Source organism: Guyparkeria sp. WRN-7, from assembly GCF_001641825.1.
In the GTDB taxonomy this organism is placed as follows: Bacteria; Pseudomonadota; Gammaproteobacteria; order Halothiobacillales; family Halothiobacillaceae; genus Guyparkeria.
The window spans coordinates 115344-170871 of record NZ_LRFH01000003.1; the positions used below are offsets into that span (position 1 = coordinate 115344).

Consider the following 55528-nt stretch of genomic DNA (forward strand, 5'->3'; position numbering starts at 1 on the left):
AGCGAGGTTGCCGACTTCGCGCTGCGCCTTGTCCAGCAGCAGCGGCGCATACTGGCGGGCAGCGATGACCGTGATGAAAATCTGTGCCGCGGCGATCACCACCAGGGCGATCACCATCGCGGTCAGCCAGGTCTGCGAACCGCGAACGCGGCCGTAGCCGAAATCCAGCTGGCCGGTGCGGGCGACATGAAGGCGGTCGACCAGCACGTACAGCAGCGCGCCGGTGACCAGAACGAAGATCTCGCCGAACACGAGCCCGGCGGTGGAGATTTCCCAATGGGCCCCACCCAGCCTCCCGAGCAGCCACTGCGTGGCCCAGATCCACAGGGAGGCAAGCAACAGGTATGCGACCGTGATCGGCAATGCCGGTCGCATGGCCCCGATCCTCATGTCAGGCGCTGACCCGGTCCCGGAAGGCGTTGAGACGCTGGATGCTGCGCATGCGTCCCATCAGCTCGAGGATCACGCCGAAACTGGGCGACGAGGTATGTCCCAGCAGGGCCAGGCGCAGGACCGGCCCCACCTTGCCCAGCTTGAGATCCAGTGTCTTGGCCACGCCCTTGACCGCGGCCTCGAGCGTGTCGGTGCTCTCCCAGGCGGCATCGTCGTCCAGTGCGACGATCAGGGCGTCGACCACCATGGCCGCCGAGGCATCGAGCTTTGCCATCGCCTTGGGGTCGGGCTCGACGGCATCCTGGTAGAACGGCTTGGCCTCCTCGGCCATCTCGACCAGCGTGTGCACGCGGTCGACGTAGGCCGGCACGATCGCCGCCGGCTGCGGGCCGAACTCGTCGGGGTCGATGCCCAGGTGGCCGAGATGCCAGCGCAGCTCGGAGGCGACATCGGCGACCGGAAGCTCGCGCATGTAGTGCTGGTTGAGCCAGCGCAGCTTCTCCGGATTGATGCTCGACGCCGAGTGGTTGACGTCCTTGATGTCGAACAGCTGAACCAGCTCGGCACGCGAGAAGATCTCCTCGTCGCCGTGCGACCAGCCCAGGCGCACCAGGTAGTTGAGCAGCGCCTCGGGCAGGAAACCGTCGTGACGGTACTGCACCACGCTGACCGCGCCGTGACGCTTGGAAAGCTTGGCACCGTCCGGGCCGTGGATCATGGGCAGGTGCGCAAACGATGGCGGCTCGACACCCAGCGCGCGGTAGAGGTTGATCTGCCGCGGGGTGTTGTTGAGGTGGTCGTCACCGCGCACGACATGCGTGATCTGCATGTCCATGTCGTCGACCACCACGGTGAGGTTGTAGGTGGGACTGCCGTCGCCGCGGGCGATGATCAGGTCGTCGAGCTCGTCGTTGCGGAAGGTCACGCGACCGCGGATGGCGTCCTCGACCACCACCAGACCGTCGAGCGGGTTCTTGAAGCGCACCACCGGCTTGACGCCCTCCGGCGGCGTACCGGTGAAGTCACGGTAGCGGCGGTCGTAACGTGGCTTCTCGCCGCGCTTCATTTGCTGCTCGCGCAGCTCGTCGAGCTCCTCGCGGGTGGCATAGCAGTAGTAGGCCTTGTCCTCGGCGAGCAGCCGGTCGATCACCTCGCGATACCGCTCCATGCGTTCGGTCTGGTAGAACGGCCCCTCGTCGTAGTCGAGCCCCAGCCAGGTCATGCCCTCGAGGATGGCGTTGACCGACTCGGCGGTGGAACGTTCGCGGTCGGTGTCCTCCACCCGCAGCACGAACTCGCCGCCATGGCGACGGGCGAACAGGTAGCTGAACAGGGCCGTACGGGCGCCGCCGATGTGCAGATAGCCGGTGGGCGACGGAGCGAAACGGGTGCGAACGGTCATCGGTACCTCAAGGACAGCTGGAAGGTGGTCGCGGTCGCCGGGACGCTACTCGTCGCCGGCAGGGCAAAGGGCGCATTATAGATGGTCGGGAATCTCATAACGAATCGGGCCCGTACCGATCGCCCTGCCCGCCCCGAGCGAAGGCCGCACAAGGCAGGGCGACAGCGGCCATCCGGCGGGACGGCGACAGCCAACCCCAATCGGGAATGCGATAAAAGCCGGTGTTCCCGGCATCGCACCCGCCCGCTTTCGACGCCCGTCCATCTGGATCCCTCGCACCGGGCAGGCCGGATCGCTGCCCATCACGCCCCGAGATTTCAGGGATGGCACGGGTCGTGCTCTGAAACGATACGCTGACAAATCACGATAGTAGCCGACATGATCCCAACGCCGAGACCGCCCATGCCCGGACATCCCGTTACGCGCCGACTGACATGGTTGGCATTCGCCACCCTGCTGCCGATCGCGGCATCCGCCGAGCCGCAGACCGGTCCCGGGGCGTGTCAGGCCAATCACCGCCTGGTGATCACCGAGGCGCGCATCGGGCACGAGCCCGGTGACGTCACCGGGCTGCCGACGGCGATCGCCGACCGTCTGGCACGCCGGCTGGAGACGACAGGCCTGCAGGTGGTCGACATCGTCCCGCCGACCCGAAGCGAGGGGTTGTCCCCGGCGATGGACGCCTTCTCCCGCCATGCCGCGCCCTACTTCCTGCGCCTCGCCGCCAGCGACGTGGGCACCCAGGGGCGGCCCTCCGCATTCGTGCTGCTGCCCGATCAATACCAGCCCCGCGCGGGTCAGCTGTCGGCCACCCTGGACGACGGCGCGCAGGGCGCCCGACTGGGCGACTGGCAATTCGACCTCGAGCCTGCCGACGGCAAACCGTACTCCCCCGAAGCCGACGCGCAGGCCGGCGCCTTCTGGCAGAGCGACTGGGGCGAGGCACTCGACGCAGGTGTCGAGCGCCTCGCCGTGGAGGTTCTCGCCACGCTGCACTGCCGCCCCCTGGTCGGGCGGGTGCTCTCCACACAGGCGCGCGGCAGCATGATCGACCTGCATGTCGATCTGGGTCGGGAAGATGGTCTGCGCGCCGGGGATCGGCTCACGGTGATCGATCCGGGCATGCCGGCCGACTGGCTGGGCGTCAATCTCTTGACTCGACCGACGCTGGAAACCACCGCCGGGCCCGTTCGTGAACCCCGTTCACAGGGGGACGCCCGGGTCACCTATCTGGGCCAACGCGACAGCACGCTGCGCTACACTGGCCGGCATGCGGTGGAAAGCGGCGACCTGGTGCAGGTCAAGCCGCGGCGCGACCGACTCAAGCGCCTGCCAAACTGACGCGCCCCGGCGACCGGATCAGTCGATCTGCTCGCCCAGGCCGCGCGTCAGGTCGGCGATGATGTCCTGAGGGTCCTCGAGGCCGACCGACAGGCGCACCAGTCCCTCGTCGATACCCGCCTCGGCGCGTGCCTCCGGCGACAGTCGACCGTGGGTGGTGCTGGCCGGGTGGGTGATGGTGGTCTTGGTGTCGCCGAGGTTGGCGGTGATCGAGAGCATCCGCGTACCGTTGATCACCTTCCACGCCGCCTCGCGGCCGCCCTCGACCACGAAGGAAACGATCGCGCCGGGTCCGGTCTGCTGCGCGGCGATGATCTCCGCCTGCGGGTGATCGGGCAGCCCCGGGAAATGCACCCGGGCGACGCTGGGATGCGCCACCAGCCAGTCGGCCACCTCGCGGGCGTGGCGGCTGTGGGCCTCCATCCGCAGGTTGAGCGTCTCCAGCCCCTTGGCGAAGATCCAGGCGTTGAACGGCGCCATGGTCGGCCCGCAGGTACGCAGGAAACCACGCACCTCCTTGCCGACGCGTTCGGCATCGCCGACCACCGCCCCGCCGATCGCGCGCCCCTGACCGTCGAGGAACTTGGTCGCCGAGTGGATCACGATGTCCGCCCCCAGGGTCAGCGGTCGCTGCAGCGCCGGGGTGCAGAAGCAGTTGTCGACCACCAGGGCCGCGTCACGCGCATGGGCTAGATCGGCCAGGCGGCGGATGTCCGCGACCTCGGTCAGCGGGTTCGACGGCGTTTCGATGAACAGCATGCGAGTGCGCTCGCCGACCGCCGCCTCCCACTGCGACCAGTCGGTCAGGTTCACCCAGTGGACCACCAGGCCGAACTTGGCCATGTACTTGTCGAACAGCACCTTGGTGGTACCGAACACCTGGCGGGCGATCACGACCTCGTCACCGGCCTCGCACAGCGCCATGACCGTCGAGAGGATGGCCGACATGCCCGAGGCGGTGGCCACGCAGTCCTCGCCGCCTTCCATCACGGCAAGGCGCTCCTCGAAGATGCGCGTGGTCGGGTTGGTGAACCGAGCATAGATGTTGCCCGGCTCGTCGCCGGCGAAGCGCGCGGCGGCCTGCTCGGCCGACTCAAAGGTAAAGCTCGAGGTCGTGAAGATCGGCTCGCCGTGCTCGCGTTCGGGCGTCGGGTGGTGCCCCGTGCGGATGGCCTGGGTCGCAAGCGACCAGTCGTTTTCGGGACGGCGGTTCGAATCGGTCATGAGTATCCGGTGCAGGTCAGTCGGGCCCGGCTCAGCGGGCGTTGAAGAAATGCCAGGCGAGGTTGTCGAACTCGGTGATCTCGGCGAGCAGGCGGTCGGTATCCTCTTCGAGCTCGAGGAACTGGTGTTCGGCCAGTGGTGCCATCGAGCAGTTCTCCGGCGGCGTGCCGAATTGCTCGAGGAGCTCGCGCATCTGCGGCAGGAATTTCCACTGCAGCCACTCCTCGAACGCCAGGGTGTCGAAGCAGAACGGGTTGGGGCTGGCCAGCGCCTCCTCACTGGGCCGCTCGTCGGACCAGAGGCCGGCCTGCTGCATCTCGTGGGCGATGTGCTCGAGTTGGCGCAGCATCTGATCGGTGCTGGGGCGAACGTTTTCCATCGCGTCCTCTCGGTCGTTCAGTGTACTCGCGAGGAGCCCGGAGGCTCGTCGTTCATGTCGGCGCCGCCTTCGTCGTCGGCCCAGAACAAGCGATGCGGCACCAGTTGGCCGCGGCCGATGGCCGCCGCGTGCATCAGGGTCTGGTGGGTGTACTCGAGGGCCTCGTGGACCGCGTTGATCGGGTCACTGCCCTGGGCGATCAGGCCGGCGATCGCCGAGGAAAGCGTGCACCCCGAGCCGTGGAACTTGCCGGCCAGGCGCTCGTAGACGAAGCGGCGCGGTGGCTCCACGCCGAACAGCCAGTTCTCGACCTTCTCGCCCGGCTCGTCGCCGCCCTTGAGGAGCACGTACTCGGCGCCCAGCGCCGAGAGCATGGCACCACGCTCCTCGAGATCGCGAGCATCCGGCGCCAGCACACGGCCCTCGTGGGCATTGGGCGTCGCGATGGTGGCGCGTGGGAACAGGTGCTCGGCGATCGCCGCGGCCACGGCATTGTCGCCCAGCGAGCCGCCTCCGCCGGCAACCAGTACCGGATCGAGCACCACCGGGATCTCCGGGTGGCGCGCCAGCACCGTGGCGACCGCTTCGACCAGTTCGACGGTGCCGAGCATGCCGATCTTGATCGCACCGACCGGCATGTCGTTGAGCACCGCCAGCGACTGGTCGATCACCAGCTTGGGGTCGCTGGGCACGAAGCCGTGCACGTTGACCGTGTCCTGAACGGTCAGGGCCGTGATGGCCGTCGCCGGATGCACCCCCTGGCTGACGATCGCCTCGATGTCCGCGTGAATGCCCGCCCCACCGCTCGGGTCGTGACCGGCAATCGCGAGGACGACGGGAACCTCGGGGAGGTCGTTGAGCGTCTGTCTGCTTTCCATCTGGTGCTAAGCTCCCTCGAACGATGATGCATGCCGTGGCGGCACCGGCACGCCGCTGCGCGCCGGGCTCGACATCATAACGCAGCCAGCGCCGCTGACATCGACCCGATGCCAAGCCTGCCAATCACCCCGCACGAGGACCTCATCACGCGATGATGCCCCTGAAGCCCGCCGAATGGATTCGCCCGGTCAAGCGCTGGATCTGGCACGACCGCCCGACCGGCAATCTGACCCGTTTTGCCCAGCGCCTGACCCGCGCGTTCCTCAACGTGATGTCCTCGGCCTCCCGCGGTGACCTGCAGCTCAACGCCATGAGCCTCTCCTACACCACGCTGCTGTCGATGGTGCCGCTGCTCGCCGTCACCTTCTCCGTGCTCAAGGCGTTCGGCTCGTCGGCCGTGATCGAGCCGTTTCTGCTCTCGCTGATGGCGCCGCTGGGCGATGCCGCGGACGAACTGACGCTGCGCATCCTGTCCTTCGTCGACAACATTCGTGTCGGCGTGCTGGGCGCGGTGGGCGTCGCCCTGCTCTTCTACACCGTCATCGCCCTGATGCAGAAGATCGAGCGGGTCTTCAACCGCATCTGGCACGTCCACCAGATGCGCTCGATGTCGGCGCGGTTCGCCAACTACCTCTCGGTGCTCATGGTCGGCCCGGTGCTGGTGATCGCCGCCGGCAGCCTGACCGCCACACTGCTGGCCGCGCCGGTGATCCGCGACTTCGCCGAACTGTCGATCCTGGCGACGATCCTCAAGTGGCTGGGCTACCTGGTGCCGCTGGCGATCTGGACCGGGGCGTTCGCCTTCCTCTACCTGTTTATCCCCAACACCCGCGTGAAGGCCAGCTCGGCACTGGTCGGCGGGCTGGTCGCCGCCGTGCTGTGGAACCTGCTCGGGCTGGTATTCGGCGGCCTGATCGCCGGGTCGACCAGCTACACGGCCGTCTATTCGGCTTTCGCCTCGCTGGTGCTGTTCCTGGTCTGGCTGCAGATCGCGTGGATGATCGTGCTGGTCGGGGCCGGCATCAGCTACGGCTGGCAGCACAGCGACCGCCTGAGTCTGAGCGAGGACAAGGGCATCCATCCCAATCAGCGCCTCGTCGCCGCCATCGTCCTGCTCGACGAGATCGAGCGGCGTTTCGAGGCCGGGGCCGCACCGCCGGATCGGGATCGGCTGGTCGAGCGCATCGGCCGATACCCGACGCTGGCACCGGTGTGGGTCGACCCGCTCTTGGAAAAGCTCGTCGAGGCGGAATTGCTGCGCGTGACCGAACCGGAGGATGCCACCTGCTTCCTGCCGGCCCGGCCGGGGTCGTCGATCACGCTCGAGGAGGTCGAGAACGCCGTCGAAGGGAATGCGCCGGACCTGCCGGCCGCCCTGCTCGAGGAAATCCCCGCGCTGGCGCGGTTCGGTGAGCACCAGCGGGAATGGCAGGCCGAGCTGGGCCGGACGTCCCTGTCGGCGCGGGATCAGTCCGAGGCGTCTTCCGGGGAGGCGCCCCGCCAGTAGACGGTGTGCTCACCTGACGGGTCGAGCAGGCGGGCAAACACGAACCAGGCGTCCGAGAGGCGATTGAGGTAGGTGGCCAGGGCGGCGCTCTCGTCGCCCTCGCACCAGGCCCAGGCGAGTCGCTCGGCTCGACGCGTGCCGGTACGGGCCAGATGCGCCCGCGCCATGGCCTCGCTGCCGCCCGGCAGGATGAATTCGCGCAGCGGCGGCAGATCGCGATTGGCCGCCTCGACCCAGGCCTCCAGCCGCTCGAGCGAAGGCAGCTGCGCCGGCTCGGCCATCGCGCCCATGGCGACGAATCCACCCAGATCGAAAATCGCCTGCTGCTGCTCGCGGACGAAACCCAGCAACCGGGGCTCACCGGCCAGCGAGACGGCCAGCGAGCCGAGACGCGCGTTGAGCTCGTCGAGCTCGCCCAGCAGTTCGATGGCAACGTCCTGCTTGGGCAGCCGGCTGCCGTCGGCCAGTCCCGTCTCGCCACGATCACCGCTGCGGGTGACGACGCGCGACAGGCGGGGACGATCGTCGTTCGACTCGGCCATGTCAGCCGGCCTGCGGCTCGCTGCCCGGCACGTCGGTGGGCCAGTCGAGCGGACGACCGGCGACGACCTGGAGGGCAAAGGCGAGGATCGCCGCTACCCCGTAGAGCAACCCCGCGACCACGCCCATATCGACGATGCCGTGCCACGGCTGCGGCAACTGGCTGACCAGCAGCACCAGCGTCACCACCCCGGCAGTCACGGAAAGCGCGACGATGCGGCGCTTTTTCGTCGCGTGGATGAAGCCCATGCAGTAGAGCGGCGCGAGAAGCACGTGCCAGCCCACCGGGTGATGCGACAGGTGCACGGCCCGGGCCACCACGCGCGGCGAGAAGCCCTTCTGGAAGCCCTTGTAGCCCTCGCTGTAGACCATGAACACCATCCAGACGGCAAAGAAGGCCCAGTGCCACCAGGCCCAGGGTACCTCCCAGGCGGCAACGGCATAGAACGACAGGCGGTAGATGGCCCAGAGCAGCAGCGCGCACAGACCCAGCACGCCCCAGACCGCTCCGATGACACCCAGTTGCTTGTTCACGTATCGACTCTCCCGGACCCGTTGTCCGTCTGACGGTTCTTTGGCAAGGGCGCGGAGTTTATCATGCACGCCTCCACCCGATCCCCGAGTGACCCGGACTGCATGAACCCCCGCACCCGACGCGAGATGTTCGAGCGCTTCAAGCGCCAACGCCCCGAACCCACCACCGAACTCGAGTACTCGACTCCCTTCGAGCTGCTGGTCGCGGTGGTGCTCTCCGCGCAGGCCACCGATGCGGGCGTGAACAAGGCGACCCGCCCGCTGTTCAAGCGAGCCAACACCCCGCGGGCGATCCTCGACCTGGGCCTGGAGGAACTGACCGAGGCGATCCGCACCATCGGCCTGTACAAGACCAAGGCGAAGAACGTCTACGCGCTTTCCCGCCAGCTGATCGAGAAGCACGACGGCGAGGTGCCGGCCGAGCGCGAGTCCCTCGAGGCCCTGCCCGGGGTGGGACGCAAGACCGCCAACGTGGTACTGAACACCGTCTTTCGCCAGCCGACCATGGCGGTGGACACCCACATCTTCCGGGTGGCCAACCGCACCGGTCTGGCCAAGGGCAAGACGGTGCGTGCCGTCGAGGATCGCCTGCTGAAGGTGATTCCGAAGGAATTCCGTATCGACGCCCACCACTGGCTGATCCTGCACGGGCGCTACGTCTGCAAGGCACGCCGACCGGACTGCGGCGCCTGCATCGTCTGCGACCTGTGCGATTATCGCGACAAGACCGAGGAATGCAGCCCGGAGCTGATCGCCCGTTACGCCACCGAAGAGACCTGAGCATGTACTCCTCCGACCGCCGCAAGATGCGCCAGCCGTTCATCGACGCCTGGACCAAGGGCAAGCAGAAGAAACCGCTCGCGCCGATCGAACAGATGATCTTCGAGGTGGTGCGCGACCACCCCGAGTATCACTCGCTGCTCGATCAGCCGGAATTCGCCCTCGAGGCCGACTGGCCGCCGGAGATGGGCGTGACCAACCCCTTCCTGCACATGAGCATGCACCTGTCACTGCGCGAGATGGTGCAGACCGACCGGCCCACGGGTATCCGCTCGGTGCATGCCGAACTGTCGTTGAAGAAGGCCGATCCGCTCGAAGCCGAGCACGAGATGATCGACTGCCTGGGCGAGGCACTCTGGCAGGCACAACAGAACGGTGGCCCGCCGGACGAGAAGGCATTGATGCAATGCCTGCAGGACAAGCTCAAGCGCTGAGCCCGAGCTTCCTCGGGTCAGTCGCTCTCCTCGAGCGGCCAGTCGACCACGTGGGCCTCCCAGTCGATCGACTCGCGGTCGGCGTTCTCGGCGATCACTGCCCGACCGGCAACCGAATAGCCGCTTGCCATGGTGCTGCCCGGGTCGCCCGTGATCAGCGGATGCCACGGCGGCAGATCGCGCCCCTCGGCCACGCGCCGGTAGGCGCAGGTGGGCGGCAGCCAGTCGAATTCCTCGACGTCCTCGGGTCTGAGCCAGACGCAACCGGGCACGCGCGTCTGGCGGTTGAGATAGTCGGTGCAGCGGCAGGTGCCGGCATCGAGCAGATGACAGGCAACATCCGTGTAGTAGACATCGCCCCCGTCGTCCTCCACCTTCTCCAGACAGCACTTGGCACAGCCGTCGCAGAGCGATTCCCACTCGGCGGGCGTCATGTCGGTCAGGCGCTTGGTGCGCCAGAAAGGCGGGCTGTCGTGGCTCATGGTCATGCTCGAGTGTGGCCCGAGGGGTGCGGCAGGTTAGCACGGCCCACACCGACAGGGTGTAGGATTAGGATAGTGACTGGATGATGAACAGCGGCAACGGAGACGGACAGGGATGACGCAAGCGGCCCAGAGCAGAACGGTCACCCGGATCGGCAGCGAGGCGGACATCAACCAGGCCCTGCACTCGGCGCGCAATGCCCGTGTCCAGCGCCTGGGCGAGGTGCTCGTCCAGCGCGGCACCATCTCCCGCGAAACCCTCGACAAGGCCCTCGAGTCTCTCCGGCATCACCCCGCGATGCATCTGGGCGACTGGCTGGTCGAGAACAAGATCATCTCGCCCGACCAGCTCGAGGAAGCGCTGTGCTCGCAGCTGGGCATTCCGCAGATCAACCTCGGCTCGTTCACGCCACCACCCGAAGTCGCCGCGCTGATCCCCTACGAAATGGCATTGCGGCTGAACGTCCTGCCGCTAGCCCGTCGCAACTCGGTACTGGTGGTGGCCTGCGCCAAGCCCACCGACCAGGAACTGCTCTCGATCCTGCGTTTCTACACCGGCCTGGGCATCGAGCCGGTACTGGGCTCGGGACACCAGATCACCAGTGCAATCAACCGTGCCTACCGGGTCGAGACCACCGGTGGGGACGTCGGTCAACCGGCGGCCGAACCCGCGGCGTCCGAGCAGGAACCGGAGATCGAGAACAAGGCCAGCAGCCCGCCGGTGGTCAAGATGGTCAACACCATCCTGATGCAGGCGATCAGCCGCGGCGCTTCGGACATCCATTTCCTGCCGCGACGCGAAAACGTGCTGGTGCGCTTCCGTCTCTCCGGTGCGCTGCAGACCATCCGCTCGATCGACAAGGCCGAGTTGCCGGCGGTAGTCGCCCGCATCAAGATCCTCGGCCGCATGAACATCGCCGAGCACCGGCTGCCGCAGGATGGTCACGCCCGGGTGCACATGAGCAAGCAGGAAGTCGACCTGCGCATCTCCGTGATGCCGACCTCCACCGGCGAGAGTGTGGTCATCCGCATCCTCAACAAGAACATGGGCCTGAAACCGCTCAATGCGCTGGGCTTTTCCAAGGGCGACGAGCGGATCATCCGCAACCTGATCGCCCGTGCGCAGGGCATGGTCCTGGTCACGGGGCCGACCGGCTCGGGCAAGACCACCACGCTCTATTCGCTCCTCCAGGAAGTGAAGGCCGCCGACCCGCACATCATCACCGTCGAGGACCCGGTCGAGTACGACATGGACGGCGTTGACCAGGTCCAGGTCCACGGCGGCATCGGCTACACCTTCGGCCGGGCGCTGCGCAACATCCTGCGCCACGACCCGGACGTGATCATGATCGGCGAGATGCGCGACCTGGAGACCGCCGAGAGTGGCGTCAAGGCCGCGCTGACGGGCCACCTGGTGTTCTCCACGCTGCACACCAACGACGCCCCCAGTGCCGTCACCCGCCTGGTCGACATGGGAGTCGCGCCGTACCTGGTCAGCTCCACGGTCATGGCGGTGCTCGCCCAGCGCCTGGTGCGCATCCTCTGCTCGCACTGCAAGAAGAAACACAAGCCGGACGCCCTGGTCTGCGAGACCATGGGCGTCGACAAGAACGCGACGTTCTGGCAATCCAAGGGCTGTGACCACTGCGACCAGACCGGCTACGTCGGTCGGACCATGGCCTACGAGCTGATCGTGGTCGACCGCGACATGGCCAATCACATCGCCCACGGCATCACCACCGAGGAGTTGCGTCAGCTGTCGGTCGACAAGGGCATGCGCACGCTCACGCGGCATGCCCTGGAGATGGCGCAGGCCGGCATCACCTCGCTGGAGGAGGCCTACCGCGTCCGCCTCGAGGATCTTGGCGGTCCGGAACACGACGAGCGCTGATAGCCGTGGACCTGCTACTTGTCGTCCTGATCGCCGTGGCCATGCTTCTGCTCGCCCTTCGCGGACGCCGACGGCGACAATCCCCTCCGCCGCGACCGGGAACAAGACAACGACCGCGACAGGAAGGCTGGTCGTTCTCGCGCCACTCCAGGCAGGACTGGCGCTACTGGCGTGATCTCGCCATTCTGATCGGCCTCGCCTTGGCTCTGCTGGTGGCAACGGCTCTGCTCAGCACCAACCCACCGCTTTGAGCTAGTCGCAACAGCCTGCCGATGCCTCGCCACGACGGGCGCGCTGTACCGGCGGACAGGGAACATCGCCATAGGAGCAGAAAACACAGCAATCTCCGCGACGAGGCGTGAGCAGCTCGCCGCAGGCCGGGCACTCCAGAAACCACTGACAGGCATCTTCCGGCACGTCGTGTCGCGACGACTCACCGCACAGGGGACACCTCAGGCGGGAGGAGGTTGCGACGGAATCGGCCAAGGCTCACCTCATCCGAGACCTTCGTGTCGAGCCGCCCGGCACCGACCCGTCGTGCATGACCCGCCGACCGGGTTCATACCGGTCGACGATACCCACCGGGCGTGCCATGCGGCGAGAGCACGAACTGCCATAACTGGATCTGACGGGCACGGAATCCACCGGCGCAGGACTGCAGGTAGTACTTCCACATCCGGCCGAAGGCATCACCGTAGCTCGCGCGCCAGCGCGGCCAGGCTTGCTCGAAGTTCTCGTGCCATGCCATCAGGGTGCGGTCGTAATCCGCACCGAAGTTGTGCATGTCCTCGACCACGAAACGTCCTTCGCAGGCGTCGACCACCTGCTGCAAAGCGGGCAGCTCGCCGTTGGGGAAGATGTATTTGCTGATCCACGGATCCGGCGGCGCGCCTTCGCGATTGGTGCCGATCGTGTGCAGCAAAAAAAGCCCGTCGGGCTTGAGGCAGCGACGGGCGACTTGCATGTATTCGTCGTAGTTGTGACGGCCGACATGCTCGAACATGCCGACCGACACCACGTGGTCGAAGGGCTCGTCGACGTCGCGATAGTCCATCAGGCGGAACTCCACCGGCAGATCGCCGGCCAGCTCCCGGCCAAGCGCGGCCTGCTCCTTGGAGATGGTCAGCCCCACGCATTCGACGCCGTAATGCTCGGCGGCATAGATCATGAAGCTGCCCCAGCCGCAGCCGATGTCGAGCACGCGCTGGCCGGGCTTGAGGTCGAGCTTGCGGCAGATGATGTCGAGCTTGTGTTCCTGCGCTTCGGCGAGAGTCTGGGCCCCCTCGCCCCAGAACCCGCAGGTGTAGGTCATGCGCGGGTCGAGCATGTCGCGATAGAAATCGTTGCCGATGTCGTAGTGCCGCTCGCCCACCTCCCAGCAACGATCACGGGTCTGGCAGTTGAACAGGCGCGCCTTGAGCGCGTGCCACCACAGCCATGGCGAACGACCTACCTCGCGCGCCAGACCGGAACGAACCACCCGCAAGACGAATTCGTCGACCCGCTCGATGTCGACCCAGCCGGCCATGTAGGCCTCTCCCAGTCCGAGGTTGCCGTAGCCGAGGATGCGATCGATAGCGCGCCGATCACGAATGCGAAGATCCCAGGGGCGGTCGCCGTCGAGCCGGATGTCGGCCTGAGCGAGCATTCTCGCGAATCCCGAATACTTGGGACTCGCCTCGACGTCCAGCGATTCCCCTTCCATGGCCATGCGTTTGCTCATCGACCGCCTCCGTGACCGTAACCAACCATGCCCCAGACCGATGACGACGTACGCCAGCCGGCCTAAACCCCCAATCTAGTCAGGGGATTAGCGTTTTTCAACAGGGAGGCAAAAGCGGTCTAGAGGCGCCACTCTCGGGTCAGCGCGTCTGCCGAGGCGGGCCGGCCGTACAGAAACCCCTGCTGAGAGTCCGCTCCGAGCTCCGTCAACAGGCGGGCCTGACCCGCGGTCTCCACCCCTTCGGCAATCACGCCGAGACGGAGATTGTGCGCGAGGGCGATGGTCGCCGAGACGATCGACCGCGCCTCGGCACTCTCCTCGATCTCCGAGATAAAGCTCCGGTCGATCTTCAGGCAGTCGAGCGGGAGGCGTCGGAGGTAGGCAAGCGAGGAGTATCCGGTACCGAAATCATCGATCGAGAAACGAAAACCCGCGCGCTGCAGGCGGGCCATGGTGATCACGTGGCTGTCCACGTCACTCATCAGTGCCGTCTCCGTGATCTCGAGGCTCACCGCCTCGCCGGTCAGGCCGAACTCGGCCACGGTGTTCTCGAGGCAGTCTGCCAACCCCGGATCCGCGAACTGGCGAGCCGAGAGGTTCACCGACACGGGCACTTCGCCAGCCCATTCGGCCGCCTGGGCGACGGCCTGACGGATGACCTGCTGGCCGATCGAGAGGATCATGCCGGTCTCTTCGGCCAGCGGCACGAACTCGTCCGGACGCACCAGCCCCCATTCCGGGTGCTGCCATCGCAGGAGCGCCTCGGCCGCAACCAGGCGCCCTGCCCCGTCGACCACCGGCTGATACTCGAGGTGGAACTGCTGCTGCTCGATCGCACGGCGCAGCCCGGTTTCCATGTCCAGCCGTCGTCGCGCCGCCTCGTTCATCGCCGGCGTGAACAGGCTGTAGGTATTGCGGCCACTCTGCTTGGCGCGATACATCGCGATATCGGCGTGCTTGACCAGCTCCTCGCCGCTCTGGCCGTCCTCGGGATAGAAGGCCACGCCGATCGAGCAGCCGATGACCAGTTCCCGCCCGCGCAACTCGACGGGCTCGCTCAGCGAATCGATGATCCGCTGGGCGACGTCGGCGACCGGCTCGAAATCCTCGATCTCGGGCAGCAGGGCGAGAAACTCGTCGCCGCCGGTGCGTGCCACCGAGTCGTCTTCCCGCAGGCAGCCGGTCAGCTTCGCCGCCACCTGCTCGAGGAGCTCATCGCCCACGGCGTGGCCGAGGGTGTCGTTGATCGTCTTGAAGTGGTCCAGGTCGATGAACAGCACCGCCAGGCGCCCTTCGCTGCGATGCGCGTGCGCGATGGCCAGATCGAGGCGGTCGCGGAACAGTCGCCGGTTGGGCAATCCGGTCAGCGGGTCGTAGTAGGCGAGATGACGGATGCGCCGCTCGTTCTCCTTGAGTTCGGAGATGTCCGAGAACAGGGCGGCGTAATGCGTGATCTCCCCCGCCTCGTCGGTGATGGCCGTGATGGTCAGCAGCTCCGGGTAGATCTCGCCGTTCTTGCGCCGGTTCCAGATCTCGCCGCGCCACTGCCCCTCTCGCGAGAGGGTAGTCCACATCCGGTCGTAGAACGCCTTGTCGTGCCGCCCCGACTGCAGGACCGAGGGCGACTGGCCGATCACCTCCTCCGGCTGGTATCCCGTCAGGTCGGTGAAGGCGGGATTGACCCGCATGATGCGCCCCTTCGCGTCGGTCACCATGATGCCCTCGAGCGAGGTCTGGATGACCTTCTCGGCCAGCTGCAGGTTGCGTTCCGAGCTCGCCAGCGCCGAGTCGCGGGCCTTGAGCGCCGAACGCAGCTCGTCGACGTAGGCCAGCTCGATGCCCGACAGCAGGTCGGTGAAGCTGACCAGACCGGCGATGGTGCCGTCACGCGCCACCCCGATGTGACGGACATGCCGCTCGTTCATCTCGCGGCGCACCTGGAACAGGCTGGTCGAGGCCGGCACCGAGAACAGGTTGCGGGTACAGACCTTGCCGACGGCGATATCGCCCTGTCGTTGCGCGATCAGGGCAATGAGGTCACGCTCGGTGAGAATGCCGAAACCGTCGCCGTCCAGCCGCACGAGAATCGCGTCGACACGCGCCTCGCGCATCCGCTTCGATGCCGTCGACAGGGTATCGGCTTCCGCCACCTCGACATGGTTCAGCCCGGCCAGGCTGCCGACGGTCCGAAAGTGCAGGTAGTGCTCGATCCCCTGGTTGAGGACCACATCCGTCAGGGAAATGATGCCGCGAAGCGTCTTCTCCTTGCCGTCTCCCTCGCACACAAGCAGGTGCCGGATGTGCTGCTCGCGGAACTGATGCGCCGCCTCCGTCAGCGGGGCCTCGGCACGGATCGACTTCACCGGCCGGCTCATCACCGCCGTGACCGGCTGATCGAACGTCGAATCGAGCGACAGGTTCAGGGCAAGGGCGTCGTGCTCGGTCCAGATACCGACCGGCCGATCCTCCTCGACCACGACGATGGAACTCACTCCTGCCGCCCGCATTCTGGATGCCGCCTCGTGCACCGGGGTGTCCGGCGGACAGGTGAGCATCTCGCGCCCGGCGGGCAGGATATCGGCGATACGGGGATCGTGGTCGAGCTGATGGCTGTTCACGAGCGGCGAATCGTCCTAGCAGAAAAAAGAAAAACGCCGGGTGGCGTGTCCTGACAAGCAAGAATCACGCGACAGCCCAGCGTTTTCAAGGTTTCGAGACCCCGGTCGACGACCGGGGATTGATCGGCCCCGGTGATCAGGCGGTGACCACGGGAATGTCCTTGAGCATCTGCAGCCCCTTGGTGGCCTCTTCCTGGTACTCCTCGATCTCGTTGAAGTTCAGGTAGCGGTAGATCTCGCCGGACATGGTCGCCAGGTGCGCGACGTGCTGCTGGTACTCCTCGACCGACGGCAGCTTGCCGAGGATCGCGGTCACGGCAGACAGCTCGGCCGAGCCCAGGTAGACGCGCGCGTCCTTGCCCATGCGGTTGGGGAAGTTGCGGGTCGAGGTCGACATCACCGTGGCGCCGTCGGCGACGCGCGCCTGGTTGCCCATGCACAGCGAGCAGCCCGGCATCTCGACCCGGGCGCCGGCACTGCCGAAGACGTTGTAGTAGCCCTCCTCGGTCAGCTGATGCTGGTCCATGCGGGTCGGCGGCGCGATCCACAGGCGGGTCGGCACCGAACCGCCGTTGGACTCGAGCACCTTGCCCGCAGCGCGGTAGTGACCGATATTGGTCATGCACGAACCGATGAAGACTTCCTGGACGTCGTCGCCGGCCACCTCGGAGAGCGGCTTGATGTCGTCCGGGTCGTTCGGGCAGGCGAGCAGCGGCTCGGTGATCTCGTTGAGATCGATCTCGATCACCTCGGCGTACTCGGCATCGGCGTCCGGCTCGAGCAGTTCCGGGTTGTCGAGCCATTCCTGCATCGCCTCGATGCGGCGACCCAGGGTGCGCTTGTCCTCGTAGCCCTGGCTGATCATCCACTCGAGCAGCGTGATGTTGCTCTTGAGGAACTCCTTGATCGGCTCGGGGCCGAGGCGAACGGTGCAACCGTTGGCCGAGCGCTCGGCCGAGGCGTCGGCGAACTCGAACGCCTGCTCGACCTTGAGGTCCGGCAGGCCCTCGATCTCGAGCACGCGGCCATTGAAGACGTTCTGCTTGCCCTTCTTCTCGACGGTCAGCTGGCCGTTCTGGATCGCCTTGTAGGGAATGGCGTTGACGAGATCACGCAGGGTGATGCCCGGCTGCATCTCGCCCTTGAAGCGCACCAGCACCGACTCCGGCATGTCCAGCGGCATCACGCCCAGCGCGGCGGCGAAGGCCACCAGGCCGGAACCGGCCGGGAAGGAGATGCCCAGCGGGAAGCGGGTGTGCGAGTCGCCGCCGGTACCGACGGTGTCCGGCAGGATCATGCGGTTGAGCCAGGAGTGGATCACGCCATCACCGGCGCGCAGCGAAACGCCGCCGCGGGTGGAGATGAACTCCGGCAGCTCGTGCTGCAGGGCGACATCCACCGGACGCGGGTAGGCGGCGGTGTGGCAGAACGACTGCATGACCAGGTCGGCGGAGAAGCCCAGGCAGGCCAGTTCCTTCAACTCGTCGCGGGTCATCGCGCCGGTGGTGTCCTGACTGCCGACGGTGGTCATCTTCGGCTCGCAGTAGGTGCCCGGACGAACGCCCTCGACACCGCAGGCGCGGCCGACCATCTTCTGCGCCAGCGTGAAGCCCTTGCCGGTGTCCTCCGGCTGCTCGGCACGCAGGAACTCGTCGGACGGCTCCATCTTGAGGGTCTCGCGCGCCTTGCCGGTCAGGCCACGGCCGACGATCAGCGGGATACGGCCGCCGGCTCGCACCTCGTCGGGCAGCGTGCTCGGGCGCAGCTTGAAGGTGGAGACCACCTCGCCGTTCTTGAGGATCTCGCCCTTGTACGGCCGGATGGTCAGCACGTCGCCGGTCTCCATCTGGTCGACGTCGCACTCGATCGGCAGCGCGCCGGAATCCTCGGCGGTGTTGAAGAAGATCGGGGCGATCTTGCCGCCCAGAACCACGCCGCCGGTGCGCTTGTTCGGGACATTCGGGATGTCGCGGCCGATGTGCCACTGCACCGAGTTGATCGCCGACTTGCGCGAGGAGCCGGTACCGACCACGTCACCGACATAGGCGATCTTGTGGCCGGACTCCTTGAGCTCCTTGATGGTGTCGAGTGCCTCGGGCATCTTAGACTGCAGCATCGAGCGGGCGTGCAGCGGGATGTCCGGGCGGCTCCAGGCCTCCTGGGCCGGGGACAGATCGTCGGTGTTGGTCTCGCCCGGCACCTTGAGGACGATCACCTCGATCTCCTCCTCGAGCTTGGGCTTGGCCTTGAACCAGTCGGCATTCGCCCAGGACTCCAGCACGCGGCCGGCGTTCTTGCTGCCCTCGCGGTGCTTGTCCTCGACGTCGCGAAAGGCGTCGTAGACCATCACGAGCCGCGAGAGTGCCTTGACCGCGTCGTCGCCGACCACCTCGTCGTCGAGCACCTCGATCAGCGGGTCGACGTTGTAGCCACCCATCATGGTGCCCAGCAGTTCGACCGCCTCGTGGCGATCGATCAGCGGCGACTCGGTCTCGCCCTTGGCCAGGGCGGCGAGGAAGGCGGCCTTGACGTAGGCGGCCTTGTCCACGCCCGGCGGCACGCGCTGGGAAAGCAGGTACTTGAGCTCGTCACCGTCGACGTCGGCCGGCGGGTTCTTGATCAGCTCGATCAGCTCGGCAGTCTGCTCGGCGTCCAGCGCCAGCGGCGGAATGTCCTGCTCGGCACGTTCGGCCTTGTGTTCGCGATAGGCTTCAAGCATGGGTGATCCTCAACGGCTTGTGATCATGAATTCTGGGAAGGTTGTCGTTCGCACCGGCCCCACCGGCCGACCGCAATAAATTCGAAAGAGGCGGGATTCTATCAAATCCGGCCGCCCAGCCCGTCCGCCACCGTCAAAGCCTGCCGGCAAGCCGCAGCCGGTCGAGCCACAACAGCGCGATCACCGGGGCGGCGGCCACGATCCGACCGCCCTCGACATCGGCGACCGCCTGCTCGATCGGCACCACCCGCACGCGGATGTCCTCGTGCTCGTGATCGAGGCCGAAACGACCGTCGACCAGACCCTCGCCGTCACGTTCGATCTGCGCAGTGTCCACGCGCGCCAGGAACAGGTAGATGCTCTCGGTGCTGCCGCCCGGGCTGACCCAGTAGCGGGTGAGCGGATAAAGCTCGTCGATGGCGAGCCCCGCCTCCTCGTCCGACTCGCGTCGCGCGACGTCCTCGGCCGACTCGCCCGGCTCGATCATGCCGGCGACGATCTCGGCGAGCCACGGCCCGGTGGGCGCATCCAGCGCCCCGGGACGAAACTGCTCGATCAGGACGACCTCGCCGCGCTCGGGGTCGTACGGCAACACCGCCACGGCATGGCCGCGCTCGAAGATCTCGCGCTCGATCGGTTCGGACCAGCTGCCATCGAAATACTCGAAGCGCAGCCGGTAGCGCTGCAGGGAAAAGAAACCGCGATAGAGGGTTTCGTTGGCCAGAAGGTCAAAACGCATCAGGGGTGGCTCCTGCTACCATCGTCGGATTGATTCGAGAGCACTACGGCGGGCAGCCGGGTTCAGGCCGGACCGGCCGATGTCACAGGTTAGCTTACATTTCGGCGAGACCACTCGCCCGGCCACGGGTATTCCATGAACACCATCCTCAAGCTGCTTGAACCCCTGATCGGTCAGCAGGTCCACATCGGGGAGCATCGCGCCACGGTGATCGAGATCCACGATGATCCGCCGGCACTGATCCTGCGCGCGGAGAACAGCCCGGATGCCTTCCAGGTGGACTACCTGGGACGGCCGCGTTCCATGGCACAACCAACGTGGACCCAGCCGATCACCGCCGACTCGGGTCGCAGTCTGCACCCGGACCTGCAACGCCAGCTCCCGCTGGAAACCGCGCGGGCGCTGGACGACTTCATCAAATCGCAACATTCCTGAAGTCCACCCATTTTTCATCGACAAGGAGTTCGTCTCATGCCACAAGGCCTTGCCTCCGTCTTCCGCCTGCCACGACTGATCGTCGCCCTGCTCGGCCTGACGGCCACACCGCTGCTGTTCGCCGCCTCGATGCCGCCCGCGGACAGCCACTGGCGCCTTTCCAACATCGCGACCCTGCCGACGATCGACCCCAGTCTCACCGACCTGATGGTGGATGCCGACGGCAACCTCAGCGGGGTCGCCGGCTGCAACGACTACAGTCAGCCGCGCGAGAACGGTGGCTACGGCGAGATCGCCGTGACCCGCAAGCTCTGTTCGGACGAGAAGATGCGCCAGGAGAAGGCTTTCCTGCAGGCACTCCGGCACACCGAGGAGTGGCAAGTGGACGAGGAGCGCCTGCTGCTCAAAGACGACGCCGGCCGCACCCTGGCGATGATGCTCGAACCCATCATCCCCACCTACCACTTCGACTGCCAGGGCGAGCGTGTGGTGTTCGACGTCATCCGTCGCGGCGACATCCGCCTCACCCATGACGACACCACGGTGATGATGTCGAAGACCGAGAGCGCCTCGGGATCGCGCTACGCCGACGAAAGCGGGGAGATCGTCTTCTGGGGCAAGGGCATGCAGGGCCGCTTCACGCGTGACGGCCGCACCCGGGAATGCCGGCAGGTACCGGCACCGACCGGCGACTGACGCCCTGCGCTAGTCGAGTCGATCAAGCGCAGCGCGTGCCTCGTCGGGATCACCGGCGTGGTCGAACATCCCCGCCCAGGGGTCACCCTTCTGGCCGAGCCGACGGAAGATGTTCGCCAGCGTGTAGCTGTCGGAACGCAACTCGCCCTTGTCGAGCTCGACCCAGTCGAGCGGTGTAGCCACCGGCGCGCCCGGACGGGCACGCAGCGAATATGGCGCCACGGCCGTCTGGCCGAAGGCGTTGCGCATCACGTCCAAGTACAGCCGCCCACGACGCGCCTTGCGGCGTTGTTCGGTCGTAAGCTCGTCCGGGTAGAGCGCGGCGAGTCGATCGGCCATCGACTCGGCCAGAGCGCGCACCTCGTCGAACCCCCGCCGTGCCTTCAACGGCGCGACCACATGCAACCCCGTCGAACCGGTGGTCATGACGAAGGGCGTGAGCTGGCAATCACGCATCAGTGCGGCGATGCGCCGCGCAGTCCGCTTGAGCACCCCCATGTCGTCGTCCGGCGGATCCAGGTCGAATATCAACAGATCCGGTTGGTCGATCGCATTGCCACGTGACCCCCAGCGGTGGAAGGTAAGGGTCGCCTGATCGGCCAGAAACGCCAGGCAGTCGACATCCTGACAAAGGATATGTCGCACCGGCCCGGTGGGCTCGTCATGACGGACCAGCAGCGCTCCGACCCATTGCGGGAAATGTTCGGCATGCGCCTGCTGGAAGAAGCCTTCCTCGTCGATCCCGTCGGGGAACCGGTGCAGGGTCAGCGGCCGCCCTGCCAGATGCGGAAGCATGTATTCGGCGACGCGCCGGTAGTAACCGACCACGTCCTCCTTCGTCCAGCCATCGTCGGGATACAGCGCCTTGTCCGGATGCGTGACCCCCTGCTCGTGGCTCATGTCGATGCCTCTTCCCGACGGATCTCGTCGAGCGAGCGACCTGACTTGACCGATTTGGTCTCGGTGGAGACCGGATTACGCCGGGCGTCGGCAGCCTCGTCGCGCATCTTGATCAGCAGCCACTGCGGCTTGTCACCCCCCTGGATGCGCTTGAGCGCATAGCCGCCGCCAAGCTTCTCGCCATCCAGCCAGACTTCGACCAGGCCTTTCTCCAGGCCCTCGCTCATCGGGGTGTCATCGGAGAGATTCCGGTACGAGCCACGATCCCAGACCATCACCGTCCCCGCCCCATAGTTGCCCTCGGGGATCACGCCCTCGAAGTCGGCGTAATCGGTCTCATGGTCCTCCACCTCGATGGCCAGACGCTTTTCGGCAGGATCCGTGGACGGCCCCTTGGGCACGGCCCAGGACTTGAGCGCGCCATCGACCTCCAGGCGAAAGTCGTAGTGCCGCTGGCTCGCGTCATGCAGCTGGATGACGAACTGTCCGTCGTGACTGTCGCTCTTGCCGGCCATATCGACCTCTCGCGGTGCGGATTCCCTCGTGACGGTTCAAGTAAAGCAGTCATCTCGCGACCTCGCCGACAACAAGACGACCAAGTATCTAGATTTGACTTATGGAACCATTTAATTTTTTATTCGTCTGACAGAGCAGTCCGCACAACCGGGCGACTGACGACACACGCAGGAGGTATTCCGATGCGACTGACTACCCTTTCCACCCTTCTCGCCACCATGCTGGCCACCGGTGCGGCACACGCCGGTCATGCCAACCCCTGGGCTACTCCCGAGGACGATCTGCTGATGCAGTATCACGAGGAGAACCTGGAACAGAGCGAGGACACTCCCGGGGAGGACGAGATGCTGGGCGTGATGGACCGGAACGCCTACGGCAAGCTGGGTGGTTCACCCACCACCGGTGGCGGCATGGGCGGGGGCCCGGGCGTTGGGGGCGGCAACCCCGGTGTGGGCGGCGGTCACTGAGTCGCGGTCTCCCCAGACGAAAAAAAGCCCGCGCGGATAACCCGCGCGGGCTTTTCTCTGTATGGCGTCCCCAAGGGGATTCGAACCCCTGTTACCGCCGTGAAAGGGCGGTGTCCTAGGCCTCTAGACGATGGGGACCTAGTTGTCGACCGGGACTGGCCCGGCCGGGTCGATCACGTTTCAAGGTGACCAACAAGTAAGGCAGCACGCGTGATACGCACTGCCCGACTATATGGCGTCCCCAAGGGGATTCGAACCCCTGTTACCGCCGTGAAAGGGCGGTGTCCTAGGCCTCTAGACGATGGGGACCTGATTGGCGCGCCCGGGAAGATTCGAACTCCCGACCTTCTGGTTCGTAGCCAGACGCTCTATCCAACTGAGCTACGGGCGCTTTGGCTCCCCGAGCTGGACTCGAACCAGCGACCCAGTGATTAACAGTCACTTGCTCTACCAACTGAGCTATCGGGGAATACGTCTCTCGACGTGGGGCGGCATATTAATGATCCACCCGGGGTGCGTCAACACCCGATGCGAGAAAAAATGCGACCACGAGCGCCTCGCACGGCTAACCCGTTGAAAGCCGGACCCGCAACGACGAAGGCCCGGCATGCGCCGGGCCCTGCTGATCGGTGAGGCATCAACGGTGGTCGTGCGATCAGAGGAACTCCAGCTCCATGGCCACGGCCTCGGCACCCTTGCTGGCGCACATCTCGTCGGTATCGCCGGACGGCGCGCCGGAGACACCGATCGCCCCGTAGATCTTGCCACCGGCCTCGATGGTGACGGCGCCGGCACCCATCATCAGACCGGGGACGTTGCCCAGCGCGCCCTGCCCACGCTCCTCGAGCGTCGACGTGGCCGTGTTGAAGGACAGCGCGGTGTACGCCTTCATCTTCGAGATGCGTAGCGTGAGATCCGGGGCCAGCACATCCCGCAGGACCACCTGCGGGTTGCCGCCGCGGTCGACCACCGTCACGCCGATCTGGATCCCTTCCTCGCGGCAGGCCTCGACCGCCCCCTGGGCTGCCTTGAGCGCCATCTCCATCGAGAGCCGCTCGACACTGATGGTCGCCGGCTGGTCGGAGGCGGCCAAGCCCGTGGTGCTCGCAAGCGCCAGGCTGGCGCCAATGGCGGTCTGCTTGAGTGTGCGCGTGATTGCTTTCATGCCTATCCCCTCTTTTCGTTGCTTTGTTCTAGTAGCGGAAAACGACATCAGGCCAGATCGGCCAGCGTCGGGTAATCGATGTAGCCCTCTTCCCCGCCACCATAGAACGTCGCAGCGTCGGGTTCATTCCAGGGTGCGTCGCGGCGCATGCGATCGACCAGGTCCGGATTGGCGATGAAGGGCACACCGAAGGCGACCGCCGCGGCACGTCCCTCGGACACATCCGCCTCCGCCCGAGGCTGGTCGTAGTGGTAGTTGCGGATCACGGGACCGTGGAACAGCGGCACCAGTTCGGCCAGATCGAAGGCCGGCCCGGCGGCACCGGGGGCATCCTCGCCCATACCGGCGATATGCAGGTAGGCGAGGCCGAAGGCATTGAGCTCGCGCACCACGTAGGAAAACGTCTCCCAGGGAGCGCTGTCGTACATGCCGTTCATCGGCTGCAGCGGCGAGATGCGAACGCCGGTGCGCGAGGCACCCGCCACGCGCGTGACGGCGGCCAGCACCTCGCGCAACAGGCGCATGCGGTTTTCCAGCGAGCCGCCATAACGGTCGCTGCGCTCGTTGGTACCGTCGCGCAGGAACTGGTCGATGAGATAACCATTCGCGGCATGCACTTCCACCCCATCGAAGCCGGCCGCCAGTGCCCGGCTGGTCGCCTGCGCGTAGGCCTCCACCAACGCCGGGATCTCCTCGGTCTCCAGCGCCCGGGGGGTCTCGAACGGCTTCTTCTCGCCGGAGGGCACGTAGCCCTCGCCGTCGATGGCGATCGGCGACGGTGCCACCGGCAACTGGCCACCCGGCTGAAAATCGGAGTGCGATACCCGACCGACGTGCCACAATTGCAGGATCATGCGGCCGCCGGCGTCATGAACCGCCCGGGTGATCATCTCCCAGCCGGCCTGCTGCTCGTCGCTGTGGATGCCGGGCGTGGCCGGATAGCCCTGCCCTTCGGGCACGACCTGGGTGGCCTCGCTGATGATCAGTCCCGCACCGGCACGCTGCCGGTAGTAGGTGCGCATCATCTCGTTGGGGACGTTTCCCGGTACGGTCGCACGACAACGGGTCAGCGGCGCCATGATGACGCGGTTGGGCAGGTGGAGGTCGCCAAGGGCGACCGGCGAGAGCAATGCTGAGTCCTGACTCATGAATCCTCGGCAAGGGTTGGCGCCGGCTCTGGTCGGATGTTCAGGACGTTTCGGCCGGCGCGGGAATTTTGTTAGCCAGCTAACTTGTAGCCGAGAACGGCACGAAATGCCAGTCCGGCACCGCAGCGGACGAGGCTCAGTGCCGCGCCGGTGCGCCGTCGGTTTCCTGCACCAGGATCCACGGCGGCGTGACCACCGCCCACAGCGTCACGCCGCCGCCCGCCCAGCGGCGTGCGGTTTCGGTATCCAGCGCGGCCAGGTCCCCGGCCTCCTGCCAGGCCGCAACCGGTTCGGTGCGATCGCGGATCATGGCGAACGCCACCTCGACCAGGTCCAGGGACGGGGCGATCTTGAGGATCTGCCCCTTGGCGAAGAAGCGCTCGATCTCGCTCCAGTCGATCTTGGCCGTCTGGCCCACCAGATCGGCGTACAGGGTCTCGTCGTCGAGCGCGTCCGGCCCGGTCTCGGGGAGATTGGAGGGAATTTCTGTCATGATCTGTCGATTACCTGAACCTTGTCGGAATGTACTCGAGGAGCAACGATGGCCCGTCGCCGGAAGCCCGCTGTCGACCGCAGCCCCTATCTCAACCACCGCAGCGACGTCGAGCCGATCCACGCCCCGGACGGCTCCGCCGTGCGCGAACTGCTGCATCCGACCCACCACGCGATCGAGCGGATGAGCGTCGCCGAAGCCGAGGTCGCACCGGGCGAGACGACCCGGCTGCATCGCCACCCCATCGCCGAGGAGGTCTACCACGTCCTCGACGGCGCGGGCATTCTGCAGCTCGGCGAGGAGCGGCTCGCGGTGGTACCCGGTGATATCATCCGGATCGCACCCAACCAGCCGCACCGGATCGAGGCGAAGAGCGAGACGCCACTGCGATTCCTGTGCATCTGCCAACCGGCCTACCGCGACGAGGATACCGAATTCCTCGATGCCGACGAGACGAGCCGATAACGAGTCCGAACCCGATGGTCATCCAGCGCAGCACCTTCGAATTCCTGCTTATCACCCTGATCTTCGGCAGCATCATGGCCGCGACCCTCTGGTTGGGTGCCGGCGCGGGTGTATTGCTGCTGATCGGCTGGGGCATTGCCGGCGCGATCTACCTCAAGCGCAAGGGCAAGCGCGACGCCCCGCAGGACTAGCGCCCCGGCTCCTCAGCCGGCGGCCTCCTCGACCAGCAGCCGGCGCACCCGTTCCAGGTCCGCCTGGGTATCCACGCCCGGCGGCGGCGTGACTTCGGCGATCTCGATCGCGATGGTCTCGCCCATCGACAGAGCGCGGAGCTGCTCGAGCTTCTCCAGCCGCTCGATTTCCGGACTGGACGTTTCCACGAACCGACGCAGGAACCCCGCCCGGTAGGCATACAAGCCCAGATGGCGGAAGCCGAACAGGCCGGCCTCGCCGAGCTCGGGCACGCCGTCGCGATGAAACGGGATCGGCGCGCGCGAGAAGTACATCGCCTCGGCCCGCTCGTTGGCCACCACCTTGACCGCATCCGGCGACAGGAACTCCTCGCGATCGGAAATCGGCACCATCAGGGTCGCCATGGCCGCATCGGGCTTGGCACGCAGCAGGTTGGCCACCTGGGCGAGCAGGACCGGCGGCATCAGCGGCTCGTCGCCCTGCAGATTCACCACCACCGTCTCGTCGGGCAGTTCGAGGTGGTCGATCACCTCGGCCAGGCGATCGGTGCCGGATTCATGCCCCTCGCTGGTCAGCACGGCCCGGGCGCCGATCTCGGCGGCAGCCTCCTGGATGCGCTCGTCGTCCGTGGCGATCACGACATGCTCGCTGCCCGCGGCGACGGCCCGCTCGTAGACCCAGTGGATCATGGGGCGCCCGTCGATCTCGGCCAGCGGCTTGCCCGGCAGGCGACTGGAGTCGTGGCGCGCGGGAATGATGATCCAGTCGCTCTCGGCCATCATGAGCCCGCATCTCCCGCATCGGCCGTGTGCTTCTTGCGCCAATGCTGGTACTCGTCGTCGGAGAGGCGACGTGCCTCGTCCTCGAGCATCACCGGAATGTCGTCACGGATGGGATAGGCAAGGTGCGCCGAAAGCGAGATCAGCTCGGCGTTGGCCTTGTCGTAGATCAGCGGCCCCTTGGTCACGGGGCACACCAGAATGTCGAGCAGCTTCTTGTCCATCGATTCACGTCACCTTGTGGAACCATCGGGATGGGAACGGTGTTCAGCCAGGGTCGCCAGGGTCGCCTGCACCAGCTCGTCGGGCAGCCGGATACCGCCCTGCACCACCAGCACCTGGCCGGGGCGGGTCGGACGCTCGGGCCATTTGACCGCATCCTTCTGCGTCATGACAACCGGCCGACCGTCGGCCATCCAGGCTCGGGCCTGGGAAAGCGTCGGCGCGGCGTGATCGTCAAGTGCCCGTCGGGCAACGCGCGCGCCCTTCGCCTCGAGCATGGCGAAGAATCGTTCGGGGTTGCCGATGCCGGCGACGGCCAGCACGGCCTGCCCTTCCAGCTCGGCCACCGGCAATTCGCGCTCGTCGAACGCATCGACCAGCACGTCCGGCGCAAAATCGACACGCCAGGCATCGGTGGCCAGACCGGGCACCAGCCTGTCCGGCTCGCCACCATTGACCAGGACGGCATCGACCTCCGCCAGCACCTGCGCCGATTCGCGCAGCGGGCCGGCCGGCAGGCACCAGCCATTGCCCAGGCCGCGACGGCCGTCGACTACCACCCACTCCAGCGTGCGCGGCAACCGATGATGCTGGAGACCGTCGTCGCTGACGATCACGTCCACCTCGGGGTAGCGAGCCAGCAGCTGGTCGGCGGCCTGGCGCCGGCGCGGATGGACCACGACCGGGACCTGCGTCCGGCGGTGAATCAGCCACGGCTCGTCGCCGCAGCTCGACGGGTCTTCCGCCTCGGCCAGATCCACCGGCTCGATGCCGACCTTGACGCCGAAACCGCGACTGATCACGCCCGGACGGTAGCCCGCCTGCCGCAGCGCCTCCACCAGCGCCATGACCACCGGCGTCTTGCCGGTCCCGCCCACCGTGACGTTACCCACCACGATCGTGGGGCAGCGCGGTTCGCCATGAGTCGCTCCGGCCCGCCGGCGTGCCGCTTCGGCGCATACCAGCCACCCCAGCGGCCACAACAGTCGCGCCAACGGACCACGGCGCTGCCAGAATCCCGGATAACGCATCAGCCGGCCTGCTCGGCGAACTGCAGTCGGTACAGCCCGGCGTAGGCGCCGTCGGCGGCCAGCAGCTCGTCGTGGCGTCCCTGCTCCACGATTCGCCCGCCATCCATGACCACGATCCGGTCGGCATGTTCGATGGTCGACAGCCGGTGGGCGATCACCAGCGTGGTCCGACCGCGGGTGAGGTTCGCCAGGGCCCGCTGGATGTATCCCTCCGAACGGGTATCGAGCGCCGAGGTGGCCTCGTCGAGCAGGAGGATGGGTGCGTCGCGATACAGCGCGCGGGCGATGGCGATCCGCTGACGCTGCCCACCGGAGAGCAGCACGCCGTTCTCGCCCACGCTGGTGTCGAATCCGTCGGGCATCTGTTCGATGAATTCGTCGGCGAATGCCGCCCGGGCCGCCTCGCGCACCCGCGCCTCGTCGTAATCGGAACCGTCGGCATACCCGATGTTCGCGGCGATGCTGGCGTTGAACAGCACGGTTTCCTGGGAGACATAGGCGAACTGGCGGCGCAGGTCGGCCAGCGGCAGGTCCTCGTGCGGGGTGTCGTCGAGCAGCACGCGCCCGTGCTGGATCTCGACGAACCGCGGCAGCACGCCCACCAGGCTCGACTTGCCGGCGCCGGACTGGCCGACGAAGGCCACGGTCTCCCCGGCCGGGATCTCGAGCGTGACACCGCGCAGCACCCAGTCACCGTCATCGGTCCGTTCGGGCGCCGGATCGCGGTAGCTGAGCCAGACGTCATCGAAACGGATGCGGCCGCTGACGCGATCGGTCGGCACGGTGCCCTTCTCGTTCTCGCGCGGCTCGTCGAGTAGCGCGAACAGGCTCTCGCCGGCGGCGATGCCCTTCTGGATGATCGCGTTGAGGTTGATCAGCCGCTTGGCCGGGGCCAGCGTCATCGCCAGCGCGGTGATGAAGGAGACGAAGGTGCCGACGCTGATCTGTTCCATGCGCTCGCCGCTGGTGGCGAACCAGACCACCCCGGCCACGCCGATCGCCAGCACGAACTGGGTCAGCGGCGAGGAAGCGGCCTGCACCGCCTGCATCTTCATGAACGCGCGGAAGTTGCTCTGGTTCTGTCGGTCGAAGCGCGCACTCTCGTAGTCCTCGCCGCCGTAGAGCTTGACCACCCGGTGGCCCGTGATGGTTTCCTCGGCGACGTGCGAGACCTGCCCCATCGATTCCTGGATACGCCGGGCGTAACGACGGAAGGCCCGCGAGATGCCGGCGACCATCCCCACCAGCAGCGGCAACAGCACCAGGATGAACAGGGTCAGCTGCCAGGACAGATACAGCATCCACACCAGCAGACCGATCACGGTCACCGTGTCGCGGATCAGGATGGTGAGTGCCTTGGAGGCGGCCTCGGAGACCTGCTCGCTCTGGTAGTTCAAGCGGGTGAGCACCTCGGTCGACGGCACCCGGTCGAAGTAGCGCGGCGGCAAGTGCAGGACCTGATCGAAGGTATCGCCACGAAGGTCACGGATGACCGAGCGTCCCACCCAGGCCATGCCGTAGTTGGAGGCGAATTCGCCGATCACGCGAAAGACGAACACGCCCAGCAGAGCGACCGGCATCCAGGTGATCAGGGTCGGGTCGCGTTCGACGAAGCTGCCGTCGAGCAGCGGCTTCATCAGCGCGGCGAAGCCGACCTCGGACAGGCCGGCGACGACCATGCCGACGATCGCGATCACCAGCACGCGCAGATAGCGCCAGGTGTAGCTCAGCAGACGCCGATAGGTTTCGACCCCGGCGACGTCGTGGGCGCGTTGGGTGAGCGACTCGGGATTCATCAGGGCGGCGTCGTCCCCATACCGATCTTGTCGATACCGGCACGCCGGGCGTGATCCAGCACGGTGACGACACGCTGGTTCACAACCTGCGCATCGGCCCACAGCATCACCGGCCGGCCGTCACCGGCAAGCTCGGCCAGCACGGCGGGCAGCTCCTGCTCGCTCACCCGCTCGCCATCGACGGCGATCTCGCCACGTTCGTCGAGCTCGATCACGTGGTTCTCCAGCTCGGCACGCTCGGCGCTGCCCGACTCGGAGACCGGCAGATCGACCTCGAGGGTACGATCGTGAACGAACGTGGTCGTCAGCATGAAGAAGATCAGCAGCATGAACACCACGTCGATCAGGGGGATCAGGTTGAGCTCGAGCGGCTCCCGCGATCGCTGCCGGAAATTCATGCCGCACGCCTCCGACCGGCACCGGCCGGATGGATCAGATCGACCAGGCGGATGGCATCGGCCTCCATGTCGATCACCAGCTCGTCGACCAGACCGCGGAAGTAGCGGTGGAAGATGAACGCGGGGACGGCCACCATGATGCCGGCGGCAGTGGTGACCAGGGCCTTGGCGATGCCGCCGGCGAGCAGCTCGGGCGCAACCGCGCCGGCGCCGCTGACGGCAGTGATCGCCTGGAACACGTCGATGATGCCGATCACCGTGCCCAAAAGGCCCAGCAACGGCGAGATCAGGGCGATGGTGCCCAGGGTGTTCAGGTAGCGCTCCATCTCGTGCGCCACGTGGCGACCGGTGTCCTCGATCCGCACGCGCATGCTCTCGGCCGAGTGGCTGCCCTCCAGCCCGGCGGCAAGAATCCGGCCCAGCGGGGAGGTGCGCGACAGTTCGTCCAGCCGCCCCGGCGTGATCCCGCCCTGGCCCTGCCAGGACTCGATCATGCCGACCGGGTCGCCGCCCATCACGCGGCCGCGACGCAAGGTGTACAGGCGCTCGAAGATGATCGCCATGGCGATCACCGAAGCGATGATGATGGGCAGCATCATGCCGCCGCCGGCCAGAACCAGATCAAGCATGTTCTCGGTGGACCCTCTTCCCTGGAATGAACGAATGAATGATGCGTGTGAGACGTGCGATGCCGGGCCGCCTCGTCAGAAGGGCGAAATCCGCTTTTCCTCCGGCCAGCGCACCCGATAGGCGAAATCGATCTGCCAAGGCTCGTTGGGTGCGAGCTTGCGCCGGTAGGCCCAGACGCCCTTCTGTCCGTCGTAGTCGCGCACGGCCGGCTTGCTGGTATCGGCCAGCGGTTCGACCACGATGTCGGCGTCCAGCGCCGTCGGCAGGCGCATCAGAACGACCACCGGCACGGCCTGTTCGTGACGACTGGTGACGGTGATCCGACGCACCCGCTCGACCTGCCGGAACGTGCCGATCACGCCATGCTCGGCGCGCTCGTCGGGTGGCTGGTCGTACTCGACCACCAGCCGCGGGTCGACACCGAAGCTGAGCTCGACCGGCTCCTCGGGCTTGAGTGCGGCGCGGGCCTGGCCCGCCTGCTGCTGACCATCGCGGTAGAGTTCCCAGCGACCGGCCGGCAACGGATGAACGATACTGGGTTCGAACTCGGCCACCACCACCGCATCCCGGCCGGACTGCGGCGCGACACGCAGCTCGAGCGCGGCGTCCAGACGCTGATCGAGCACCGACAGATTCACGCCGCCGTCGCCACTCGGCACCGCCGAAGGCTTGTTGATCGCGACCGAGGCGGCGAAACCGGTTTCATCCTCGACCCGGGCGCCCACGGCCCGCGAGGCGCTCTCGGCGAGCATCGCCGACGCCTTGGCCAGCGGACGCACCGGGCGATCCGTTGCCGGATCGACGAAACCGATGGTCAGCGGGGACAGGCTCGGCACGGGATAGAACCGGCGGCGGTCGCTGGTGACCAGCGTCATCGGCACGGCCGGCCAGTCCTCGCCCGTCTGCTGATGAACCCGGGCGGTCATGCGCCAGTCCACGTGCCGCTCGGTCGTATCCAGCCGCGCGCGGTAGACCGGCTCCCAGCCGGCGTTCTCGACCCGGTATTCGAGCCGCAGCGCGTCGCTGTCGGGTTCGAGACCACCGGGATCGGCGTTCAGCGTCACGCCGACGCGCCAGCCCGGGGCCTCGGCCTCCATCTCGTCGAGCGCGGCACGCAGGGCACGAATGTCCTCGCGCAGAGCGGCCTGACGCTCGAGCAGCGCGGCGCGCTCGTCGCTCAGGCGGGTCATCAGGTCGGCCACGGGGCCACCATCACGCCACAGGGCGGCCAGGCCGGCCTCGCCCGGCACCAGAGCGGCCAGCTGGTCGCGGGCAATGCCGCGACGCAATCCATTCTCCTCCAGCTCGACCTCGACGGCGCGCGCATCGGCCCGCACTGCATCCAGACGCTCTTGCAGGCGACGGTAACGCGGCGTTTCGCGGATGACTTCGCGCTCGACCCGCACGCCGGCCTCGCGGTCCACCCGGGCGCCCCGGACGCGCAGCGACTCGGTCTCGAGCCCGTCCGGCAGGCCGAGCACCCACAGGCGACCGCCCTTGTCGGCCGCATCCATCTGGATACCGGCGGTCGGTTCCGACCCGTCGGCGGTCGCCTCGGCCAGTTCACCGACCGCCAGGATCCGCGTCACCCAGGCACCGGCCGGCGCCACGGTCAGGCGGTCGATGGCCATGACATGGCCCTCGACCTCCGCGATCAGGGCCCGGACATCCGGCTCGGCATCCGAAACGGCCAGCGCCGGATCGGCGAGCAGCGGCAGACATACCCCGGCCAGCAGTGCGGCCAGCCCGTTACGGGACCGCGCGCACCGCCGTTCAGCCATGCTCGGCCAACTCGTCGAGTACGCCACCACCGGCACGGCGAATGCGGACCGCCTCGGCCAGACGGTGGATGACCGCGCGGCTGTCGTCCCAGCCGATGCAGGCATCGGTGATGCTCTGGCCGTAGGTCAACGGCTTGCCGGTGACCACGTCCTGGCGCCCGGCGATCAGGTGGCTCTCCACCATCGCGCCGACGATGCCCGCATTGCCGCCGGCGATCTGGCCGGCGACATCCTCGGCCACCTGGATCTGGCGGGCGTGCTGCTTCTGGCTGTTGGCATGCGAGAAGTCGATCATCAGGCGTTCGGGCATCTCGGCCTGACGCAATTGTTCGAGGGCCTCGCTGACGCTGGCGGCGTCGTAGTTCGTGGTCCGGCCGCCACGCAGGATGATGTGGCAGTCCGGGTTGCCGCTGGTGGCGAAGATCGCCGAGCGGCCCGCCTTGGTCACCGACAGGAAGTGGTGCGGGCGACCGGAAGCGCGGATGGCATCCAGCGCCACACGCAGACCCCCGTCAGTGCCGTTCTTGAAGCCCACCGGGCAGGACAGCCCCGAGGCGAGTTCGCGGTGGACCTGGGATTCGGTGGTCCGCGCCCCGATCGCGCCCCAGCTGATCGAATCCGAGATGTACTGCGGGCTGATCAGGTCGAGGTATTCGGTCGCGGTGGGCACGCCCATGTCCGCCAGGTCGACCAGCAGGTGACGGGCGACACCCAGGCCCTTGTTGATGTTGAAGCTGCCGTCGAGGTCCGGATCGTTGATCAGGCCCTTCCAGCCAACGGTGGTGCGCGGCTTCTCGAAGTAGACCCGCATCACCAGGAAGACATCCTCCTTGACCTCCTCGGCCAGCTCGCGCAGGCGGGCGGCGTACTCGCGCGCGGCATCGACGTCGTGGATGGAGCACGGCCCCATCACCACCATCAGTCGATCGTCGCGGCGGTTGAGGATGTTCTGGATCGTCCGGCGCGCGTGGTCCACCGTCTCCGCCCCCTTGTCCGACAGGACATACTCGCCCCGGAAGACCTCGGGCGGGGTCAGCTGGTGGATCTCCTCGATACGCAGGTCGTCGGTCTGTACGGTCATCTTCGCTCAACTATTCCGTAGGCAAATACCGGATCGGCCCTGACGGCCACCCGGCGCGGGTAATTCAGTCCGCCCATGGTAAAGGCCAAGCGCATTTTGCGCCATGGGCGCCGACCACGTTTCACTGCCCGCCCGGGAACAGGTCCGGGCGATGCAGGCGACGCACGGGAAACCGTTCCCGCAAGCCGTGCAACCACTCGTAGTCGAGGCGAGCGAGTCGGACGCAATCGGCCTGTTCGCCGGCATCGACCAGCACCTGCCCCCACGGGTCGACCACCAGGCTGTGTCCGTAGGTCTGCCGGCCATCGGCATGGCGACCGACCTGGGCGGCGGCCACCAGCCAGGCACTGTTCTCGATCGCGCGGGCCCGGTTGAGCACGTGCCAATGGGCCTGACCGGTCGCCCGCGTGAAGGCCGACGGCAGGCAGAACCAGTCCGCCCCGTCGGCGACCAGTCGGGCGAACAGTTCCGGGAAGCGCAGATCGAAGCAGGTCGCCATCCCCAGCCGACCGGCCGGGGTATCGACGACCACCGGCGTGTCGCCGGCGATGAAGGTGGCCGATTCCCGATAGCTTTCGCCGTCCGGGAGCACCACGTCGAACAGGTGAATCTTGTCGTACTGCGCGACCACCTCGCCGCCGGCATCGATCACCAGGCTTCGCGAGGCCACCCGCCGACCTGCCTCGGGGCCGTCGGGGACGGCCGGTAGCGTGCCGGCGACCAGCCAGATCTCGTGGCGTCGCGCCATGTCGCACAACGACTCGATCGCCGCCGGGGTGTCTCGGTCGGCCATCGCGACCAGTGCGCGCGGTTCGGCCGGCATCGCCAGGAGATTCTCGGGCAGCACCGCCAGACAGGCGCCCTGCCCGGCCGCTTCGGCGATCAGGCATTCGACCACCGGCCGGTTGGCCGACCAGTCGGCCCGCCCGTTCATCTGCACGACGGCGACTTCAGGGCAATCACGGCGCATCGGTCTCTCCTTCTGTCTCTTCGGGCATGAGGGGAACGCCCCCCCGGGTCACCTGCGGCTGATCGAAACTGCCGCCGATGTGGTAGGTCACCGAGGGGTCCGGGGCCTCGTCGAGTTGCTTGAAGGTTTCCTGCAGGGCCAGCACGGCGCCCCCCACCAGCGGCCCGCCGGCGACGGTGCCGATCAGGGGCAGCAACATGCCGAAATCGGCATAGACGCGCGCGGATAGGTCGAGCGTGCGGTCGATCAGATTGACGTCACCGTCGATCCGCGCGGTGAGCGACGGGTTGGTCATCTCCAGCCGATCCACCGCCAGGTGTCCGCGGTCGAGACGCCATTGTCCGGTCAGGCTCTCGAAGTACAGACCCTCGCGGGTGACGTCGCGGAAGTCCAGACGCAGCCGGTCGGTCAACGCCCCCAGGCTCATCAGTCCGACCAGGCGACCGGCACCGGGATCGATCGCCTTGAGCTGCCCCTCGTTGAGGGTGAAACGGCCATGCCCGGCCGCCCGGGAAACGGCAAAACTCGACGGGCTGCCCGGCCAGGAGATCGACAGGCTGCCCTCTTCCACCGTGCCGCCCTGAATGGGGGAATCGCCGTGGATAGCCGCGATCGCCTGGCCGAAATCCTTGCCGCGCAGCGTCAACGAAAGCTGTGTCTGCTGCCCGCCGGGGCCGCTGCCGACGTTGTCCTCCACCCGACCGCTGCCCGAAACCGACAGGGTCGGCACCGGTTGCCAGTCGACCTCGTCGATACGATAGTCGCCGTTGCCCTGACGGGCCGAGACCGCCAGCTGTCCCAGCGCCATGTCGTCGACGCTCAGCGAATCCACGGACAGATCGGCGACCGGCAAGGTCGACAGCGTCCAGGCCGTCGCCGGTGCAGCCGGGGTGGGTGCCGCCTCCTCCAGGCGATGGAGCTTGAGCCGCTCGAATGCCCCTTCCAGACGACCGGCCGACGCCACGCTTCGCCCCGTCATCCGCAACTCGCCACGGTTCTCCTCGCCGGACACACCCAGCCACCAGCCGTCGTTTCGCGGCGCGAAGCCCAGGCTGACCCCTTCGAGCCCCCAGTCGCCCAACCGTAGTCGACCCAGATGGGCGTCGAGCCAGACATCACCCGGCGCGTCGGCATGGCCTCCTGCCCCTGTCGGCGCCTCGTCCAGCGTTGCCCACCAGTCAAGCCAGGGACCAAGTGACAGCGAATCGAGCGTGATCCCGACACGATGAGGTGCCTCCGAGCCCCCTTCCATACCGCCGACCGGCACATCGCGATTGCCGACCCGGCTGCTCGCCAGTCGCCCATCGGCGGCGAAATCCAGCTCCGCCCGCCAGGTCTCGGTGCCCTCGAGACGAGCAGAGACGGCATCGACAACCCCGGAGGCGATCGAGAGGTCAAGGCGCAGCGGCCAGGCGATCGCCGACGGTTTGTTCAGCGGCGCGGGCAGCGTGCTCTGCCAGCCGGCAAGCGCACTCTCCACCCGCACGCCCACCGGCCCCCTGCCGTGCGGCACGTCAACGCGCACCCCCGCGTCGGTCACCCCGTCGATCGACCCAAGCGCGGCGGAGGCAAGCGGGGTCGCTCCCGCCTCGCCGAGGACGGACTTGACCCCGGCGGGCGAGACGCGCGTCTGGGCGCGGATCCGTGTCCCCTGCCCCCCGTCACGCGGGGCAACCTGGGCGCGGAACGGCCGGCCGAGGAAGGCGCCCGCCAGGCTGTCGGCGGAGAAACGCGTCCCGGTAAAGCGCAGGTCACCTCGGAGGTCGTTCAGCACCACCCGGTCGTCGGCCATCGACAGCCGGTTGCCACCAAACACATAGACGCCGGACACGGTCGGCGGTGGCGCACCGGCGCGCAGACCGATCTGCAGGTCGAGCGCCAGCCGGCCGTCGCCATCCGCCGACAGCCAGTCGAAGGCCGAGGCACCGACCAGGGGGGTCTGTTCGAGGGTCGAGATCACCGGGTCGAGCGCCGCGGCACGATCGACCGCCACCTGCAACTTGGGGTCTTTTAGATCGAAGATACTCACCCGCGACTCACCCACTGCCAGTTCGCCCAGCCGGCCCTGCTCGATGTCGACGTGGTACTGCTTGTTGACGAAGGCCATGTGGCCACTCGCCTGGGTCAGCGCCGGCCAGCCGGGCCGGAACGGCAGCGTCACGTCGGCGAAGTCGAACACCACCGAGAAGTAGCCGCCGCCGTCGGTGAATGGCGCCCGTGCCGGGTCGCCGTGAAAGGTGAAATGCCCCTCGCCGACCTGCCCGCGCGCCCCCTCGTCTTCGAGGGCACGGTCGAGCCAGGCCAGCGTCTGCTCTCCGATCAGGTGGCGCGGCAGGTAACCCGGCGCCTCGCGGGTATCGTCGAGGTCGAAGCCGGCGTCGACCCCCAGATACCCGGCCCGGCCGGCCGACGCCTCGCGATAGTAGAAGCGTCCACCCACATCGAGGCTGCCCGAGCTGACCACCAGATCCGGGCTGTAGAGCGCCAGCCCCATGCGGTCGAACCAATACAGCCGCCCCTGGATATGGTCGATCGGCACCGGCTCGCGGAACATGCCCGGAACGGCAAGGATCAGGTCACGCTGATCGACCTGTGCCAGCCAGCCACCTGGCTGCCGGTACAGCGTGAGGTCGGCCCCGCCGCGTCCGGAGCGCGTGCCGACCACGGGCCGTAACGGCACGCCGGTGGTATTGCCGAAGTTGCGCAGGTTGAGAAAGCCCTCGACCAACCGGCCGCGATCGAAGCGCAGGCGCACATCTCGTGCCTGGCCACGCGGCACATTCTGATCGAGCAGTTCGAGAAAATCGGCCGGCAGTGGCGCGGCCGCCAGCCAGACGGCCAGATGGCCGAGATCGGCATGGTTGGTGGCGAAGCGCAGCCCTTCGCCGCGGTCCTTCAGACGCACGAACTCGGTGGGCAGCATCTCCCCGTCGGCGGGACGAATCCGCACCGCCTCGGCGTCGATATCCCAGCCGTCCGCGACGCGCCGCCATGCCAGCGTCGTCGCCACCTCCTCAAGTGCCGCGCGCTGCGACTTGCCACCCAGGAACGCCTCTCGGGTGACGGCGAGTTCGCGGACATCCGCCTGCAAGGTCATCCCCTCCAGCCGACTCTCGCGCCAGTCGAGCCAGAGCCTGCCATTGAGCGTGCCCGAATCCACCCGCGGCATGCCCACCTCGCAGCGCATGGGATCGTTGCCACCCGGGCAGCCGCCGAGGCTGCGCTGGACCTTGGGGCCGCCATAACGACCCAGCGTTTGCTGGACCTCGGGCAGACGCCAGTCGTCGACCCGGACGAACAGCGACACGTCGCTCTGCTCGCCGAACCGCCCCTCACCGGCAAACCGCATTGCCTCGGCACTGATGCCCTCGAGTCGCGCCGTGCCCGAGCCACGCCAGTGGCTGCGGTCGAGCTCGGCGGCCAGGCTGAAGGTAAGGCGGTCGGTTTCGCCGGCCGGGTCGCGGAAGTCGACCACCGCATCGCGCACCGAGACGTGCCCGAGGCGAGCGAGCTGATCCTCGACCTGTGACCAGGACACGCGCTGACCGGTGACCCCGGGCCGCGGCTCGAGCGCCAGGTCGGCCACCGACCAGCCGTCGGTTCCGCGAATCAGGGTGAAGCGAGGGGCATCCAGGGTAATCTTGTCGGCGACCAGGCGGCGCTCGATCAGGCTGCGCCACCAGGCGAGGCCCAGCGCCAGGGAATCGGCGCGGGGACCGGCGTCAACGCGCACGTCCTGGAGAATGACCTGGGGTTGGTAGCCCTGCCAGCGCAGGTCCAGCTTGCCGAAGCGCACCGGCACGTCGAGCTGCTCGCTGACCAGGGCCTCGAAGTCGGGCTGGTAGCGCTCCACCCAGGGCAGCAGCGCCCGCGAGGCGGCGCTGAGCGCGGCGACCAGGACCACCAGCACGGCGAGCACCATCAACAGGCGTCGCAACGCCAGTCGAAGACGGCGTTCCCGTTTTGCGCTGCTAATCCCCATTACCTGGCCACTCCGCGTACCACTGCCGGCACTCCTTCACCGGCCGCCGGGCCGGATGATGCCCGATCACATCAGGACGATATCGTACTGCTCGGGCTGGTAGTGCAGGTCAATCTGGAGTTTAAGCGGAACGCCGGTGAATTCCTGCAATTCGGCCAGCGAGGTGGAATCCTCCTCGCGCAGGCGGTCGATCACCGAAGCGCTGGCGATCACCAGCATCGATTTGGGCTGGTACTGCCGGGCATCGCGGGTGACCTCACGGAAGATCTCGTAGCAGATGGTCTCGGCGGTCTTGACCGAACCGCGGCCGGCACAGATCGGGCAGGTCTCGCAGAGCACGTGCTCGAGCGACTCGCGGGTGCGCTTGCGCGTCATTTCCACCAGCCCCAGGCTGGAGACGTCGCAGACCTTGGTGCGGGCATGGTCGCGCTCCAGCGCCCGGTTGAGCGCCTGGTGCACCTGGACGCGGTGCTCGGGCTCGGCCATGTCGATGAAGTCGATGATGATGATCCCGCCGAGGTTGCGCAGGCGCAGCTGGCGGGCGATCGACGCGGCCGCCTCGAGGTTGGTCTTGAAGATCGTCTCCTCGAGCGTCTTGTGCCCGACGAAGGCGCCGGTGTTGACGTCGATGGTGGTCATCGCCTCGGTCTGGTCGATGACGATGTAGCCGCCCGACTTGAGCGCCACCCGCTTTTCCAGCGCACGCTGGATCTCTTCCTCGATGTTGTGCAGCTCGAAAATCGGCCGCTCGCCCGGGTAGTGCTCGACGATCGGCAGGATGTCCGGGACCATCTCCTCGGCGAACGCGATCGCGCGGTGATAGGTCTCCCGCGAGTCGATGCGGATCTTCTCGACGAACTGGCCGAGCGTGTCGCGCAGGGTGCGCAGCGCCAGCGGCAGGTCCTCGTAGACCAGCCCCGGGTCGGTCATCTGCTGGCGACGCTCGGCGAGATTGCTCCACAGCCGGCGCAGGAAGCGGTAGTCGTGGCGCAGCTGTTCGTCCTCGACGCCCTCGGCCGCCGTGCGCAGGATCAGGCCGCCGACGCCATCAAGCGAACCCTCCTCCTCGAGGATCATGTCGGCCAGGCGGGTCTTGAGACGCTCGCGCTCGTTCTTGTCCTCGATCCGGCTGGAGACACCGATGTTGCGGCCGTTGGGCACGTAGACGAGATAGCGCGACGGGATCGTGATCTCGGTGGTCAGGCGGGCGCCCTTGGTGCCGATGGGGTCCTTGATCACCTGCACCAGCACGTTCTGACCGGTGCGCAGCAGGGTGTCGATCGAGGGCGTGGCCGATTCCAGCTCGGTGTCCGGATCGTCCATCTTCAGCTCGACGTCGGAGACGTGCAGGAACGCGGCGCGCTCCTCGCCGATATCGATGAAGGCGGCCTCCATGCCCGGCAGCACGCGCGTCACGCGCCCCCGGTAGATATTGCCCACCATCCCGCGCGAGCGTGAACGCTCGATGTTGATCTCCTGGAGCACCCCGTTCTCGACCATCGCGATGCGGGTCTCCTGCGGGGTGATGTTGATCAGGACTTCTTCACTCATTGCTGGTTCTCGTTATCGTTCCTTGTCTCGTCCATCCATGCCGGCCGGATACCGAATGCCGCCAGCAGCCGGCGGGTGGCGGCCAGCGGCAGGCCGATGACCGCGCTGCAGTCCCCCTCGATCGCCTCGACGAAGCTGCCGGCCCGCCCCTGCAGGCCGTAACCACCGGCCTTGTCGAGCGGCTCGCCGGTCGCCACGTAGGCGCGTATCTCGTTCGCAGTCAGGCGAACCAGCTTGAGCCGGCTGCTCACCACCGCCTCGCGGCACCCGTCCCGGTCGCCGACGGCGACCGCAGTCGTGATCCCGTGCCACCGGCCGGAAAGTGCGCCCAGCATGCGCTCGGCATCGGCCGCATCGGCCGGCTTGCCCATCGGCCGGCCATCCGGTCCGGCGACCAGGGTATCGGCCGCGAGCAGCACCGCGCTGGCCGGCAGGCCCGTCGCATCCAGGGCAGCATCGAGCTTGGCCCGTGCCAGGCGCACTGCGGCGTGTTCGGCCGACTCGTTCGACCCGATCGTCTCGTCCACCGGCCTGGGCGGTCGCGCACGGCCGGCGATGGCGAAGCCGGCCTGTTCGAGCAGCTCGCGGCGACGCGGCGAGCCGCTGGCCAGCCAGAGCGTGGGATGGTTCGGGGTCATGACCCCATTCTAACGACTCGACCCGCCGCCGGGACGATCGACCGCCCCGGGTCAGTCACGATGGTACGGGTGATTCTGGTGCAAGGACCAGGCGCGATAGAGCTGCTCGGCGACCAGCACGCGCACCAGCGGGTGCGGCAGGGTCAGGGCGGAGAGCCGCCAGGTCTCGTCGGCGCGCTGGCGCAGCGACTTGGCCACGCCATCGGGCCCGCCGATGACCAGCGCCACGTCCTGTCCCGCCAGCAACCAGTCGCCCATGGCCGCCGACCACTGCCGGGTGTCGCGGTCACGGCCACGCTCATCGAACAGGATCACGCGCGCGCCCTTGGGTATGGCCCGCTCGATGCGCTCGGCCTCCATCGTCTTGATGCGATCGATGTCGGCATTCTTGCCGCGCGGCGCGGCGGGAATCTCGGTCAGGCGTACCGGACAACCGGCCGGCAGGCGCTTGAGGTAGGTCTGCGTGCCCTCCTCGGCCCAGCCCGGCAGCTTGTGGCCGACGCTGATCAGCTCGATCCGCACCCCGGCTTACGCGTTCGGATCGGCGGCCGGCGCGGACCAGAGCTTCTCCAGCTGATACAGCGCGCGGGTCTCCGGCATCATCAGGTGAACGATCACGTCGATGAAGTCGACCAGCACCCACTCGGTCTGCGGCGTGTCGTCGCCCTCGACGTTCATCGGACGCATGCCGTGCTTCTTGAGCTCCTTGACCGCCTCGTCGGCCATCGCCTTCAGGTGACGGTCCGAGGTGCCCGAGGCGAACACCATGTAGTCGGTGAAGTTGCAGCGCTCGCGCACGTCGAGCTTGACCAGATCGACGGCCTTGAGGTTCTCGAGTGCCGTGACGACGTGCTCGAGGATCTCCTCGGCCGGCATCGGCGGGGTCTCCTTGACCGGCTCGGTACGGGAGGATGGCGGTTGGTTGGCTGTCATGCGAAAAACCTGTCGGCTTGAGGCGGCGCGGGCCGCCCATGAGTCAAATTTGGAATCGGAACGCGGTCGAAAGACGGCAATGGTCGACCGATCCGCCAATGCGGTCAACCACGGCGGTCAACCGGAAGCGAAATGCGCCGCGACCGGATCGGGCACCAGGTAGCGCAGCGACCGGCGCTGCTCGACCAGTGCGCGCAGCGTGGTCGCCGAGATGTCCAGCCGGGTGATCGCCACCGGCACGATGCGCCCGACCGGGGCGCCGGCCAGTTCCGCCGGCTCGGCACGTCGTTCGGCCAGCCACTCGGCGGCCCTGCCGGTCGCCTCGGAGCCCGGCCGGGTGGCCACTGCGATATGCGCGGCATCGAGAATGCGCTCGACCTCGTGCCAGTCCGGCAGGCCGTTGAACGCATCCATGCCCATCATCAGCACCAGCGGCTCGTCGGGGAATTCCGCGGCAAACTCGTCCAGGGTGTCGGCGGTATACGACGGTCCGGCCCGCCGGTGCTCGCGGTCGTCGAGGACGAAACCCGGCTCGTCGGCGATCGAGCGGGCCACCAGGTCCAGGCGGGTGGCCGGATCGAGCAGCGGCTCGCCCCGGTGTGGCGGGATCGCGGCCGGCACCAGGTGCACCCGCGACAGACCGAGCGTCTCGGCCACCTCGGTCGCCAGACGCAGGTGGCCGATGTGGACCGGGTCGAAGGTGCCTCCAAAGATGCCGATCATGGCGAGCTCAGTGACGCGTCTCGCCGTTGCCCAGCACGATGAACTTCTGCGAGGTCAGCCCCTCGAGGCCGACCGGGCCGCGGGCGTGGATCTTGTCGGTGGAGATGCCGATCTCCGCCCCCAGGCCGTATTCCATGCCGTCGGCGAAGCGCGTCGAGGCGTTGACCATCACCGAAGCGGAGTCGACCTCGCGCAGGAAACGGCGCGCACGAGTGTAGTTCTCGGTGACGATGGTGTCGGTGTGGTGCGAACCGTAGGTCTCGATGTGCTCGATCGCCGCATCCAGCCCGTCGACCACGGCCACCGCGAGGATCGGGCCGAGATACTCCTCGCCCCAGTCCTCCTCGGTCGCCGCGGTCATTGACGGGACGATCGCCCGCGAGCGCTCGCAACCGCGCAGTTCCACATCCAGCTCGCCGTAACGGCTGGCCAGATCCGGCAGCACGGCCTCGGCCACGGCCTGGTCGACCAGCAACGTCTCCATCGCGTTGCAGACGCCGTAGCGATGCGTCTTGGCGTTGACCGCGATCGCCTTGGCCTTGTCGAGATCCGCGTCCGGGTCGATGTAGACGTGGCAGACGCCGTCGAGGTGCTTGATCACCGGCATGCGCGCCTCGCGCGAGACCAGCGCGACCAGGCCCTTGCCGCCGCGGGGGATGATCACGTCGATCGCCTCGGGGCTGTGCAGCATGGCGGTGACCGCCTCGCGGTCGGTCGTACCGACGATCTGCACCGTCTCCGCCGGCAGGCCGGCGGCCTCCAGCCCGTCACGGATGCAGGCGGCCAGCGCCTGGTTGCTGTGGATCGCCTCGGAGCCGCCGCGCAGGATGGTGGCATTGCCGGACTTCAGGCACAGGGCGGCGGCATCGATGGTCACGTTGGGACGCGACTCGTAGATGATGCCGATCACGCCCAGCGGCACGCGCATGCGGCCGACCTGGATGCCCGACGGGCGGAAGACCGTGTCGGTGATCTCGCCGACCGGGTCCGGCAGTGACGCGATCTGGCGCACGCCCTCGGCCATCTTCTGGATGCCGGCGGCATCGAAGGCCAGCCGGTCGATCATGGCATCGTCCAGCCCGTTGGCCCGGCCGGCCTCCAGGTCCTTCTTGTTGGCCTCGATCAGCGTGCCGGTGTGCTCGACCAGCTGGTCGGCAATCGCGGTCAGGGCGGCGTTCTTCGCGTTGGTGTCGACGCGGGACAGTGCCCGGGCTGCGCGCCGGGCCGCCTGGCCCATCGCCTGGATGGTTTCGGTCACGGTGTTGTCGTTGGCCATCGTCAGCATCTCCTGATCATTGCCGGCACGGGATCATCCGTGCCACCTCGTCATGTTTCGTTATGGAATCTGTTGCCGCCCGGCTCAACGTCCCGGCCGGCTGGCGTGCAGCATCACCTGGTCCAGCAGCGCCCAGACGCGGCCCCCGCCGTCGGCTGTGTTGCAGCCCTCGCCCAGGCCCTTGATGCAACGGTCGACCTCGGCGCAACCGGCCAGCAGCCGCTGCCAGGCACTTGCCGGCATCATGCGCGCCCGTGCCTGGTAGCGCCGGGCGAGGAAGGCCGGGATGCGCGTCTTCTTGAACCCGGCCTGGTCGTTGCCCGCCAGCGCCACCAGTGCGCGCAGGTCGCGGGCGATCACCCACAGGATCAACAGGGGCTCGGTACCCTCGGCACGCAGGCGCGAGAGCAGGTAGAGCGCTCGCTCGCGATCCGCCGCCAGGATCGCGTCACTCAGGGCAAAGGTATCGACCCGCGACTGGTTGGCCAAACCCTGGGCGACCCGCGCGGCGTCCACCGGCCCCTCGAGGTCCATCAGCGCGAGCTTCTCGATCTCCTGGGCGGCCGCCAGCAGGTTGCCTTCGACACGCCCGGCAATGAGCTCGGCGGCATCGCGCGTCAGGTTGACCCCCTGCGCGCCGGCCCGCTGCGCCACCCAGTTCGGCAGCGCGGTCAGCGGGATGTCGTTGAAGCGCACCGCCACCCCGGCGTTCGCCAGCGCCTTGAACCAGGCGCTCTTCTGCAGCTGGTTGTCCAGCCGCGGCAGGCTGACGATCCAGACGTCCGACTCGCCGCCGCCCTTGACGCGATCGGCCAGGGCAGCCAGCGCCTTGGAGCCGACCCGACCGGGCTTGCCGGTCGGCAGACGCAGGTCGATGATCCGCTGGCTGGAGAACAGCGACAGGCTCGCGCCCTGGCTTTCCAGCGTACCCCAGTCGAACTTGCCGTCGACCTCGAAGCGCAGCCGCTCGTCGCAGCCGGCCTCGCGGGCCTTGGCGACGATCGCATCGCGCGCCTCCTGGACCAGCAACGGCTGCTCGCCGCCCAGCACGTAGAGCGGCTCGAGCCCCCGCGCGAGGCGCTGCTCGAACTCCTGCGGCTTGACGACCACGCCCGCGTCAGCCCCCCTCGCCGGGGGCGATCAGGGCCTCGCGGTCGATCGGCGCGAGCAGACGGTAGAACAGGAGCTCGCCGACAAGCTCGCCCAGTTCACGTCGGATCTGCCGCTCGTTGCTCGACGAGGCGAGCACGCCGGTCGGGTCATAGTTGTAGTTGCGCGCCTGGCTGATCCGCTGGCTCGGCGTGCGCGAGCCGTCGGGCAGCTCGATGTGGTAGGTCAGCTCGTGACGCAGTTCGTACTGGCGCACGTCGGCGGTCGGGTCGACCACCGAGGCGCGCTGCTCGACCGATTCGTCCTCGACCACCAGCCGGGCGGTGGCTGCACCGACATCATCGACCAGCTCCGCCTCGGCGTTGGCGAACTGCTGCTCCAGCGTGCGGTAGACCTCGCCCGAGCGCGACAACCCCGAGACATGCACCCGCTCGAAGCTGGGCGCGACCTCGGTCATGCCCCGCAGGTGATAGCCGCAACCGGCCAGCGATGTCGTCAGCCCGAGGGCCACGGCGGTCGCCAGCCAGAAGGAAAGCGCGCGGACTCCCTGCCGCGCGCGTGTCATGTCCCGGGTCGTCATCACTTCGCCACCACGATATTGACCAGTTTGTTCGGCACGACGATCACACGCTTGATCTCGCCGTCCTCGGTGAAGCGCCGGACGTCCTCGTTCTCCAGCGCCTGCGCCTCGATGGCGTCCTTGTCGGCGGCCGCCGGCACCTGGATCTTGGCGCGCAGCTTGCCGTTGACCTGCACCACCATCTCGATCTCGTCACGCACCAGCGCCTTCTCGTCGAGCGTCGGCCAGGCCGCATCGGCAATGGTGCCTTCCCCGCCGACCTCGTGCCAGAGGCTGTGGGTGATGTGCGGCACGATCGGCGCCAGCATGCGCAGCATGTCCTGGATGACGGCGGCCACGACCGACTCGCCGGCCGCCTCGTTCGCCTCGAAACGCGCCAGCTCGTTGAACAGCTCCATGTTCGCCGCGATCACGGTATTGAAGGTCTGGCGCTTGTCGATGTCGTCGGTGACCCGGCCGATGGTCTCGTGGAGCTTGCGGTACAGGTCCTTGGTCGACGCGTCCGCATCGCCGATCTCGTCGGCCGACGTGACGCGCCGGGTCAGGTCGATACCGGCGCCCTTACGCTCGGCGACCTGGCGCCACAGGCGCTTGAGGAAGCGGTGTGCGCCCTCGACGCCCGAATCCGACCACTCCAGGCCCTGATCGGGCGGCGCGGCGAACATCATGAACAGCCGCACGGTATCCGCGCCGTACTCCTCGATCAGCTCCTGCGGATCGACCGTGTTGCCCTTGGACTTGCTCATCTTGGCGCCGTCCTTGTTCACCATGCCCTGGGTGAGCAGGCGGGTGAACGGCTCGGCGCAGTCGGCCGGGATCAGCCCCTCGTCGCGCATCAGCTTGTGGAAGAAGCGCGCGTACAGGAGGTGCAGCACGGCGTGCTCGATGCCACCGACGTACTGGTCGACCGGCAGCCAGTAGGCGGCGCGCTCGTCGAGCATGGCCTGGTCCGAGTCGGCGCTGGCGAAACGGGCGTAGTACCAGCTCGACTCGAAGAAGGTATCGAAGGTGTCGGTCTCGCGCTCGGCCGGGCTGCCGCACTCGGGGCAGGTGGTATCGATGAAGTCGCGGTCGGACTTGATCGGCGAGCCCGGGCCTTCCATCACCACGTCGGTGGGCAGGACGACAGGCAGGTCCTCGTCGGGCACCGGCACCGGGCCGCAGTGCTCGCAGTTGATGATCGGGATCGGGCAACCCCAGTAGCGCTGGCGCGAGACGCCCCAGTCGCGCAGGCGGTAGTTGATCGTCTCCTTGCCCTGCCCGGCCTCGGCGAGCTTGGCGACGATCCGGTCGAAGGCCGCTTCGCTGGAAAGCCCGGTGAACTCGCCCGAATCGATCAGCGTGCCCTTCTCGGTCATCGCGCCCTGGCCGTAATCGTGATCAGGCTCGGCACCCTCGATCACCGGCTTGATGGCCAGATCGTGCTTCTGAGCGAATTCCCAGTCGCGTTCGTCGTGGGCAGGCACGGACATCACCGCGCCGGTGCCGTATTCCATCAGGACGAAGTTGGCCACCCAGACGGGCACCGACTCGCCGGTCAGCGGGTGCGTGGCGGTCACACCCAGCGGCATGCCCTTCTTCTCCATGGTCGCCATGTCGGCCTCGGCGACCTTGGTGTGGCGGCACTCCTCGCGGAAGGCGGCCACCTGCTCGTCCTTCAGGCCCGCAGCGACCGCGAGCGGGTGGTCGGCGGCCACGGCGAGGTAGGTGACGCCGAACAGCGTGTCCGGGCGGGTGGTGAACACGGTCAGCGGCTCGCCGTTGTCGACGTCAAAGTCGAGCTGCACGCCGCGCGAGCGACCGATCCAGTTGGCCTGCATGGTGCGCACCTGCTCGGGCCACTGCTCGAGCTTGTCCAGATCCTCGAGCAGCTGGTCGGCGTAGTCGGTAATGCGGATGAACCACTGCGGGATCTCGCGGCGCTCGACCGGCGCGCCCGAGCGCCAGCCGCAGCCGTCGATGACCTGCTCGTTGGCGAGCACGGTCTGGTCGACCGGATCCCAGTTGACCACTGCGGTCTTCTTGTAGGCGAGCCCCTTCTTCACCAGACGGGTGAACAGCCACTGCTCCCAGCGGTAGTAGTCCGGATCACAGGTGGCCAACTCCCGGTCCCAGTCGTAGGCAAAGCCGAGACGCTGCAGCTGGCCGCGCATGTAGTCGATGTTCTCGAAGGTCCAGCGCGCCGGCGCGGCCTTGTTCTTCAGCGCGGCGTTCTCCGCCGGCAGGCCGAAGGCATCCCAGCCCATCGGCTGGAGGACGTTCTTGCCCAGCATGCGCTGGTAGCGGCTGATGACGTCGCCGATGGTGTAGTTGCGCACGTGCCCCATGTGCAGTCGGCCGGAGGGGTACGGGAACATCGACAGGCAGTAGAACTTCTCGCGGGTGGGATCCTCGCGGACGTGGAATACCTGCTTGTCTTCCCAGAAGCGTTGCGCCTCGTCCTCGACTTTCGCGGGGTTGTATTGCTCGTGCATGTGGGACTGTTTCTACCTTGTATTTGAGCGTCTGCCCGGGGGAGGCCCGCCATCGTCCGAGAGTCGGCCATCGCCCGGGGCACGTTGCGTTCGGGGCCGACCCTCGGCCACGATTGCAGTCGTCTATTCAATGGCAACGCCCCCGGGCGCGGCGTCGTTCGATTCTCGACAACGCCACCGGGGGCTGACTAGGGAAGGCACGCAGAGCAGCATCGGATTCGTGCAGACCTTCCGTAGCGCACTAGAATACCGAAAGGAGCCACCCCCTGCACGACTCGGCGAGCACGACGCCAACCGGGGAAACGGCCCATCCAACCGCCCAGCAGGCAACAAGGAGACGAGATCGCATGACCGATAGCGGACACGAGCACCGGGACCACAGCGAAACCTACGAGGCGCTGCGACACGGCTACTACCAACTGCTCGAACGGATCTACGCCCGCCTGCTCGACGAGCCCGGGCAACGACCGGCCGATCGCGCCCGTATTGCCCAGTTGGCCGAGGAAGAGGCCTCGACCCTCGACACCGAGGACTTTCGCCACGAGATCGTCGAGGCGGTCAAGGACGATCTGGAGCACACCCGCGAAAGCCTCGCCAGCGAGGGCGAGAGCATCCGCGAAACCTTGCGCGACTGGGCCGGCGACGTCGGCAGCCGGCTGCTGTCGATCGCCGACCAGACCGACGTGACGCTCGAGCAGATCCGCAACGAGGCCGAGCGCACCCGCCCGCGCGAATGGGTTACCGGCCACGTCACCAGCCCCAAGCGCCTGAAGTGCACCAACTGCGGCGAGATCCTGCATCACGACACATTCGGCCCGCTGCCGCGCTGCCCCAACTGCGGTGGCGAATCGTTCCGTCGCGCCTGACCCCCAGGGGCAACCCGGCCACCCTACTTGACCATGCCCCAGGTCCATTGGCGGTAAAAGCCGTGGCCCTGCATGCAGTCGTCGAACGCCCGGCGAAACGCTTTCTCGTAGGGGCCGCGCTCTGACGGGTTCGCCTGCGATTGCGCACGCGAATACGCCTCGCTCCAGCAACCCGCGCTGATGTCGTTCCATCGGGCCGCTGGCACCTCGACCGGCCGCTGGTAGACATGACCACCACAGCCGGCCGACACCAGGATCAGACACAGCGCACCGATCGTGGCAACCCGTTTTCGCATCGCTCGTCTCCCGCCGTCATGACGGCACCTGCACGCCATCGTGGCTCAGGCTGAGTCGCAGCCACGGAACCCCGGGCCTTCCCCGTGGCCCAAAACGCAACGTCATCCACCCGCGTCGAACCCGCTGGAGTCCACCATGCAACGAGGATCGTTTTCCTCCCTGCTACTGATGCTGCTCACGGCATTACCAACCGCCGGCGCCTGGGCGATCAGCGTGCCGCCGCTGGCCGAGCCGGCATGGCTGGTCGAAAACCTCGATGCGTCCGACCTGTCCGTCATCGAGGTTTCCAACGAGACTTCCTTCCTGTTCGACGGGCATATCCCCGGCGCCCGGATGACCACGAAGTCCGTCTGGCGCGAACAGGACGAGGATGCGGCCCTGGTTCACCTGCCGGCCGACACCCTGCAGACGATGTTCCGCGATCTGGGCGTCGATGATGGCGATGGCATCGTCATCTACTACAAGGGCAACGACATGAACGAGGTGTTGGGGGCCTTCTACCTGTTCTGGCTTCTGCACACCCTTGGCCACACCAACGTCGGCATGCTCGATCAGGGCTGGCACGGCTGGCAGCAGGCCGGCGGCCCGGTCGCCGACAGCCAGCACGACCCGAATGGCGGCGATTTCGTCGCCCGGCCGCTGCCCGCGCTGGAACTCTCCACAGACGAACTGGCCGCAATCCGCGACGAATACCCCGTCGTCGACGGTCGGCCGGCCGCCCATTTCGCCGGCAGCGACAAATTCCCCGCCAACCCCAAGTTCGGCCGCATCGAGGGCACGATCAACAAACCCTGGGAGGACTTCGTCCACGAGAACGATGAAGGCCGCCTGTACATGAAGCCGGCCGGCATCGAATCGTTCTTCGAGGCGCACGGCATCACGCACGACACACCCTTCCTGATCACCTGCCTGGGCGGGACCGGCAGCGCGATCGATTACGCCATGTTCTACCAGGCGGGCTTTCGCAACATGCGGGTACACGACGCCGGGCTGCGCAGCTGGAACGCCCGCGATCTGCCGCTGGTCCGGCCCGATGCGCAGGCCGCGACCTCCGAGCGGAACGACAGGGCCGATTCGGACTGACCGCGCCGGACGGGATTCAGGGTAAGCGTGTCCGGACGAGCCCCGACGTCAGGGACGGCGCTGGCGCTCCTGCTTGCGCTGACGATTGACCACGCCCGCCAGCTGCGTCTGCAGGCCGGTCAGCAGCTCCCAGATATCGTCCACCGTCAGCACCCCGATCAGCGAACCGTCCGACTGCACCACCGGTAGCCGTCGCACGCCCTTGGCCTCCATGATCTCCATGGCAGCGAACAGGTCATCGCCCGCTTCCACGGTCACCACGGGGTCCGTGGCGATTTCACGCGCGGTCAGATCAGCCGGATCGAGACCGGGCACCATCACCTCGAGGACCAGGTCCCGGTCGGTGACGATCCCGACCGGCTTGCGGCCGTCATCGACCACCACGACGTCACCGACGTGCTCCTTGCGCAGGATCGTCGCCACACTCTGGACCGATTCATCGGCCGCGACGGTGATCACTTCCTGGTTGCAGATTTCACCCACATGCATGGCGTTTCTCCTCTGTGACGGATAGAGCCAGGGGCCTGAAAGCGACCCACCCCGAAACGGCGAACGTCACGACCGATAGCTCAGCCCGTCGTGTGGTGCTTGCCCTCCACATGCACGGTGCTGGCCGCTGGCCCGTCGTCGCCCTGAACCTCGGAGAAACGCACCGTCTCTCCGCCCTCGAGCTTGTCGAAGTCGTAGTCCACCACGCTGTTGCGGGAGAAATTCACCTCCCGCCCGTCGGCCGCGAGAATCACGCCGAAGCCATCCGGGGCCAACTCCACGATACGCCCGTGCGGCGGCGCCTCGTGGCGCTTGACGTCACCACGCTGCTTGGCGGCGAACGACTGCAACTGGCGCTGCATCGCCTTGAAGGCATCACGCACGGCCACATACGGGTCCTCATGCGCGTGATTCTTCTGTGGATCACGGCTGGCGACCAGCTCGCCGGTCGGCACGGTGACGTCGATTACCGTGTGGTAGAGGTTTCCCTTGTTGTGACGGTTCTGACTGGGCTCGACCACCACGCGACAGGACATGATGTGCTCGTAGTAGCGGGTGAGCTTGGCCACGTTGTCGCGGATCTTGTTGTCCAGCACCTCGGAGCGATCCATGTGCCGGTATTCGATTTCGAGGGGAAAGGTGATCTCGCCATTCATCGCGTGCTCTCCTGGGACGATGCGCCCGACAACGATCAGGATCAGCGCGGGCGCGCGTGAGGGTTGTCTCGGTATGAGTGTAGGCGACGTTCGGCAGATGACACCCCCTCCCCCGCAGGCGCTTTCCCGCGAAGGCCAGAACCGGCCTCAGAACAGGCCGACGGTGGTGATTTCCAGACAGAACACGCCCGGATGACGATCGGCCAGCAGAAAACCGAAGCGCTCGATCCGTTGCGCTGACAGCGGCGGGGCATTGGCGAGGCGACGACCACGAAATACCGCCTCGAAGTCCCCCCATGGCAGCGAAACGTCCTGCCAACGGTCGGCCGTCGTGTCGAAGTGGGCGGCATACGAAGCACCGGCAGGAAGCTGCTCGCTGCCCACCCGGCACTGGTAGCGGCGACCGTCGCCACGCACCCGCATCCAGACACCGTCGGTGCCGGCAAATTCGCCGGCGGGAACGACCCGGCGCACGGAGGCGAAACCGCCGCCATGCTCCAGCGACAGGTGACCGCTGAACACGCCCCGGCCGTCCTCGCAGCGGAACCGTCCGGCGGAGACCCCGCCCATTACGCCATCGTTGACGGCACGCCAGTGGCTCGCCTCGTCGGCATCGCGAAATGTCAGCCAGTCGCTCACCCAGTCGCCTCCAGCCTTCCTCGCCTCACCGGGCGGAACCCGAGTGCGGCCATCGACTCGAATCCGTTACGGCATCGCAATCACACGGTCCGCCAACGGTCCCATCCAGCATGGACCACGGGCACGGCCCAGGCCAGGCGGCTAACCTGCTAACCACCATTGATCGACCCGCAACCAGGAGGTAACGCCATGCGTCCCATTTATGCCGCAACTGCTCTCTCCCTGGCATCGGCCACCCTAGCCTTCCCCGCCCTGGCGGCCGAGGACGAGCCATGGAAGAAACCCGGCTGGGAACCGATCAGCGAAGAGGAGCGCCAGCCGGTAACACCGGACGAGATTGCCGCCAGCGCCGTGGCGGTGCAGGAATACCGTGGGGTTCGTTACCTGACCGGAGGGCTCGGGGCGGGCGAACGGGCCTGGCTCGAACAGCACGGGACGTCCTTCCCGGTAACCCTGCAGTTCTCCAAGGGCCAGCGCGGCGCTTTCGTTTCCTCGGTGGACGTCACGATCCGCGACGAAAGCGGGCAGACCCGATTCGAGGCGACGACCGACGGACCACTGATCTACATCGACCTGCCCGCCGGCGACTATCAGGCCACGACCCGGTATCGCGGCCACGCCCGCGATTTCGAGCTGAGGGTGCCGGCCACGGGTCGGACCACCCAGTCGATCAACTTCCCCTGAGCGTTCACGCCGCTTGACCGACGGCCAGACGCAAAAAAGCCCGGGTCGCGATGGCGAACCCGGGCTTTTTCTGGTGTTTGGTGGAGCCAGGCGGGATCGAACCGCCGACCTCCTGCATGCCATGCAGGCGCTCTCCCAGCTGAGCTATGGCCCCTCTCGTCTCGAGGAATGCGCGCATTGTACCGGCACGACGGAGGCTGTCAACACCCTGTCACGGGCGATTGCCACCGACCGGCCCAAGCCGCTGATTCACGGTCGCAGGCGCCCCGACCCGATCGGTCGAATGACATCCATGCCAAGCAAGGCGGCCGGAATTTGGTTACATTAGCGCCAACCGATCGGGCGACCGTTTCCGGCCGCCTGCCCCACCCTTCGCCAACGACGAGGTACCACATGACGGAGACCAACGTCCCAAGCGTCCTGTTCGTCTGCATGGGCAACATCTGTCGCTCGCCCACCGCCCACGCCGTGTTCGAGCGACTGGTCGAACAGGCCCAGCTGGCCGATCACATCCGGATCGACTCGGCCGGCACCCACGCCTTCCACGTCGGCAACCCGCCCGACGAGCGTGCGATGCGCGCGGCGATGTCCCGTCAGTACCGCATGGATCACCTCACTGCTCGCCAGGTGCGAGCCGAAGACATCGCCGAGTACGACTACGTGCTCGCCATGGATCTGGCCAACCTGGAGATTCTGCAGTCGCTGGCCGACGAGGCGCTGCGTGACAAGCCGCACCTGTTCATGAGCTACGCCCCGGACTACGGTCTCGAGGAGGTGCCGGACCCCTACTACGGTGGCACCAACGGCTTCGAACAGGTGCTCGATATGGTCGAGGCGGCGGCCGGCAATCTGCTCGAGGACATCCGGCGCCGGCACCTCGGCTGAACCGACCTGGAGAACGCCATAAAAAACGCCCCGCTTAGTGCGGGGCGTTTTGCGTTTGGGCTCGACGGTGGCCGACGGATCAGCGTTCACGCTTGTCCTGGTCGGACTGCCCGTCTTCAGCGCTCTCGCTAGTGGTCTCCGCGGTGGAAACCGGTTCACCAGACGCGGCCTCGCCAGCCTCGGACGAGGCCGGGGCCTGCGACGCTTCGGCGGTAGCCGGCTCCGGCTCGCGTTTTTCCTCGACCGGGGACGCGGCTGCCGTCGTCTCGGCGGCCGACTTCGGCTCGGTCGCCTCCGAGGTGGCTCCCGTGTCGGCTGCCGCCTTGGCGTCAACCGGCTGCGGCTCTTGCGGTGCGGCCGCGGCGACAGTCTCGGTCTTGGCTGGCTTCGACGGCTGCTGCTCTGGCGCCTTGTCTTCGGCCGCCGGGGCTGCCGCTGTCGAGGCACTGGAACCAGAACCACTCTTGGCACCGGCCTTGGCCGTCTTGCCGTCGGCGGCTTTCACCAGCCGGTCGCTGCTTTCCAGGCGCACGGAGGCATTCGGCGGCAGGTCCTCGGCCACGCCCTTCTTCTTGGCGACGTCCAGCGGCAGGCTGGGGCCGTCACTGACCGGCGCGGCGAGCTGCTGCTCGACCATCTTGCGCTCGCGTTCACCCAGCGGGGGCGGTGTGCGCGGCTCGCTCTTCGGTCCGCGATCGCCACGGCCGCGCCCCTTGTTGCCCGGGCCGCCCTTGCCACCTTGGCCACCTTGGCCTTCGCCCTCGGGCTTGCGACCGCCGGACTCCGGCTTGGGCTTCGCTTCGGCCTTGCCGGATTCGGTCGACTGCTCGACCTTCTGCTCCGGCTTCTGACCAGCGCCCTGCTGGTTGCCTCCGCGACGGCCACGGCCCCGGCGACGGCGGCCGCCGGACTTGCCTTTGCCCTTGCCCTGGCCGCCTTCCTTGTCCTGCTGGTCACCACGAGCAGCATCCTTGGGCTCGCCGTTCTTGCGGCCCTTGCCTTTGGCCTTGTCGGCATCCTTTTTCGTCGACTTGCCCTTGCCGCCGGCGGCCTTTTCAGCCTCTTCCTCGGCCGGGGCGCCGAACAGCTGGGTCACCACGCGACGCAGCAGGGACATGGCACCGTTTGCCGCCGGCTTGGCCGGCGCGGCTTCGGCGGCAGGCACGGTCTTCTTCTCGGCGGCCTCGGCCTTGGCCGGCTTTTCCGGAGCCGCCTTTTCCGGCGCCGGCTGGGCCGGGCGCGGAATGGTCTGCACCGCAGCCTTTTCGGTCTTGCGATGGCGCGGCTCGGGCGTCGGCGTCTCGACATTGAGCGGCTCGATCAGCTGCTGGACGTCACGCCCCTTGGCCTCGGTGTCGTCGGCGCGGACCCGCTCGATCTCGTAGTGCGGCGTCTCGAGATTGATGTTGGGGATCAGCAGCAGGTCGACGTTGTTGGCCTGCTCGATTTCGTTGATCTGGTCGCGCTTCTCGTTGAGGAGGTAGGTGGCGACATCGATCGGCACCTGGGCGACCACGCGACCGGTGTTGTCCTTCATCGCCTCGTCGACCAGCAGGCGCAGGATGGCAAGCGACAGCGACTCGACCGAACGGATCACGCCCTGGCCGTTGCAGCGCGGGCACATGTGCTGGCTGGATTCCTCCAGCGAGGCACGCAGGCGCTGGCGCGACATCTCCAGCAGACCGAAGCGTGAGATGCGGCTGGTCTGCACCCGGGCGCGGTCGTACTTGAGCGAATCGCGCAGCCGGTTCTCGACCTCGCGCTGGTGCTTGGACGAGTTCATGTCGATGAAATCGATCACGATCAGCCCGCCCAGGTCGCGCAGGCGCAGCTGACGGGCGATCTCCTCGGCCGCCTCCAGGTTGGTGTTGAAGGCGGTGTCCTCGATGTCCTGGCCCTTGGTGTTGCGCCC

57 protein-coding genes and 5 tRNA genes (2 of these 62 only partly in view) are annotated in these 55528 nt (G+C 67.3%); 15 read left to right on the top strand and 47 right to left on the bottom strand.

Annotation, left to right across the window (positions count from 1 at the left end):
* Positions 1–375, bottom strand: the 5' portion of a protein-coding gene (locus AWR35_RS01930; RefSeq protein ID WP_058574281.1) for a PAS domain-containing protein. It extends 1758 nt beyond the left edge of the window; the window shows 375 of its 2133 coding nt (coding positions 1–375); the start codon lies at positions 373–375; its stop codon lies off the left edge, out of view.
* A 16-nt stretch (positions 376–391) separates the two neighbouring features.
* The gene (gene gltX, locus AWR35_RS01935) at positions 392–1795 is read right to left on the bottom strand and encodes a glutamate--tRNA ligase (protein ID WP_058574282.1); all 1404 of its coding nucleotides are present in this window, start codon (positions 1793–1795) and stop codon (positions 392–394) included.
* Between the two features lie 402 nt (positions 1796–2197).
* Between gltX and AWR35_RS01940 the strand changes: the two genes are divergently transcribed.
* Positions 2198–3136 carry a hypothetical protein gene (locus AWR35_RS01940; RefSeq protein ID WP_156413902.1) on the top strand — a complete coding sequence of 313 codons (939 nt, stop codon included), beginning with the start codon at positions 2198–2200 and terminating at the stop codon, positions 3134–3136.
* A gap of 18 nt (positions 3137–3154) precedes the next feature.
* On the opposite strand, the gene AWR35_RS01945 is transcribed toward AWR35_RS01940, so the two are convergent.
* From AWR35_RS01945 to AWR35_RS01955, 3 genes are read right to left on the bottom strand one after another with little or no spacing between them, the layout of a single operon-like run.
* Positions 3155–4360 carry an O-succinylhomoserine sulfhydrylase gene (locus AWR35_RS01945; RefSeq protein ID WP_058574284.1) on the bottom strand — a complete coding sequence of 402 codons (1206 nt, stop codon included), beginning with the start codon at positions 4358–4360 and terminating at the stop codon, positions 3155–3157.
* A gap of 31 nt (positions 4361–4391) precedes the next feature.
* Positions 4392–4739, bottom strand: a complete 348-nt coding sequence (locus tag AWR35_RS01950) for a YqcC family protein (RefSeq protein ID WP_058574285.1) — start codon at positions 4737–4739, stop codon at positions 4392–4394.
* Between the two features lie 17 nt (positions 4740–4756).
* The gene (locus AWR35_RS01955) at positions 4757–5617 is read right to left on the bottom strand and encodes a hydroxymethylpyrimidine/phosphomethylpyrimidine kinase (RefSeq protein ID WP_058574286.1); all 861 of its coding nucleotides are present in this window, start codon (positions 5615–5617) and stop codon (positions 4757–4759) included.
* 155 nt (positions 5618–5772) lie between these two features.
* Between AWR35_RS01955 and AWR35_RS01960 the strand changes: the two genes are divergently transcribed.
* A complete protein-coding gene (locus AWR35_RS01960; protein WP_231723540.1) occupies positions 5773–7125 on the top strand; it encodes a YihY/virulence factor BrkB family protein in 1353 nt (450 codons plus the stop codon).
* On the opposite strand, the gene AWR35_RS01965 is transcribed toward AWR35_RS01960, so the two are convergent.
* Complete coding sequence (locus AWR35_RS01965) at positions 7086–7667, bottom strand: cob(I)yrinic acid a,c-diamide adenosyltransferase (RefSeq protein WP_058574288.1); 582 nt, start codon at positions 7665–7667, stop codon at positions 7086–7088. The two genes, AWR35_RS01960 and AWR35_RS01965, sit on opposite strands and share 40 nt — an antisense overlap.
* A 1-nt stretch (position 7668) precedes the next feature.
* The gene (locus tag AWR35_RS01970; protein WP_058574289.1) at positions 7669–8199 is read right to left on the bottom strand and encodes a hypothetical protein; all 531 of its coding nucleotides are present in this window, start codon (positions 8197–8199) and stop codon (positions 7669–7671) included.
* A 102-nt stretch (positions 8200–8301) separates the two neighbouring features.
* Here AWR35_RS01970 and nth point away from each other — a divergent pair, with 102 nt between their 5' ends.
* Positions 8302–8979: an endonuclease III gene (gene nth / locus AWR35_RS01975; RefSeq protein WP_058574290.1), complete on the top strand. Its 678-nt coding sequence runs from the start codon at positions 8302–8304 to the stop codon at positions 8977–8979.
* A 2-nt stretch (positions 8980–8981) separates the two neighbouring features.
* Positions 8982–9413 carry a DUF1841 family protein gene (locus AWR35_RS01980; RefSeq protein ID WP_058574291.1) on the top strand — a complete coding sequence of 144 codons (432 nt, stop codon included), beginning with the start codon at positions 8982–8984 and terminating at the stop codon, positions 9411–9413.
* A 17-nt stretch (positions 9414–9430) separates the two neighbouring features.
* On the opposite strand, the gene AWR35_RS01985 is transcribed toward AWR35_RS01980, so the two are convergent.
* Positions 9431–9895: a YcgN family cysteine cluster protein gene (locus tag AWR35_RS01985; RefSeq protein WP_156413903.1), complete on the bottom strand. Its 465-nt coding sequence runs from the start codon at positions 9893–9895 to the stop codon at positions 9431–9433.
* A gap of 115 nt (positions 9896–10010) precedes the next feature.
* Between AWR35_RS01985 and AWR35_RS01990 the strand changes: the two genes are divergently transcribed.
* Positions 10011–11786: a GspE/PulE family protein gene (locus AWR35_RS01990; RefSeq protein WP_058574293.1), complete on the top strand. Its 1776-nt coding sequence runs from the start codon at positions 10011–10013 to the stop codon at positions 11784–11786.
* Positions 11787–11791: 5 nt separating this feature from the next.
* On the top strand, positions 11792–12037 hold the full coding sequence (locus tag AWR35_RS10705; protein WP_156413904.1) for a hypothetical protein: 246 nt from the start codon (positions 11792–11794) through the stop codon (positions 12035–12037).
* A gap of 1 nt (position 12038) precedes the next feature.
* Here the strand turns inward: AWR35_RS10705 and AWR35_RS10875 are convergent, their stop codons facing one another.
* The 5 genes from AWR35_RS10875 to AWR35_RS02010 all read right to left on the bottom strand — a co-directional run bounded on the left by AWR35_RS10875 (position 12039) and on the right by AWR35_RS02010 (position 19585).
* Positions 12039–12242, bottom strand: coding sequence for a GDCCVxC domain-containing (seleno)protein (locus tag AWR35_RS10875; RefSeq protein WP_231723546.1), 204 nt, complete (start codon positions 12240–12242; stop codon positions 12039–12041).
* A gap of 103 nt (positions 12243–12345) precedes the next feature.
* Positions 12346–13509 (bottom strand): cyclopropane fatty acyl phospholipid synthase, encoded by a 1164-nt coding sequence (gene cfa, locus AWR35_RS01995; protein ID WP_348769650.1) that lies wholly within the window; start codon positions 13507–13509, stop codon positions 12346–12348.
* Between the two features lie 119 nt (positions 13510–13628).
* On the bottom strand, positions 13629–16127 hold the full coding sequence (locus tag AWR35_RS02000; RefSeq protein WP_231723541.1) for an EAL domain-containing protein: 2499 nt from the start codon (positions 16125–16127) through the stop codon (positions 13629–13631).
* 136 nt (positions 16128–16263) lie between these two features.
* A complete protein-coding gene (gene acnB, locus AWR35_RS02005) occupies positions 16264–18846 on the bottom strand; it encodes a bifunctional aconitate hydratase 2/2-methylisocitrate dehydratase (RefSeq protein WP_058574294.1) in 2583 nt (860 codons plus the stop codon).
* A gap of 133 nt (positions 18847–18979) precedes the next feature.
* Entirely contained in the window at positions 18980–19585 is a 606-nt protein-coding gene (locus AWR35_RS02010; RefSeq protein WP_058574295.1) for an NUDIX domain-containing protein, read from the bottom strand.
* Positions 19586–19720: 135 nt separating this feature from the next.
* Here AWR35_RS02010 and AWR35_RS02015 point away from each other — a divergent pair, with 135 nt between their 5' ends.
* Positions 19721–20020, top strand: coding sequence for a hypothetical protein (locus tag AWR35_RS02015; protein WP_058574296.1), 300 nt, complete (start codon positions 19721–19723; stop codon positions 20018–20020).
* Positions 20021–20056: 36 nt separating this feature from the next.
* The gene (locus AWR35_RS02020) at positions 20057–20716 is read left to right on the top strand and encodes an META domain-containing protein (protein ID WP_058574297.1); all 660 of its coding nucleotides are present in this window, start codon (positions 20057–20059) and stop codon (positions 20714–20716) included.
* Between the two features lie 9 nt (positions 20717–20725).
* Here the strand turns inward: AWR35_RS02020 and ligD are convergent, their stop codons facing one another.
* Together ligD and AWR35_RS02030 are read right to left on the bottom strand one after the other, a co-directional pair.
* Positions 20726–21616, bottom strand: a complete 891-nt coding sequence (gene ligD / locus AWR35_RS02025; protein ID WP_058574298.1) for a non-homologous end-joining DNA ligase — start codon at positions 21614–21616, stop codon at positions 20726–20728.
* Positions 21613–22131: a DNA polymerase ligase N-terminal domain-containing protein gene (locus tag AWR35_RS02030; RefSeq protein WP_058574299.1), complete on the bottom strand. Its 519-nt coding sequence runs from the start codon at positions 22129–22131 to the stop codon at positions 21613–21615. The genes ligD and AWR35_RS02030 overlap by 4 nt, the downstream gene beginning before the upstream one ends.
* Positions 22132–22314: 183 nt before the next feature.
* Here AWR35_RS02030 and AWR35_RS02035 point away from each other — a divergent pair, with 183 nt between their 5' ends.
* Entirely contained in the window at positions 22315–22599 is a 285-nt protein-coding gene (locus AWR35_RS02035) for a hypothetical protein (RefSeq protein WP_058574300.1), read from the top strand.
* 62 nt (positions 22600–22661) lie between these two features.
* Here the strand turns inward: AWR35_RS02035 and AWR35_RS02040 are convergent.
* The 7 genes from AWR35_RS02040 to AWR35_RS02070 all read right to left on the bottom strand — a co-directional run bounded on the left by AWR35_RS02040 (position 22662) and on the right by AWR35_RS02070 (position 25405).
* Positions 22662–22737 (bottom strand) — tRNA-Glu (locus tag AWR35_RS02040).
* A gap of 95 nt (positions 22738–22832) precedes the next feature.
* Positions 22833–22908, bottom strand: a tRNA-Glu gene (locus AWR35_RS02045).
* A gap of 5 nt (positions 22909–22913) precedes the next feature.
* Positions 22914–22990: transfer RNA gene (locus AWR35_RS02050), tRNA-Arg, on the bottom strand.
* A gap of 2 nt (positions 22991–22992) precedes the next feature.
* Positions 22993–23068 (bottom strand) — tRNA-Asn (locus AWR35_RS02055).
* Positions 23069–23254: 186 nt separating this feature from the next.
* The gene (locus AWR35_RS02060) at positions 23255–23764 is read right to left on the bottom strand and encodes a heme-binding protein (RefSeq protein ID WP_058574301.1); all 510 of its coding nucleotides are present in this window, start codon (positions 23762–23764) and stop codon (positions 23255–23257) included.
* A gap of 47 nt (positions 23765–23811) precedes the next feature.
* Positions 23812–24912 (bottom strand): alkene reductase, encoded by a 1101-nt coding sequence (locus AWR35_RS02065; RefSeq protein WP_058574302.1) that lies wholly within the window; start codon positions 24910–24912, stop codon positions 23812–23814.
* Positions 24913–25048: 136 nt separating this feature from the next.
* Positions 25049–25405, bottom strand: a complete 357-nt coding sequence (locus AWR35_RS02070; RefSeq protein WP_058574303.1) for a DUF2288 family protein — start codon at positions 25403–25405, stop codon at positions 25049–25051.
* A gap of 48 nt (positions 25406–25453) precedes the next feature.
* Between AWR35_RS02070 and AWR35_RS02075 the strand changes: the two genes are divergently transcribed.
* Both AWR35_RS02075 and AWR35_RS10710 read left to right on the top strand, forming a co-directional pair.
* The gene (locus AWR35_RS02075; RefSeq protein WP_066185027.1) at positions 25454–25870 is read left to right on the top strand and encodes a cupin domain-containing protein; all 417 of its coding nucleotides are present in this window, start codon (positions 25454–25456) and stop codon (positions 25868–25870) included.
* Between the two features lie 14 nt (positions 25871–25884).
* On the top strand, positions 25885–26061 hold the full coding sequence (locus AWR35_RS10710; RefSeq protein WP_156413905.1) for a hypothetical protein: 177 nt from the start codon (positions 25885–25887) through the stop codon (positions 26059–26061).
* Positions 26062–26073: 12 nt separating this feature from the next.
* Here the strand turns inward: AWR35_RS10710 and kdsB are convergent, their stop codons facing one another.
* The 19 genes from kdsB to leuS form a co-directional block, all read right to left on the bottom strand.
* On the bottom strand, positions 26074–26844 hold the full coding sequence (gene kdsB / locus AWR35_RS02080) for a 3-deoxy-manno-octulosonate cytidylyltransferase (protein WP_231723542.1): 771 nt from the start codon (positions 26842–26844) through the stop codon (positions 26074–26076).
* Complete coding sequence (locus tag AWR35_RS02085) at positions 26841–27065, bottom strand: Trm112 family protein (RefSeq protein ID WP_058574304.1); 225 nt, start codon at positions 27063–27065, stop codon at positions 26841–26843. Before AWR35_RS02085 ends, kdsB begins: the two co-directional genes overlap by 4 nt.
* 9 nt (positions 27066–27074) lie before the next feature.
* Positions 27075–28094: a tetraacyldisaccharide 4'-kinase gene (lpxK, locus tag AWR35_RS02090; protein ID WP_058574305.1), complete on the bottom strand. Its 1020-nt coding sequence runs from the start codon at positions 28092–28094 to the stop codon at positions 27075–27077.
* Entirely contained in the window at positions 28094–29890 is a 1797-nt protein-coding gene (gene msbA / locus AWR35_RS02095) for a lipid A export permease/ATP-binding protein MsbA (RefSeq protein WP_058574306.1), read from the bottom strand. The genes lpxK and msbA overlap by 1 nt, the downstream gene beginning before the upstream one ends.
* Positions 29890–30288 (bottom strand): biopolymer transporter ExbD, encoded by a 399-nt coding sequence (locus AWR35_RS02100; RefSeq protein WP_058574307.1) that lies wholly within the window; start codon positions 30286–30288, stop codon positions 29890–29892. The genes msbA and AWR35_RS02100 overlap by 1 nt, the downstream gene beginning before the upstream one ends.
* On the bottom strand, positions 30285–30917 hold the full coding sequence (locus tag AWR35_RS02105; RefSeq protein WP_058574308.1) for a MotA/TolQ/ExbB proton channel family protein: 633 nt from the start codon (positions 30915–30917) through the stop codon (positions 30285–30287). The genes AWR35_RS02100 and AWR35_RS02105 overlap by 4 nt, the downstream gene beginning before the upstream one ends.
* 75 nt (positions 30918–30992) lie before the next feature.
* Positions 30993–32699, bottom strand: a complete 1707-nt coding sequence (locus AWR35_RS02110) for a DUF4139 domain-containing protein (RefSeq protein ID WP_058574309.1) — start codon at positions 32697–32699, stop codon at positions 30993–30995.
* The gene (locus tag AWR35_RS02115) at positions 32692–33780 is read right to left on the bottom strand and encodes a 3-deoxy-7-phosphoheptulonate synthase (RefSeq protein ID WP_058574310.1); all 1089 of its coding nucleotides are present in this window, start codon (positions 33778–33780) and stop codon (positions 32692–32694) included. Before AWR35_RS02115 ends, AWR35_RS02110 begins: the two co-directional genes overlap by 8 nt.
* A gap of 121 nt (positions 33781–33901) precedes the next feature.
* Positions 33902–34750, bottom strand: a complete 849-nt coding sequence (locus tag AWR35_RS02120; RefSeq protein WP_058574311.1) for a carbon-nitrogen hydrolase family protein — start codon at positions 34748–34750, stop codon at positions 33902–33904.
* A complete protein-coding gene (locus tag AWR35_RS02125) occupies positions 34740–38732 on the bottom strand; it encodes a YhdP family protein (RefSeq protein WP_082663848.1) in 3993 nt (1330 codons plus the stop codon). The genes AWR35_RS02120 and AWR35_RS02125 overlap by 11 nt, the downstream gene beginning before the upstream one ends.
* A gap of 66 nt (positions 38733–38798) precedes the next feature.
* On the bottom strand, positions 38799–40283 hold the full coding sequence (rng, locus tag AWR35_RS02130; RefSeq protein WP_058574313.1) for a ribonuclease G: 1485 nt from the start codon (positions 40281–40283) through the stop codon (positions 38799–38801).
* On the bottom strand, positions 40280–40921 hold the full coding sequence (locus AWR35_RS02135) for a Maf family protein (protein ID WP_058574314.1): 642 nt from the start codon (positions 40919–40921) through the stop codon (positions 40280–40282). The genes rng and AWR35_RS02135 overlap by 4 nt, the downstream gene beginning before the upstream one ends.
* A 51-nt stretch (positions 40922–40972) precedes the next feature.
* On the bottom strand, positions 40973–41443 hold the full coding sequence (gene rlmH, locus AWR35_RS02140; RefSeq protein WP_058574315.1) for a 23S rRNA (pseudouridine(1915)-N(3))-methyltransferase RlmH: 471 nt from the start codon (positions 41441–41443) through the stop codon (positions 40973–40975).
* A 6-nt stretch (positions 41444–41449) separates the two neighbouring features.
* Entirely contained in the window at positions 41450–41854 is a 405-nt protein-coding gene (rsfS, locus tag AWR35_RS02145; RefSeq protein ID WP_231723543.1) for a ribosome silencing factor, read from the bottom strand.
* A 117-nt stretch (positions 41855–41971) separates the two neighbouring features.
* A complete protein-coding gene (gene nadD, locus AWR35_RS02150; RefSeq protein WP_058574317.1) occupies positions 41972–42577 on the bottom strand; it encodes a nicotinate-nucleotide adenylyltransferase in 606 nt (201 codons plus the stop codon).
* 7 nt (positions 42578–42584) lie between these two features.
* Positions 42585–43853, bottom strand: coding sequence for a glutamate-5-semialdehyde dehydrogenase (locus AWR35_RS02155; RefSeq protein ID WP_197408104.1), 1269 nt, complete (start codon positions 43851–43853; stop codon positions 42585–42587).
* 84 nt (positions 43854–43937) lie between these two features.
* Positions 43938–44963 carry a DNA polymerase III subunit delta gene (gene holA / locus AWR35_RS02160; protein ID WP_058574319.1) on the bottom strand — a complete coding sequence of 342 codons (1026 nt, stop codon included), beginning with the start codon at positions 44961–44963 and terminating at the stop codon, positions 43938–43940.
* A gap of 7 nt (positions 44964–44970) precedes the next feature.
* Positions 44971–45528 carry an LPS assembly lipoprotein LptE gene (gene lptE / locus AWR35_RS02165; RefSeq protein WP_197408105.1) on the bottom strand — a complete coding sequence of 186 codons (558 nt, stop codon included), beginning with the start codon at positions 45526–45528 and terminating at the stop codon, positions 44971–44973.
* Between the two features lie 14 nt (positions 45529–45542).
* The gene (gene leuS, locus AWR35_RS02170; protein WP_058574321.1) at positions 45543–48017 is read right to left on the bottom strand and encodes a leucine--tRNA ligase; all 2475 of its coding nucleotides are present in this window, start codon (positions 48015–48017) and stop codon (positions 45543–45545) included.
* Between the two features lie 347 nt (positions 48018–48364).
* Between leuS and AWR35_RS02175 the strand changes: the two genes are divergently transcribed.
* On the top strand, positions 48365–48883 hold the full coding sequence (locus tag AWR35_RS02175) for a hypothetical protein (protein ID WP_058574322.1): 519 nt from the start codon (positions 48365–48367) through the stop codon (positions 48881–48883).
* 23 nt (positions 48884–48906) lie between these two features.
* Here AWR35_RS02175 and AWR35_RS02180 read toward each other — a convergent pair whose 3' ends face one another.
* Positions 48907–49179: a hypothetical protein gene (locus AWR35_RS02180; protein ID WP_058574323.1), complete on the bottom strand. Its 273-nt coding sequence runs from the start codon at positions 49177–49179 to the stop codon at positions 48907–48909.
* A gap of 136 nt (positions 49180–49315) precedes the next feature.
* On the opposite strand from AWR35_RS02180, the gene AWR35_RS02185 reads away from it, so the two are divergent.
* A complete protein-coding gene (locus AWR35_RS02185) occupies positions 49316–50263 on the top strand; it encodes a rhodanese-like domain-containing protein (RefSeq protein WP_082663849.1) in 948 nt (315 codons plus the stop codon).
* A gap of 48 nt (positions 50264–50311) precedes the next feature.
* Here the strand turns inward: AWR35_RS02185 and AWR35_RS02190 are convergent, their stop codons facing one another.
* The 3 genes from AWR35_RS02190 to AWR35_RS02200 form a co-directional block, all read right to left on the bottom strand.
* Positions 50312–50752 carry a CBS domain-containing protein gene (locus AWR35_RS02190; protein ID WP_058574325.1) on the bottom strand — a complete coding sequence of 147 codons (441 nt, stop codon included), beginning with the start codon at positions 50750–50752 and terminating at the stop codon, positions 50312–50314.
* An 80-nt stretch (positions 50753–50832) separates the two neighbouring features.
* Positions 50833–51408, bottom strand: coding sequence for an HPF/RaiA family ribosome-associated protein (locus tag AWR35_RS02195; RefSeq protein WP_058574326.1), 576 nt, complete (start codon positions 51406–51408; stop codon positions 50833–50835).
* A 147-nt stretch (positions 51409–51555) separates the two neighbouring features.
* On the bottom strand, positions 51556–52047 hold the full coding sequence (locus tag AWR35_RS02200; RefSeq protein WP_058574327.1) for a CIA30 family protein: 492 nt from the start codon (positions 52045–52047) through the stop codon (positions 51556–51558).
* A gap of 189 nt (positions 52048–52236) precedes the next feature.
* Here AWR35_RS02200 and AWR35_RS02205 point away from each other — a divergent pair, with 189 nt between their 5' ends.
* A complete protein-coding gene (locus AWR35_RS02205) occupies positions 52237–52731 on the top strand; it encodes a hypothetical protein (protein ID WP_058574328.1) in 495 nt (164 codons plus the stop codon).
* A gap of 78 nt (positions 52732–52809) precedes the next feature.
* Here AWR35_RS02205 and AWR35_RS02210 read toward each other — a convergent pair.
* A tRNA-Ala gene (locus AWR35_RS02210) sits at positions 52810–52885 on the bottom strand.
* A 239-nt stretch (positions 52886–53124) separates the two neighbouring features.
* On the opposite strand from AWR35_RS02210, the gene AWR35_RS02215 reads away from it, so the two are divergent.
* Complete coding sequence (locus AWR35_RS02215) at positions 53125–53616, top strand: low molecular weight protein-tyrosine-phosphatase (protein WP_058574329.1); 492 nt, start codon at positions 53125–53127, stop codon at positions 53614–53616.
* Between the two features lie 79 nt (positions 53617–53695).
* On the opposite strand, the gene rne is transcribed toward AWR35_RS02215, so the two are convergent.
* Positions 53696–55528, bottom strand: partial view of a ribonuclease E gene (rne, locus tag AWR35_RS02220; RefSeq protein WP_066185028.1) — the 3' portion only. Its footprint extends 918 nt past the window's final position; only the last 1833 of its 2751 coding nucleotides appear in the window; its start codon lies off the right edge, out of view; its stop codon occupies positions 53696–53698.

Bases quoted from the DNA above. Each gene is read 5' to 3' on its own strand.
- nth (WP_058574290.1), top strand. From the start codon at position 8,302: ATGAACCCCCGCACCCGACGCGAGATGTTCGAGCGCTTCAAGCGCCAA.
- AWR35_RS02105 (WP_058574308.1), bottom strand. From the start codon at position 30,917: ATGCTTGATCTGGTTCTGGCCGGCGGCGGCATGATGCTGCCCATCATC.
- AWR35_RS02020 (WP_058574297.1), top strand. From the start codon at position 20,057: ATGCCACAAGGCCTTGCCTCCGTCTTCCGCCTGCCACGACTGATCGTC.
- rng (WP_058574313.1), bottom strand. From the start codon at position 40,283: ATGAGTGAAGAAGTCCTGATCAACATCACCCCGCAGGAGACCCGCATC.
- cfa (WP_348769650.1), bottom strand. From the start codon at position 13,509: ATGAGCAAACGCATGGCCATGGAAGGGGAATCGCTGGACGTCGAGGCG.
- AWR35_RS01940 (WP_156413902.1), top strand. From the start codon at position 2,198: ATGCCCGGACATCCCGTTACGCGCCGACTGACATGGTTGGCATTCGCC.
- AWR35_RS02015 (WP_058574296.1), top strand. From the start codon at position 19,721: ATGAACACCATCCTCAAGCTGCTTGAACCCCTGATCGGTCAGCAGGTC.
- AWR35_RS02115 (WP_058574310.1), bottom strand. From the start codon at position 33,780: ATGACCGTACAGACCGACGACCTGCGTATCGAGGAGATCCACCAGCTG.
- AWR35_RS02085 (WP_058574304.1), bottom strand. From the start codon at position 27,065: ATGGACAAGAAGCTGCTCGACATTCTGGTGTGCCCCGTGACCAAGGGG.
- AWR35_RS02075 (WP_066185027.1), top strand. From the start codon at position 25,454: ATGGCCCGTCGCCGGAAGCCCGCTGTCGACCGCAGCCCCTATCTCAAC.
- AWR35_RS02175 (WP_058574322.1), top strand. From the start codon at position 48,365: ATGACCGATAGCGGACACGAGCACCGGGACCACAGCGAAACCTACGAG.
- leuS (WP_058574321.1), bottom strand. From the start codon at position 48,017: ATGCACGAGCAATACAACCCCGCGAAAGTCGAGGACGAGGCGCAACGC.
- kdsB (WP_231723542.1), bottom strand. From the start codon at position 26,844: ATGATGGCCGAGAGCGACTGGATCATCATTCCCGCGCGCCACGACTCC.
- AWR35_RS02215 (WP_058574329.1), top strand. From the start codon at position 53,125: ATGACGGAGACCAACGTCCCAAGCGTCCTGTTCGTCTGCATGGGCAAC.
- AWR35_RS02195 (WP_058574326.1), bottom strand. From the start codon at position 51,408: ATGAATGGCGAGATCACCTTTCCCCTCGAAATCGAATACCGGCACATG.
- lptE (WP_197408105.1), bottom strand. From the start codon at position 45,528: ATGACACGCGCGCGGCAGGGAGTCCGCGCGCTTTCCTTCTGGCTGGCG.
- acnB (WP_058574294.1), bottom strand. From the start codon at position 18,846: ATGCTTGAAGCCTATCGCGAACACAAGGCCGAACGTGCCGAGCAGGAC.
- AWR35_RS01950 (WP_058574285.1), bottom strand. From the start codon at position 4,739: ATGGAAAACGTTCGCCCCAGCACCGATCAGATGCTGCGCCAACTCGAG.
- msbA (WP_058574306.1), bottom strand. From the start codon at position 29,890: ATGAATCCCGAGTCGCTCACCCAACGCGCCCACGACGTCGCCGGGGTC.
- AWR35_RS01955 (WP_058574286.1), bottom strand. From the start codon at position 5,617: ATGGAAAGCAGACAGACGCTCAACGACCTCCCCGAGGTTCCCGTCGTC.
- AWR35_RS02070 (WP_058574303.1), bottom strand. From the start codon at position 25,405: ATGACAGAAATTCCCTCCAATCTCCCCGAGACCGGGCCGGACGCGCTC.
- AWR35_RS01945 (WP_058574284.1), bottom strand. From the start codon at position 4,360: ATGACCGATTCGAACCGCCGTCCCGAAAACGACTGGTCGCTTGCGACC.
- AWR35_RS02180 (WP_058574323.1), bottom strand. From the start codon at position 49,179: ATGCGAAAACGGGTTGCCACGATCGGTGCGCTGTGTCTGATCCTGGTG.
- AWR35_RS01980 (WP_058574291.1), top strand. From the start codon at position 8,982: ATGTACTCCTCCGACCGCCGCAAGATGCGCCAGCCGTTCATCGACGCC.
- ligD (WP_058574298.1), bottom strand. From the start codon at position 21,616: ATGAGCCACGAGCAGGGGGTCACGCATCCGGACAAGGCGCTGTATCCC.
- nadD (WP_058574317.1), bottom strand. From the start codon at position 42,577: ATGATCGGCATCTTTGGAGGCACCTTCGACCCGGTCCACATCGGCCAC.
- AWR35_RS02065 (WP_058574302.1), bottom strand. From the start codon at position 24,912: ATGAGTCAGGACTCAGCATTGCTCTCGCCGGTCGCCCTTGGCGACCTC.
- AWR35_RS02035 (WP_058574300.1), top strand. From the start codon at position 22,315: ATGCGACTGACTACCCTTTCCACCCTTCTCGCCACCATGCTGGCCACC.
- AWR35_RS02100 (WP_058574307.1), bottom strand. From the start codon at position 30,288: ATGAATTTCCGGCAGCGATCGCGGGAGCCGCTCGAGCTCAACCTGATC.
- AWR35_RS02060 (WP_058574301.1), bottom strand. From the start codon at position 23,764: ATGAAAGCAATCACGCGCACACTCAAGCAGACCGCCATTGGCGCCAGC.
- rsfS (WP_231723543.1), bottom strand. From the start codon at position 41,854: ATGACAGCCAACCAACCGCCATCCTCCCGTACCGAGCCGGTCAAGGAG.
- AWR35_RS01965 (WP_058574288.1), bottom strand. From the start codon at position 7,667: ATGGCCGAGTCGAACGACGATCGTCCCCGCCTGTCGCGCGTCGTCACC.
- AWR35_RS01960 (WP_231723540.1), top strand. From the start codon at position 5,773: ATGCCCCTGAAGCCCGCCGAATGGATTCGCCCGGTCAAGCGCTGGATC.
- AWR35_RS10710 (WP_156413905.1), top strand. From the start codon at position 25,885: ATGGTCATCCAGCGCAGCACCTTCGAATTCCTGCTTATCACCCTGATC.
- AWR35_RS02120 (WP_058574311.1), bottom strand. From the start codon at position 34,750: ATGCGCCGTGATTGCCCTGAAGTCGCCGTCGTGCAGATGAACGGGCGG.
- AWR35_RS02030 (WP_058574299.1), bottom strand. From the start codon at position 22,131: ATGGCCGGCAAGAGCGACAGTCACGACGGACAGTTCGTCATCCAGCTG.
- AWR35_RS02010 (WP_058574295.1), bottom strand. From the start codon at position 19,585: ATGCGTTTTGACCTTCTGGCCAACGAAACCCTCTATCGCGGTTTCTTT.
- AWR35_RS01985 (WP_156413903.1), bottom strand. From the start codon at position 9,895: ATGAGCCACGACAGCCCGCCTTTCTGGCGCACCAAGCGCCTGACCGAC.
- AWR35_RS02125 (WP_082663848.1), bottom strand. From the start codon at position 38,732: ATGGGGATTAGCAGCGCAAAACGGGAACGCCGTCTTCGACTGGCGTTG.
- AWR35_RS02135 (WP_058574314.1), bottom strand. From the start codon at position 40,921: ATGACCCCGAACCATCCCACGCTCTGGCTGGCCAGCGGCTCGCCGCGT.
- AWR35_RS02155 (WP_197408104.1), bottom strand. From the start codon at position 43,853: ATGGCCAACGACAACACCGTGACCGAAACCATCCAGGCGATGGGCCAG.
- AWR35_RS02110 (WP_058574309.1), bottom strand. From the start codon at position 32,699: ATGGCTGAACGGCGGTGCGCGCGGTCCCGTAACGGGCTGGCCGCACTG.
- AWR35_RS01990 (WP_058574293.1), top strand. From the start codon at position 10,011: ATGACGCAAGCGGCCCAGAGCAGAACGGTCACCCGGATCGGCAGCGAG.
- AWR35_RS02190 (WP_058574325.1), bottom strand. From the start codon at position 50,752: ATGCATGTGGGTGAAATCTGCAACCAGGAAGTGATCACCGTCGCGGCC.
- AWR35_RS02185 (WP_082663849.1), top strand. From the start codon at position 49,316: ATGCAACGAGGATCGTTTTCCTCCCTGCTACTGATGCTGCTCACGGCA.
- AWR35_RS02205 (WP_058574328.1), top strand. From the start codon at position 52,237: ATGCGTCCCATTTATGCCGCAACTGCTCTCTCCCTGGCATCGGCCACC.
- gltX (WP_058574282.1), bottom strand. From the start codon at position 1,795: ATGACCGTTCGCACCCGTTTCGCTCCGTCGCCCACCGGCTATCTGCAC.
- lpxK (WP_058574305.1), bottom strand. From the start codon at position 28,094: ATGCGTTATCCGGGATTCTGGCAGCGCCGTGGTCCGTTGGCGCGACTG.